Genomic DNA, 54,511 nt, shown 5'->3' on the forward strand with positions numbered 1-54,511 from the left:
ACGGCCAGAGCGGCGATGCCGTGCTCGCCGACAAGGCCTATGACAGCAACGCCCTGCGCGCGATCATCGCGGAAATCGGCGCAACGGCGGTGATCCCGTCAAACCGCACCCGCAGGATCATCATTCCGCACGACGCCGACGCATACAAACAGCGCAACCGCATCGAGCGCTGCTTTTGCCAGCTCAAACACTTCCGACGCTTGGCAACCCGTTATGACAGGCGATCTGACAACTTTACCGGCTTCATCCATCTCGCTGCCGCAATGATCTGGATGCAATGAATGTCGATCGGTCCTAGCGCGTCGCTGACGATCGCGGCCGTGAAGGTCTGGACCAGCTGGAGATCTGGCGGCAGCAGGCCGACAACTTCGATGCCGCTCTCCTGAACCAGTTCGCTGGTCGGACCGATCGAGAGATTTGCCTTACCTGCTCTAAGCGCTTCGGCCGCCTCGGTTCCGCGTGCCTCGAGGGTGAGCCTGACCGTGTCCGGCAAGTTCAACCTGGGGAAAACCTTGTCGCGGACGTACTGTCCGCTCGTGCTGCTCGGCGCCACCACCTCGCCGGCGTCGATCAAAGCCTGCCTGAGCGCGACATCATCGCCGATGTCCGGCCTGGAAGAGCCCGCCCGAACCGCCGCGGCCAAAGGTGCCGTCGCCAGTCCGGCTTCCGATCCCACACGAATTCGGCCATCTTCGATCAGACTTCGAAGTCCCTCACGCGAAAGGATAACCACGTCCGCTTTGGTGCCGTTCGCAAGCTGGTGCCTGATCGTCTTCGGACCGGTGCCCCCCGACGCGCCCGATCCGGTCTCCACCCTGATGCCCGTGCTTCGCTCGAATTCAGGCAGCACGTCTCGATAGACCGCGGCGAATCCACCCGAAATGATGACCTTGATCGTTTTGGGGCCATCGGCGATTGCCGGTGTCGGTGCAGCGGCAGCGGTGCCTTGCTCGGTCATTGCGCATTCCTTTGCCTAGACCGGCAGCTGCGTCTCGATGAACGCGGTGACGAAGCGCGGCATTGCAGGAGTGATATCGGCGCGGCTGCGCACCAGATGGATGCCGGCAAGCTCCGGATTTGCCTGGCGCGCGAGATTGGCCTCGATCCGCTCCCGCAGCGCGTCACCAGGCATATCGACGCGCAGGATCTGCATCATCGCAAGCGCAGGCCCGGTGTAGATGCAGTGCCAGTCGGCGTCGCCGCGGCAATCCGACGGCAACAGTCCCGTCTCCTCCTCGAGTTCGCGCATCACGCTGCCGGCGATATCGACCGTGTCGCCCCTGATATCGTCGAGGTCGGGCGTGCCGGAGGGAAAATAGATGCGCCCGGCATTCGCGGTCTGCTCGCCCATCACCCCGCACACGAAGGCGCCGTCGCTGGCGAGCAGCGCACCCATGCCGAAACCGTTGAACACCTCGCTGTCCGGAAAGCCCCAGTCGCGCCAGGCGAGGAAGCTCGCGAAATCGGTCTCGAAATAGCTCGCGCTGAGCCGCTCGCCGGCGAAGACCGGATCGCGCCCGAGCAGGACGCGGCCGTTCCACAGGTTCGGGTTCAGCCGCTGCTGCTCGGCGAAATGCGCGTCAATCTCGACGCGCCGCTCGTCCGCAAACGGCCAGGGACGCCGCTGCAAGGCAAGGTCGAGCGCGGTGACACGACAAATGAGCGGAGACTGCATATCCGAACGTGTTTACTTCGCGTTTCCGGTCGTCTTCTTGACCTGGTCGACGAACTTGTTGGTGTAGGTCTTGGTGACGTCGATGCCGGCTTTGGCGACATCGGGCGAGCCCTCGCTGAACACCGCGAGCACGGCTTCCGCGCCCTTGGGGTCCATCTTGCCGGTCTCGGAATACATCGGGATCGTGTTCTTCAGGGCCGCGAGATACTGCGCCTTGTCCTTGCCGACGAGCTCGTCGGGCATCTTGGCCATGATGTCTTCGGCGCTGTGCGAATGGATCCAGGCCAGCGTCGCCATGATCGCATTGGTCAGCGCCTGCACCTCCTTCTCGTGGCCGTTGACCCAGGCCGCGGTCGAATACAGGGCGCCGCCGGGATATTCGCCGCCGAACACTGCAAGCGTATCGTGCTGGGTGCGGGTGTCGCTGAGAATTTTGAGGTCCTTGTAGCTGCCCTGCAGCACGGTAACGGCAGGATCGAGCATCACGGCAGCATCGATCTGGCCCTGCTCCATCGCCGCGACCGCGGTGGCGCCGAGACCGACGCCGATCACGGCGGCGCCGGCCGGATCGAGGCCGTTCTTCTTGAGCAGATATTTCAAGAAGAAATCGGTCGAGGAGCCCGGCGCACTGACGCCGACCTTCTTGCCGGCGAGATCCTTGATCGAGTTGATCTCGCCGGTGTGCTTCGGCGACACCACCAGCACGAGGCCGGGATAGCGGTCATAGACCACGAAGGCCTGCAGCTCCTGCTTCTTGGCCGCGAGATTGACGCAGTGGTCGAAATAGCCGGAGACGACGTCGGCGCTGCCGCCGAGCACGGCCTTGAGCGCGTCCGAGCCGCCCTTGAGGTCGACCAGTTCGACCGCAAGCCCGGCCTTGTCGTATTCGCCAAGCTGCTTGGCCAGCACGGTGGGCAGATAGCACAGGCAGGCGCCGCCCCCGACCGCGATGGTGATCTTGCTTTGCGCCGCGGCAAGGCCCGTGGACAGGGTCAGCGCCAACAGCATTCCGGCAAGCTTGCCAAGCAGTTTGTTCATGACGTCCTCCGTTCGACTGGCCGGCAAGATAGAGGAGCCGGCAGGCCTTGAGAAGGCGACTTTCCGACAGCTGGTCAAGCCTGCGGCTGCGGCATAGCATCGTGGCTACAAGAAAACGCCGAAGAAGCGCCAAAGCTAGAAGCACCAAGAATACTTCAGGGGAACATCAAGGGAGGTCTTCATGAATCGTATTGCAACCGCGCTGTCGATCGCTACCGCCTTTGCCGCGGGCTGTGGCGTCACCCATTTGCTGCGGCCGGCGCTCGCCGCCGAGAACATCACGGCGCAGGTCATCCACACCGGCGAGATGGAGGGCGCCAAGCTCGGCGATGCCAACAAGGTCGGCTTCCGTTCCAAGATGTTCGTCTCGGCCGACGGCGCCACCGTCTCGATCCAGGACGGCAACGTGCCGAAGCACATGCATCCCAACACCAACGAGATGCAGTTCGTCCTCGAAGGCACCGGCACGGTCTGGCTCGGCGACAAGGAAGTGACGGTGAAGCCGGGCGACCTGATCGTGATCCCGAAGGGCACGCCGCATGGCGGCACCAAGCCGAACGGCCGCGCCATCAAGGCCATCGCGATCAAGACGCCGCCGCAGGCGCCGGATGATACCAAGCTGCTGGATTGATTGCGGCCATCCTCAACGTCATTGCGAGCGAAGCGAAGGCAATCCATCTCTCCGGATAGGCGGACCCATGGATTGCTTCGTCGCTTCGTTCCTCGCAATGACGAAAGTCGCGCGCGCGCCAGCGCCGGTTCCATGATATGACACTTGACAGATAATTCACTTGCCTCAAGTTCGTTCGCTCCATAGTATGACGATCGTCATTTCATAGAAAGCTAGACCCATGAGCCTGGACGATCACCCCACGGTCAGGGCTGTGCGCGCTCGCAGCAGCGAACCGGTCCGCGACGTCCCGGTTTCATCGGAACTGATCAAGGACATCGCGCGCAGATGCGGAGCCGATGATGTCGGCATCATCGAGTTCGAACGGGCCGCCATCGCGCCGCAGCGGGACTTCATTCGCAAGGTCTATGGCCGGACGCGCTCCCTGCTCGCGATCGTCTGCCACATGAACCGCGAGCCGGTGCGCTCGCCATCGCGCTCGGTCGCCAACGAGGAATTCCACAGCACCTACGATCACGTCAACGAAGCCGCGCGCGCCATCGTTCGCGCGCTCGACGAGCACGGCATCCCGGCCTGCAACTCGGTTGCCGCGTTCCCGATGGAGATGGATCTGCCGAGGATCATGATGGTTCAGCACAAGCCGATCGCGGTGGAAGCCGGTCTCGGCCGCATGGGAATCCATCGCAGCGTCATCCACCCGAAATTCGGCAGCTTCGTCCTGCTCGGCACCATCCTGCTCGGATGCGAGGTCGACGCCCATGACCATCCGATCGACTACAATCCCTGCCTGGAGTGCAAATTGTGCGTCGCCGCCTGCCCGGTCGGCGCCATCAAGCCCGACGGCGGCTTCGACTTCCTGTCCTGCCACACCCACAACTATCACGACTTTCTCGGCAACTTCTCGCAATGGGTGGAGAAGGTCGCGGATGCAAAGGACGCAAGGGACTATCGCGCCCGCGTTCCCCGCACCGAGACGTTGAACATCTGGCAATCGCTGTCGTTCAAGCCGGGCTACAAGGCGGCCTATTGCATCTCGGCCTGCCCGGCCGGCGAAGACGTGATCGGCCCCTTCCTGCACGATCGCGACGGGCATTTCGCCGACGTGGTGCAGCCGCTGATCGACAAGGACGAGTTCGTCTACGTGATCCCGGATACCGACGCCGAGGACACGGTGACGCGGCGCTTTCCGCACAAAAAGCTTCAGCATGTCACGTCCGGCCGCCATACCGGCAGCCTGCAGGCCTATATCTTTTCGCTCTCGCTCGGATTCCAGCGCGGCAGGGCCCGAGGTCTGGATTTCGTGACGCATCTGCGCTTCACCGGCACGAGCGCGCTGGACATGACCGTTGCGATCAAGGGCAAGGATCTCCAGGTGGTGCCGGGACGGCATGTCGGAGAGGCGGCTCTGACCATCACCGCCGATACCCAGGCCTGGCTGCGCGTGCAGAACCGCGACCTCGAACTGGCCGACGCGATTGCCGCGAAGCTGGTGAGCTACAGCGACGAAGCATTGTTCGCCGCCTACATGCGGTGCTTCCCGCTCTGAGCCGCAGCGTAGATGCGTAGGGTGGCTTACGCCTTCGGCTATCCCACCCTACGCATCCTACTGCGCTGCTTCTTACTGCGCGGAATCGACCAGCTGTTCGAGATCGGCAATCAACCCCGGCCCGGTCGGCTGCCATCCAAGCTTCCTGCGCGTCTGCTCGCTGGAAGCCGCCATGTCGTATGCCGCGAACGTGCTGAGCCAGCCAAAGAAGGCTTGCGCCTCTTGCGGGGCGATGGATTTGACCGGCAGCTTCAGCCGCCGTCCGATCGTTTCGGCAATATCGCGCATCGAGACCCCCTCTTCCGCGACGGCGTGATACCTTGCGTTCGGCTCAGCCTTTTCGATGGCCAGCCGGTAGAGGCGCGCCACGTCGAGAACATGCGCCGCCGGCCAACGATTTTGCCCGTCGCCGAGATAGGCGCACACGCCCTTTTCGCGGTACACCGCGATCAAGGGGGTGATGAGACCCTGCCTGACAGGATCGTGAACCTGGGGAAGACGCATGGCCGACGCGCGGACGCCATTCAGCGCCAGGGCCGTCTGTTCCGACACGCGGGGGAATGGGAAATCCGGCGATATCGTTTGGTCCTCAGTCGCGATCTCGCCGGGCTTGGCCAATCCCGCCAAGCCCCCGGTCACGATCAGCGGCCTGTCCGATCCGGCCAGAACAGAACCCAGCGCTTCGATGGCGCAGCGGTCGATCTCGCAGCTCTTCGCGAAATTGGACCAGTCGTGAACGAAGCCCAGGTGAATGACAGCATCCGAAGCGCTTGCCCCCTTGCGCAAGCTATCAAGGTCCTCGAGCGAGCCGCGAAGAGCCTCCGCACCAAGGGCAGAGATCGCGTTCGCGCCCTCGTCCGAACGGGCCATGCCAAGAACCTGATGTCCGGCGGCGATCAGGTCCTTGACGACGGGCGTGCCGATGAATCCGGTGGCACCAGTGACGAACACACGCATGAGGAAGTCTCCAGGTTTCGTTGGAGACAAATCTGGCCCTGCGCGCTATCCTGTTAAAGTAGTGACCTTATCATGGTATAATAGCTAACAGGATGAGCGAACCGCTCGCGCAAGAGAACCTGCTCGGCGCCTACCTGAAGGACCGCCGCAGCAAGCTCGATCCGGCCGTGTTCGGCTTTCCGCCGGAGCGGCGGCGCACGCCGGGCCTGCGCCGCGAAGAGGTGGCGCAGCGCGCCAACATCAGCGCGACTTGGTACACTTGGCTCGAACAGGGCCGCGGCGGCGCGCCCTCGGCCGATGTGCTCGACCGCATCGCGCGTGCGCTGATGTTGACCGATGTCGAGCGCGAGCATCTGTTCCTGCTCGGCCTCGGCCGCACGCCCGAGGTGCGCTACCAGAAGAGCGAAGGGGTCACGCCCCGGCTGCAGCGCGTGCTCGACGCGCTGGAGCCGCGCCCCGCCGTGATACGCACCGCGACCTGGGATATCGTCGCCTGGAACCGGGCCGCGACCGTGATGCTGACGGACTACAGCTCCCTGCCGCCGCGCGAACGCAACGTGCTGCGCTTCATGTTCCTCGATCCGCGCGTCCGCGCAGCACAACATGACTGGGCCAGTGTGGCGCGCTTCGTGGTCGGCGCCTTCAGGGTGGACGCGGCACGCGCCGGCGCCGCTGCCGAGGTGCAACCGTTCGTCGACGAGCTCTGCCGGCTCAGTCCGGAATTCGCGGCGCTGTGGCGCGACAACGACGTGCGAACGCACGGCGAAGGCGTCAAGCAGCTCCGGCATCCGATCCTGGGCCCGGTCAAGTTCGAATATTCGGCGTTCGCGGTCGACGGCCGGCCCGACCTCAGCATGATCGTCTACAACCCGATCGACCCCGAGGTGGCGGAGAAGATTCGCGGGTTGATCGAGGCCGCGCCGGCAGTGCCCTAGTCCCGCGTCACCGGCGTCGGCCGCCACACCAGCAGCCGATTCTCGACCATCGTCACGCCCATGTCGATCAGGATGACGAAGGCCGACAGCACGAACATGCCTGCGAACACGCCGGCGACGTCGAAGACGCCCTCGGCCTGCTGGATCAGGTAGCCGAGGCCGGCGGCGGAGCCGAGATATTCGCCGACCACCGCGCCGACCACCGCAAAGCCGACCGAGGTGTGCAGCGAGGAGAACATCCAGGACAACGCCGACGGCCAGTAGACGTGGCGCATCAGCTGCCGCTCGTTCATGCCGAGCATGCGGCCATTGTCGAGCACCGTGGTCGGTACTTCCTTGACGCCCTGGTAGACGTTGAAGAACACGATGAAGAACACCAGGGTCACGCCGAGCGCGACCTTGGACCAGACGCCGAGCCCGAACCACAGCGCAAAGATCGGCGCCAGCACCACGCGCGGCAACGCGTTGACCATCTTCACGTAGGGATCGAACACCGCGGCGACGCGCGGCTGGCGCGCGAACCAGAAGCCGACCAGAATGCCGCCGGCCGAGCCGATCACGAAGGCGAGGATGGATTCCCACAACGTGATCGCGAGATGCTTCCAGATCACCCCGGTCGAGAACCATTTCACGATCTGGCTGAAGACGTCGATCGGATTGGAGAAGAAGAACGGCGGCAGTAGCACCTTGCCGAACACCGGCACGGTGGAAAAGACCTGCCACAGCGCCAGCGTGACGACGGCGACCAGAACCTGCAAGGACAACAGCGTGACGCGCGACATCAGGCAGCTCCCGCCTGCGTCGACTGGACATAGCCCTTCATCACCTCGTCCTTCAGCACGCCCCATATCTCGCGGTGCAGGGCATGGAAATCCTTCTCCATCCGGATCTCGGCGATGTCGCGCGGCCGCGGCAACGTGATGCGCCAGTCGCCGATGATGCGCGCGGAAGGACCGGCCGACATGATCACGACGCGATCGGCCAGCGCGATCGCTTCCTCGAGATCGTGGGTGACGAACAGCACCGCCTTGCGGTCAGCACTCCACAATTCCAGCAGCAGATTGCCCATGATCTGCCGGGTCTGGGCGTCCAGCGGACCGAACGGCTCGTCCATCAGGAGGATCTTCGGATCGCGGATCAGGACCTGCGCCAGCGCGACGCGCTTGCGCTGGCCGCCCGAGAGCATGTGCGGATAGCGATTGGCGAAGGCGCCGAGCCCGACCGAGGTCAGCCATTTCTGCGCGCGCGCGAGCGCCTCGGTGCGCGGCGTGCCTGATATCTCGAGCCCGATCGCGACATTGTCGATCGCGGTCTTCCAGGGGAACAGTGCATCGGCCTGGAACAGGTAGCCGGCATCACGGTTGAGGCCGCTCAGCGGCTTGTCGAAGATCCTTGCCGTTCCGGCCGCGGGCTTGAGCAGCCCGGCCGTGACATTAAGTAGCGTCGATTTCCCGCATCCAGTCGGTCCGACAATGGCGACGAACTCGCCATGATCAACCGAAAGATTGGCCTGTTCGACCGCGGTATAGACGCGTCCATCCGCCAACCGAAACGCCACCGTCGCACTGTCAAGCGCGACCGCCGTCGGCTCCGTCATCGCCACGCATCCCTCCCGAACTTTCCGAGATGGCTTAGCGGTTCGGGCGGGCAAGTCAACGCAGGAAGATGGCCTAGCAAACAAGGCTGTGGTCACGCGATTTTCAGACAGGCCAGGGTTGCTCAATTGCGCGACCGGGTTGCGCATTGCGCCGACATCGTCGAGGCTGCGGGCCAAAGCGACGGACAAGGAGACAATCATGCGGATCGCAGTGGTGGGCGCCGGAGGCGTCGGGGGCGGCTTTGGTGCGGCGCTCGCGCATGCCGGCGCGGACGTCACCTTTATCGCGCGCGGCGCTCATTTGGCCGCCATGCGCAGCGAGGGGCTGAAGATTCAGGGCGGCCGCGGCGAAACCCATCTGGTCCCGACCCAGGCGACCGACGATCCGGCAAGCGTCGGCCGCGTCGATATCGTGCTGTTCTGCGTCAAGCTGTGGGACGTCGAGAGCGCCGGCCAACACATCAGGCCGATGGTCGGCCCCGACACCGCGGTGATCCCGCTGCAGAACGGCATCGACGCGCCCGACAGGCTGGTCCCGATCCTGGGACGCAACGCCGTGATGGGCGGCGTGGCGCAGATCTCGGCCTCGATCATCAAGCCTGGCGTCATCAACCAGGTCGGCACCTTCATGCGCATGATCTTCGGTGAGCTCGACGGCCGCATCACGCCGCGCGGCAAGGCGCTGCTCGATCTCTGCCTGAAGGCCGGCTTCGACGCGACCTTGAGCGAGCAGATCAACGCCGAGCTCTGGATGAAGTTCGTCGGCCTCGCCACCAATGCCGGCATGACCGCGGTCACGCGGCTGCCGATCGGCAAGCTGCGCGACGACCCCGATTTGCGCCCGCTCTTCGTATCGGCTTGCGAGGAGATCATCGCCGTCGCGCACGCCAGCGGCATCAAGCTGCCGCCGGATGCGCTGACGAAAGTGCTCGACTTCATCGGACACGCGCCGCCGGCGATGAAGGCCTCCATGGCGCTCGATCTCGAGCGCGGCAACCGGCTCGAACTGCCGTGGCTGAACGGCAAGGTGGTCGAGCTCGGCCGCAAGCTCGGCGTCCCGACGCCGACGCACGACATGCTCTATGCGGTGTTGAAGCCCTATGCGATGGGCGCGCCGTCCTGATAGCCCAGCAGGACCGAAATCTGCCGGCCGGCCTCGCGCACCAGCTTTGAATATTCCAGTAGCTTCCGCTCGTCGATGCGCGCGCTCGGTCCGTAGAGGCCGACCGAACCGACGACCTCGCCGCGGTGGTCGAAACACGGCGCGGAGACGGCGACCGCTCCGGCGAAGATCTCGCCATGGCTGGTCGCATAGCCGTTGCGCCGCGCAAAGGTCAGCGCGTCCTCGAGCCGCGCGCGATCCGCGCTCTTTGCCATGCCGGCAAGAAGCGCGGCCTGCCGCTTCGGGTCCATGAAGGCCAGCATCGCCTTGCCGGTCGATCCCTGGATCAGGCTCAGACTGTGACCGACGCCGCGGCTGATCGAGAGCACGTGACGACTCTCGCATTCGAGGATGCAGATGCCGCGATCGTCCTGCTCGCGGAACAACGCTGCGGTCTCGCCGGTCGCCTCGCGCAGGCCTTCGACCACCGGGCGGGCGATCGCGACCACCTCGAGACCGTTCAGCCAGACATGGGCCAGCTTCATCACGCCGTGCGACAGCCGGAAGCGCTGCGGGTCGCCTTCGGCCTGGATCAGGTCGCGCTGCGCCAGCGTCTGCAGCAGGCGATAAAGCGTCGGCCGGCTCAGCCCGACCCGCTTCTGGATCTCGATCACGCTCATCGCCGGCTGATCCGGCGTGAAGCATTGCAGGATCGCGATGGCGCGGTCGACCGCCCGCACGCCTGACGCCCCCTGCTCGGCGTCCTGAACTTCCGCCTTCGGTTTCTTTGCCATCCGTCCACATCCGCAAAATCGGCAGGGGCGCGCTGCATCCAGCGCGCTTGACCAATCGGCCCCCGCGGATACCATGACAAATTATGAGAACAATGTCCACTAAATGGACATACGAAAAATCGACGGGAGGATTGGAATTGCTGGAGACAAACACCTCGCGCAGATGGGCCGTCGCCGCGATCGCCACGCTGATGCTCTCGACGCCGCTGGCGTACGCCGCACCCGACGGCTCTGATATCTCGGACGGCGTGGTCCGGATTGCGGTGCTGGGTGACTACGGCAGCGGCCGCGATCTCGGCGGGCCGGGCTCGGTGACCGCCGCCAAGCTTGCCGCAGAGGATTTTCACAACAAGGTGCTGGGCAAGCCGATCGAGATCATCTCGGCGGATCACCAGAACAAGCCCGACGTCGCGGTCGGGATCGCCCGGCAATGGTTCGACGTCGAACACGTCGACGCGGTGACCGATCTCGCCGTGAGTTCGGTCGGACTCGCCGTCGCCGGCCTTGCAACGCAGAGCAACCGCACCGCGCTGGTCTCGGGCGCCGCGACGTCCGATTTGACCGGCGACAAATGCTCGCCCGTCGTCACGCATTGGGCCGACGACACCTACGCGCTGTCGGCCGGCCTGGTCGGCGAGCTGAGCCGCCGCGTCGGCAAGGAATGGTTCTTTGTCGCGGTCGACTATTCGTTCGGCACCGCGATGGTGAAGGATGCCTCGCGCGCGGTGACCGATACAGGCGGCAAGGTGATCGGCGCGGTGCGCTATCCCTTCAACACCACCGACTTCTCGTCCTTTTTGCTGGCCGCCCAGAGCTCCGGCGCCAAGGTGGTGGCGCTGGCCGGCACTGGTGCCGATACCGTCAACGCGGTGAAGCAGACCCACGAATTCGGCCTGCAACAGGGCGGGCAGACCATCGTCGGCATGCTGACCTTCATCTCCGACGTTCATTCGATCGGCCTGCGCGACGCGCAGGGCATGTACATCGCGTCCCAATACTACTGGGATGATGACGACGGCACCCGCGCCTTCGCCAAGCGCTTCATCGAGATCGAGAAACGTGAACCGACCAAATTGCAGGCCGCGACCTACGCCGCCGTGCGCCACTATCTGAAGGCGATCGAGGCCGGCGGCAGCGACGAGGCGAAGGCGGTGAACGCCGAGATGCGCAAGCTGCCGGTCGATTTCTTCGGCCGCCCCGCGCACATCCGCAAAGACGGCCGCGTCGTCTACGACCTCTCGCTCTACCGCGTGAAGAAGCCGGACGAGAGCAAATATCCCTGGGACTACTACCAGAAGATCGCGGCCATCCCCGGCGACAAGGCGTTCCGCCCCGAGGGAACGGGCGGCTGCAAGCTCGACAAGTAGGACGCACCATTATCGCCGCGACGTACGGTCGCGCATGCAAGATCAAGGAGGAGCCGATGCCGCTTCGCAACGATTTCGATCAGCTTGTTGACGTCAAGGGTGGCTTCATCAGCCGCGAGATCTTCGTGGATGCCGATATCTATCGGCAGGAGCTCGACAAGGTCTTCACCCGCGCCTGGCTGCTGGTCGGGCACGAAAGCCTGGTGCCCAATCCCGGCGATTTCTACACCTCGCGGATGGGCGAGGAATCCGTCATCCTCTGCCGCGACAAGAAGGGCGAGATCCACGTCTTTCTCAATTCGTGCCGGCACCGCGGCATGAAGGTGTGCCGCTACGAGCAGGGCAACACGTCATTGTTCACCTGCCCCTATCATAGCTGGACCTACACCACCGACGGCAAGCTGCAGGGCGTTCCGCTGCACCGGACGCTGTACGACGGGGTGCTCGACCGCGACGCCAACTCGCTGATCTCGGTGGCGAAGCTCTGCAATTACAAGGGCTCGATCTGGGCGACCTGGGACAAGGACGCGCCCGACTTCATCACCTATCTCGGCGATGCCAAGATCCATCTCGACCAGGCGCTCGACTGCCGCGACGGCCGCGAGGGCGGCTCCGAGGTGATCGGCGTCCACAAATGGGTGTTCCCCGCCAACTGGAAATTCGCTGCTGAGAATTTCCTCGGCGACACCTATCACAATCCAAGCCATCGCTCGGTCGACCTGATCGGCATCGGGCCGAGCGCTGCCGCCGGCAAGAAGGGCCGCCGCGACGACGAGCTGGAGAAGGCACAGCACGTCTGGATCAGCTTTCCGGAAGGCCATGGCGTGCACAGCGCGATCCAGCCGGAGGCCAATGAATATATCGAGTCCTTCCTCGACAACCCGATCCTCGAAAAATACTTCCGACACTGTTTCGAGGAGCGCAAGCGGCGACTCGGCGAAGGGGCGCGGCTGCTGCCGTTCGTCGGCACGATCTTCCCCAACACCTCCTATCACGGCCGCCAGCCGCGCGGACTTTGCGCGTGGCATCCGCACAGCCCGACCTCGACCGAAGGCTGGCGCTTCTTCCTGGTCGACAAGGACGCCCCGAAGGAAGCCAAGGAATATCTGCGCCGCTACTACATGCGCTACTCCGGCCCGGCCGGCATGACCGAACAGGACGACATGGAGAACTGGCTCTATGCCACCGCGGCGAGCACCGGCACGGTGGCGCGGCGTTATCCCTTCAACTATCAGCAGTCGATGGGCGCCTACGTCACCGATCATCCGCTCGGCGGCGATGTCTCGACGCAAGTCACCGAGCAGATCGCGCGCGGCTTCTATCGCCGCTGGACCACTTACATGCAGGGCGGCGACTGGCACGAGCTGCTCGGATCACCCGCTGGCAACCGGCAGGCCGCAGAATGACCGCGCCCGCAAAAACCGTCCTCGTCAGCGGGGGCACCTTCGGCATCGGCCGCGCGATCACGCTCGGCCTCGCCAGGCGCGGCCACGCGGTGGTCGCCTTCGGTCTCGAGGCGGCGCAGGTCTCGAGTACCGCGCAGAACGCCATTCCGGCCCTGCGCGAGGAGCTTGATCGCGAAGGGCTCTCGGCCGAACTGATGGAAGCCGATGTGTCGCAGGCCGGCGATGTCGCCAAGGTGGTCGCCCACGCGATGGCGCGGTTCGGGCGCATCGACGGCGTCGTCAACAACGCCGCGATCGGCCCGCTCGGCACGGTGCTCGACACCGACGAGGCGCTGTTCGACCGGATCATCGCCGTCAACCTGAAGGGACCGTATCTGACCAGCCGCGCCGCGATCCCGCACATGATCGCGCAAGGCGGCGGCTCGATCGTCAACGTCGGCTCCGGCGCCGGCTGGGGCAAGCCGAACATGGCGGTCTACAGCGCAAGCAAGGGCGGCGTTGTCGCGCTGAGCGCAGCGATGGCCTACGACTTCTTCCACCAGCGTATTCGCGTCAACACCGTGATTCCCGGCGGCGGCGGCATCGTCAGCGGCATGAGCCTCGGCCGTGTCGGCGGCGATGCGGCGCGTTTCGGCAAGGGCGCGCCGGGCACCGCCGCGGGTCGCGTCGCCGCCGGTGACGACATCGCCAATGTGGTCGCCTTCCTGCTGTCGCCGGAAGCGGAAACGCTGTCCGGCACCGTGATCGATGTCGGCTGCTTCGCCCAGCAGGGCGGACCGATTCCGCCCAAGCCGGCGCTCTGACAACCCTGCGATGCCTGATGAGGAGATAGCGATGACGACGACCGTTCAGGATCAGGACCAACAACAACACGCCGGCAACGCTGCGATCGAGCGATCGGCGGCCTACTACCGGCTGAAGGCCGATGTCGAGGATTTCTACTACCACGAGGCCGATTTGCTCGACGACCGGCGCTTCCGCGACTGGCTCGAGCTACTCACCGACGACATCAGCTATTTCATGCCGATCCGCCGCAACGTGAAGTTCGGCCAGCAAGCTGCGCGCGAGAACACCAAACGCGGCGAAGGCATCAGCTGGTTCGACGAAGACAAATGGACATTGACCAAGCGGGTCGAGCAGATCCTGACCGGGGTGCACTATGCTGAGGAGCCGCTGTCGCGGATCACGCATATGGTCAGCAATGCGCAGATCAAGGGCGCGCGGCCCGACATCGATGCAGCCCATGAGCTCGATGTCACCAGCCGCTTCCTCGTCTATCAGAACCGCGTCGAGTACGAGACCTACATCTTCGTCGGCCGCCGCAACGACGCGCTACGCCTGACCGACACTGGCTGGAAGATCGCGCGGCGCGAGATATTGCTTGAACAGAATGTCCTGCTGGCCAAGAATCTCACCACGTTCTTCTGAACGAGGCCAATTCCGAGTGGGCCAAGCGTAGCAGGGGTAGCGATGATTGACGTGATGGCGATCAAGGTGGGGACGCGGCTGAAACTCGAGGCCGGCGTCGTCGCCGAAGTGGTGGAGAACATGGACGATGGCCAGTGGTTGCAGGTGCGCTATCTGGAGTGCCCTGCCCGGCCCGCCGACGTCGGCACGGTGGAGCTGTGCCACGCCCAGGACGTCATCAAGGTGCTCAGCGAGTAGTTCCAGTCAACGGACCGACGATCATGCTGCGATTTGAATACATGCCGAGCGATTTTCATCCGCTGTTCCTGTTCCTCGGCGAAGCCGCCGATCTCGCCGCCCTGGCGATGCTGCTGCGCCACTTTGCCGAGAACCCGCAGAGCATTGCCGTGGCGGAGCGGATTCCCGGCGCCGTCTCGCGCGACGCGCTCGTGCTGGCGCCCGCCGACGACGAATTCGGCATGCGCGATCTCGGCGGCCGGTTTGCCTGGAAGCTGACCGATTGGCAGGCGGAGCGGATCGCCGAGCGCATCGAGCTGTTAACCCCCGAGGATAGCAAGTCCGGCTCGGAGATCGTCGAGATCGGCAGTGACGGCGAGATCCCGGTCAAGCTGTCGCGTGGCGAATTCACCGACGACTTCCTGATCACGCGCAGATAGCGGTGTTCGCGTGAGTACACACCGCAAGCCAAAGGTCCTGATTGCCGGCGCCGGGATCGGCGGTCTCGTCGCCGGATTGTCGCTGCTGCAGCGTGGCATCGAAGTCGAGATCTTCGAGCAGGCGTCCGAGCTGCGCGAGCTTGGCGCCGGTGTCCAGCTCAGCGCCAACGGCACCAGCGTCCTGATCGCGCTCGGGCTCGAGGAGGAGATGCGGGCCATCGCCTGCGAGCCCTCGGGCAAGGAAATCAGGCTGTTCAGCACCGGGCGGACCTGGAAACTGTTCGACCTCGGCGCCTCCTCGCGCGCGATCTATGGCGCGCCCTACTGGATGGTGCATCGCGGCGACTTCCACCGCGTGCTGGTCGACGCATTCACGGCTCGAGCACCGGGGCGGCTGCATCTTGGCAGCCGCTGCACCGGATTTGATCAGGACGACGACGGCATCTGGCTGCACCTTGCCAATGGCGAGCGTCGGCGCGGCGACGTCGTGGTCGGCGCCGACGGCGTACACTCTGCAATTCGCCGGCAGATCGGCGGCGACACCAAGCCGTTCTTTTCGGGCGTGGCCGCCTGGCGTGGGCTGGTGCCGATGGAACGGCTACCGCCACCGCTCAGGCGCGACGTCGGCACCAACTGGATCGGCCCGGGCGGCCACGTCATCACCTATCCGGTTCGCCGCGGCGAGTTGTTGAACTTCGTCGGTATCTTCGAGGGTGAGAGCTGGTCGGTCGAATCGTGGACCGAACGCGGCACGCGCGAGGCCTGCAGCGGAGCCTTTGCCGGATGGAATCCGCAGATCCACACCATTATCGCGAGCCTCGATATTCCCTACAAATGGGCGCTGCTCGGCCGCGACCCGCTCGATCGCTTCGTCGTCGGGCGCGCCTGCCTGCTCGGCGACGCCGCGCATCCGACGTTGCCGTTCCTGGCGCAAGGCGCCAACATGGCGATCGAGGATGGCATGGTGCTGGCGCGCTGCCTCGAACGCTTCCCGCCCGAGGAAGCGCTGCAGCGCTATCAGGCCGCGCGGCTGACGCGGACGAACGCGATCGTGGTGAAGTCGGCCGAGAATGCCAGGCGCTTCCATAATCCGGCACTCGCCGACGCCGAAGGCGCCGATGCCTATGTCTCGCGCGAATGGCAACCGGACCGGGTGCGCGAGCGCTATGACTGGCTGTTCACCCACGATGCCCTGCGTGTGCCGCTTTGACGGGACGAGTTTCGCGGGCCCGCCTCACTGAACGGGATGGCGTCCGCGGCGCACTGGACGTTCCGGGGGTGGTGGCGGAGGAGCGAAGAAGGGATTGACGATGCACATCGCAGAGAGACCCGATGCCGTCGCCTGACACTGCGGGATCGAGGTGTAGCTGCAATCGATGTGGTCTCCGGCCATCGGCCCGTTATAGAGATGCAAACAGACCGGATAGTTCGGATCATAGGCCTGTCCGGCGGCAGGTCGGGCCAGCGCGACCGCGAACGCAGCGATCGCCAAAAGTTTCAGGCGCATCGGATTCTCCTTATTGCTCGGACCGTTTCCTCACAACTGCCGTAGTTAGTCAACCGCACTGGGGACACGACGGCCATACAGTCTTGAGCGACGGCAGGCGGCAAGCCTGAGCGCGCTAGTTGGCGGACTGGCGTTGTCGCTGCCCCCGTTGCTTTGGCGGCTTTTTCGGACCTTTGTAGAACGGATTGACCGAACACGTCGCGGAGCGCCCCGAGGCCGTCGCCTGACACTGCGGAAGCGACGTGTAGCTGCAATCGATATACTCGGGCGTCAGCCTGCCGCCATAGACTTCCAGGCACACCGGATAGTTCGGATCGTACATTTGCGCGGCGGCGGGCTCGGCGAGACCGGCGCCGAGGGCGGCGATGATGATGAATTTCAAACGCATCGAATTCTCCTCAAGCCTGGTCCGGATCGCCGGGCGCGTGGCTATCGCTGTTCGTCGGCCGGCTTGCCGTCGCCCTCACCGAGGCAGCGGATCATGAAGGCCGTCGTGTCCCGCGGCAGCACTTGCGCGGCGCGCGCCTTGAGACGGCATTCGAGCTGCGCGATCTGGCGCGCCCGCTGCCGTTCGGACGGCAGCGTCGATTGCCGCAACCGCCGCAACGTCATCGGCGAGCCGTCCGACTCGAAGCTCAGCTCGTATTTCTTGCCGTTCTGGTCGGTGGCGGCGCAGGTGATGGTGGACACCTGCCGCGTGATGAAGCTTCCGACCTGACGGCATGAGCCCGTCGACATCTCGACCAGCGGCACCGGCAGACCATCCACCCGCGGGCGGTCGCTGGACTTCAGCAACATGCGGTCAACCGCGAGCTCGAACAGATTGTCCTGGGTGCGCTCGGTGCTCTCGCCGGAGAACGAGATGATGTGGCTCTTGTCGGCGGGATCGTCGAGCACCACGGTGAATTCGGAACGGCCGCGCAGGGTGTGGAAGTAAGCGACTGCCTTGCAGGTGTAGCTGCGACCGGCGACGGTGACATTGCGGCAAGTGCCGGACATCAACGCGTACAGATCGACGTCGTAGACCGGACCGGCGGCAACGGCCAGCGCCGGCCAGCAGAGGACGGCAGCCGCAATCAATTGAGCGAAACGGGGGATCATGCTGAAGCGGTCGAAAACACGGTCGCTGGAGGGGTCCATGGCGCAAGGTCGCTGATTTCCACGGACTGTGCAACGACGAAGCAGGCCTAAATGTGGACACCCCGCGAACGGCTGGGGAACGCAGTACAATCCGTGCTGAAAGGCCGCGGCGTCAGATTTGCGGGCCGGACAGCGTCACCTCGCGCTCGGCGCGGAACACGTTGCTATAGAGGTTCGCGATCCACTGGCGGCCGCTTGCCGTCATGTTCAGGCAGTTGATGGCGCCCTGAATGTGTGGCGCAACCATGTTCCAGTAGAATTGCGGATAGCGGTCGACGATATCGGCCGGCGACTCATAGCCGAGCTGGCGGTTGATGCCGACCTCCTCGAACTCGTGATAGAGCGCGTTGGCCTTCCTGATGTAGTTGGGATCGCCGAGCTGACCGATGAAATCGGCCGCCCGGACGATCGACGCCTCATCGTCATATTGCTGGCCTTCGGGCGCCGGAAACCGCGTGCCCTCGATGTTGCGCGCGACGCGCTCGCGATCGAGCGGAAGGACGGCCTCGAGCCTATCGAGCACATACAGCTTCGAGCGGTCGACATGATACGGCATCAGGCCGGCATCCGACGAGCCACGCGGCAGCACCACCTTGTTGCCGGAGGCATCGATGACGTAGCCATCGGGTCCATCGCCTTTCAAAAGTCCGCGCACATAGCCGATGTCGTGAGTCAGGCAGGCGATGATGGTGTGGGTGTAATCCTCGGCGGTGACGTGGGTGTGCAGCGCGCGGCCGCGGATGATGTCATGCCCGGCGAGCGTGACCAGCATCGTGTGCTCGACATTGTGGTAGAGCGCGTCGCTGTTGCCGATGCATTCCAGCGCGATGCGCGCGGCGGCAGGCAGGAGTTCACCGAAGCGCGCCTGCGAAGCGCCGAAGGTGCGGCTGACATGCGTGGCGAGAAACTTCTCCAAAGCACCTGCCGCCAACTCAGGTAACGTCATCATCGATGCAGCCCCCGACCGCGCAACGTTCCTCGCTCGCCCCGATCTCACGCCGTAGTTGGGCAGCGACTATAGCGTATCTACGGGCGTGCGGCTACGCGCTGACGGGCGTGACGATTCGCTCCGGCCGTACTTTCCCGGTCTTGTCGGCTGCGACGCCAGAGCTGCTGATAGTGGCATGAACCCTGCATGATTCGGGTCAGACCGGGTTAACCCCACTGATAAAGGCCGTCATGCTCGTTACGCTCGTCGCCATCCTCTGCAATGCTCAACTCTGCATGGAAAAGGTCGTCACCACGAGTGACCAATCCGGCATCACCATGGGCGCCTGCGCAGTGAATGCGCAGATCGGCATCGCCGATTGGCTCGCCAAGGGGCCGTATCACGAATGGCACCTGCAGAGCTATAAATGCATCATGGGCAAGTACGTACCCAAAAACGAAGTGTGATGTGTGCTCACAGCCCCGGACGGGGCTGATCCGCTTCGACCGGAACAGCCTGCGAAACCACCGCGCAGGCGCCCGCGCCTCGAGTCAAAGTCCAATTTATGGGCTATCACTGTCGTTAACGACGGTGAGACATGAGGTCGCCCTGGAATGCCCGCAACGCCGCTGATTGCCTATGCGCATGTCGGCAAGAGTTTTGACAGTGGTCGCGTGGTGGCGGTCGACGACGTCTCGCTCGACGTGGCCGAGGGTGAATTCCTGGCGATCGTCGGCGGCTCGGGCTCCGGCAAGACGACGCTGCTGAGGCTCGCCAATCGCCTGATCGAAGCCGACCACGGCCGGATCGCGGTCGAGGGTGAGGATGTCAGCCGCATCGACCCGATCCTGCTGCGGCGCCGCATCGGCTATGTCTTCCAGAGCGGTGGGCTGTTTCCGCATCTGTCCGTCGCCGACAACATCGGCATCACGCCACATCTGCTCGGCTGGACGCAGGCGGAGATCGCGGCGCGGGTGGATGAACTGCTCGACCTTGTGCGGCTCGACCGCTCACAATATCGCGAGCGTTTGCCGCACGAACTCTCCGGCGGCCAGCGTCAACGCATAGGCGTCGCGCGTGCGCTGGCTGCGAAGCCGCGCATCGTGCTGATGGACGAGCCGTTCGGCGCGCTCGATCCGCTCACCCGCGACGCGCTCGGCGACGATTATCGAACGCTGCACCACGAGCTCGGCCTGACCACGGTCATGATCACCCACGACATGACCGAGGCGTTGCTGCTGGCCGATCGTGTCGCGGTGATGCGCGGCGGCAGGCTGCTGGCCCAGGGCACGCCGGCGGAACTCTCGGCCAGCACCGATGGCTATGTCGGTGAACTGATGCGCACGCCGCGGCGGCAGGCGGAACGCCTGGGCGCTTTGCTGCCGCGGGGCGACACGGCATGACTCTATCAGCCGATCCGCGCTGGACCGAGGCGCTTTCCCATCTGCCCGACTATCTCGGCAATCATGTGCGGGTCAGCGTCGCCGCGCTGGCGCTCGGGCTTCTGATCAGCCTGCCGCTTGCGATCATCGCGCGTAACCGGCCGGTGCTGCGCACGACGTTGCTCGGGCTTGCCAGCATCGTGCAGACCGTGCCCGGTCTCGCGCTGCTCGCATTGTTCTATCCGCTGCTGCTGGCGCTCGCCGCGTTGACCGCGGCGTGGCTCGGCTTCAGCTTCTCCGCCTTCGGCTTCCTGCCCGCCGTGCTGGCGCTCGCTCTCTATTCGATGCTGCCGGTGTTGCGCAACACCATCACCGGCCTGTCCGGGGTCGATCCGGCGGTGCTGGAAGCCGCCCAGGGCGTCGGCATGACGCCGCGGCAATCGCTCACCATGGTCGAGCTGCCGCTGGCGCTGCCGGTGATGATGGCCGGGATCCGCACCGCGGCGGTATGGGTGATCGGCACCGCCACCTTGTCGACGCCGATCGGCCAAACCAGCCTCGGCAACTATATCTTCGCGGGATTGCAGACCCAGAACTGGGTGTTCGTGCTGTTCGGCTGTTTCGCTGCGGCCGTGCTCGCGCTTGTGGTTGACCAATTGCTGGCGCTGATCGAGAACGGCTTGCGCAATCGCAGCCGCATCCGGACGGCGCTCGGCGGGCTCGGTATCGCCGCCCTGATCGCGACGACGCTGGTGCCCGCGATCGCGCGCCCGCATGCGGGCATCGTGGTCGGCGCCAAGACGTTTACCGAGCAATATGTGCTGTCGGCGTTGATCGCGCAGCGGCTACAGGCGGCCGGCCTTCCGGCCACGACCCGCGCCGGCCTCGGCTCCAACGTGATCTTCGACGCGCTCGCGGCCGGCGATATCGATGTCTATGTCGACTATTCCGGAACGTTGTGGGCCAACCAGTTCCACCACACCGACATCAAGCCCCGCGCCGAGCTGTTGGGCGAATTGCAGACAACGCTGGCGAAGCAAGACATCACGCTGTTCGGCGAGCTCGGTTTCGAGAATGCCTATACGCTGGTGATGCCGAGGAAGCGCGCCGAAGAGCTCGGCATCCATTCGATCGCCGACCTCGCGTCACGCGCGGCGACGATGTCGATCGCCGGAGACTATGAATTCTTCTCGCGGCCGGAATGGACCGGCATCCGGAAGGCTTATGGGCTGACGTTCCGCGCCCAGCGTCAGATGCAGCCGGATTTCATGTATGCGGCGGTTGCCTCCGGCGAGGTCGACGTGATCGCGGGCTACACCAGCGACGGACTGATCGCGAAATACGATCTTGTCACGCTCGAGGACAACAGGCACGCCATCCCGCCCTATGACGCCATCGTCCTGCTGTCGCCAAAGCGGCGCGACGACGAGACGCTCAAGGCGGCGCTGCGGCCGCTGCTCGGCAAGATCGATATCGCCGGGATGCGCGAGGCGAATTTGCGCGCGTCGGGCAATGACGCATCATCGTCGCCCGACGCCGTGGCGCGCTGGCTGTGGGACAAGATTGGGCCCCACTGAACGGCCGCGCTCTGCGCCTCAGGCCCTGACCTCCTGGCGCTGGAACAGGACGTAGCCGGCGACGAACAGCACGATGGTGCAGGCGATCAGGCCGACCGTCTGCGGCCAGGCGATCATCACGCTCTGGCCGAACGGCAACGGGGCCCCCATCACGGCGCCGCGGATCTGGTCGAGGAACATTGGGCCGAGCGTGCGCGTGGTCGGCGACAGCACCGCCAGCATCGCCTCGCCAAACAGATCATTGGGCGAGAAGCGCTGCAGCAGCTGGGTCCAGATCGCCGTGCCCGGCGTATCGAGGCCGAGCGCGGCGAAGCGCGGATCGGGCGGCACGATGGCCTGGGCGATCGCGGGCGCCAGCATTGGCCACAACACGGTCAGGAACAACCAGATGCCGAGCACCACCAATGCCGCGGTCGCCGGCGAGCGGAACACGATCGAGAGCAGCATCGCGAGCGACAGCCAGACCCCTGCATAGAAGATCGCGATCACGAGGAAGGCTAGCGAGCGGGCGATCTCCTCGCCGCCCGGCGGAACGCCGAGGAAGATCAGGCCGAGGCCGATCACCAGCAGCCACAGCGCGGTGAGGCTGATCGCGATGGTCGCGAGCCCGGCGAGATATTTGCCGAGCAGCAGCGCGTCGCGATAGATCGGCTGCGCCAGAATCCGCGACAGCGTGCGCCGGTTGTGCTCGCTGTTGATCAGGTCGAAGCCGAGCCCGATCGCCATTAGCGGAATCAGGAAGCCGAGGATGGCGACAAAGGACGGCAGCGGCGCCTGGCTCACCGTGAACAGCCGCAACAGCAGGAATGGATCCTCCGCGGTGTTCTGGCGGAGCGCGACGATCGCCTCATAGAGCGCCGCCATCGCGGTCAGCACGATCAGAAGCTCGAGCATCAGCATGCGGACGCTCGAGATGTTGTCCGACAGCTCCTTGACGAAGACGGCACCGACGCCCTGGAATGCTGAACCTTCACGCCGCATCGCGCACGCCTCCTGACGGGGTGGCCTGGAAATAATGGGCGTAGATCGCCTCGAGGCTCGGCTCGTCGACCGAGAGCCGCCGCAACGCGCCGTTGGCCGCGACCACCGCGCGCGCGGCATCGGCCCGGACGTCGCGGTCGGCGGTCATGCGGAAGCGGTCATCGGCGAGCGTCTCGACATTGCCGACGCCCGGGATCGCCGCGAGCCGCCGCGCAATGCCCGCGCCGTCGGCCTCGACCTCGACGACGAAGCCAGCGCCCAGCACCTGGACCGAGAGCTCGGCCACCGAACCCATCATCGCGATCTTCCCGGCCCGGAACAGCGCGACGCGATCGCAGACGCGCTGCACTTGGTCGAGCATGTGCGACGACAGCAGCACGGTAACGCCCTCAGCCTTCAACTCCCTGATCAGGTCGAGAAATTCAATCGTCGCCTGCGGGTCGAGACCCGTGGTCGGCTCGTCGAGGATGGCGATCTCGGCGCGTTTGACGATGATCTCGGCGAGCCCGAGCCGCTGCCGCATGCCGCGCGAAAACGTCGCGACGCGCCTGTCGGCGACGTCGAGCAGACGCACGCGGGTGAGCGCCGCCGCGATCCGCCGCGAGCGTTCGGCCATCGATAGGCCCATCAACTTGGCGGCGTAAGCGAGGTTCTCCACCGCAGTCAGGTGGTCGTAGAAGCCGACAGCGTCGGGCAGATAGCCGACCCGCCGCTTGACCTGCAACGGCTGCCGCGCGGGATCGAAGCCGAGCACGCTGACCCGGCCGGCCGAGATCTCGGTGAGGCCGAGCATCATCAGGATGGTCGTGGTCTTGCCGGCGCCGTTCGGGCCGAGCAGCCCGAACACCTCGCCCTTGGCGATGTCGAAATTGATGGCGTCGACGACGCTGGTCTTGCCGTAGCGCTTGGTGAGATCGCGTGCCGCGATGACGGTGTCGGGCCGTGTTGCAGCACTGTTGTTCCGCTGCTCGCTCATCGCCGTCCGAACCTCGCAACCGCACCCAGCATCAACAGCAGCGCGACGCCGATCACCCCGGCGCCGGCCATGCCCCAGACGGTGGAAGTGCTCACCGTGACGCGGAACTGGCTCGACGCCGTCTCGCCGCGCGAGGTAGCGCGCATCGCGAGCTGGTAGTCGCCGGCGAGCGACTTGTCGCTCGGCGTCACCAGCGCCTGAACCTCAGTGTCCTTGCCGGGTACCAGACGCTCGATCTTGGCGGGCTGGAACGTGACCTTCCAGCCGTTCGGCGCCGTCGCGGCGAGCTCGATGTTGTCGGCCGGCGCAGTGCCACTATTGGTGACCACGACCGGGATCGTGCTCTGCTCGGCGGCGACCGCACGCGCGCTCAGCAGCCCGTCACGGCCGGAGAGCTGAAGCTGCGGCTGGCCCGCGACGTCGAGTGCCACCTCGGTCTGCGCCGACGCATCCTCGGCGTTGACGGTGACCTTGACCGGGAAATGCCCGGCATCGATCGCGCTCGGCGGCCGCACCTTGAGCTTGATGTCCTTGGATTGCCCGGCATCGATCGGGATCGACGACAATTCCTGTGTGCCATAGGCCTCGGTGAACGAGGTCTCGAAGTTTTGCGGCGCCGCCGCGGCGAAGCTTGCGACCAGGTTGCGGCCGCTGTCGTTCTTGATGGTCAGCGTGTATTCGAAATTCGATTTCGGGCTGCCGCGCAATTCGGGAAGTTTCGACGTCACCGTCAGCTTTGCCGGCAACTCCTTGGCGAGCGCGACCACGATCGGCAACGTCGCCTCGCTGCCCTGCCCTTCGGCCTTCACCGTCAGGGTCTGCTCGGCGAGCGAAGCGTTGGCTGGCACGTCGAGCCGGAGCTGCAGCGGCACGCTGGAGTCGGGCGCCGGCATCGCGGCCGCGACCGGCTGGCCGCCGCCGAGCAGCGTCGCAGTCCAGCCACTCGGCACGCCCCCGACCGATAGCTTGTAGCGCTGCGGGCCGAGATCGTAATTCTGCAGACGCAGCGAGATGTTGGAGGTGGTGCCGGGCCTGATGGTGACGGCCGGATAGTCCGTCATCAAGTAGAGCCCCTTGATATCGTGCGGCGGCTCCGCGGCGGAGTCTGAGGGAACGGCAAGGGGGATAGCAAGTCCGAAGGCGGCGACAAGGCGCGCAACATCGAGCGCTCGCATGGGCAAACACTCCTGCAAGAAGGGCGGGATTGGCTGACTTGACGCTGCGCTGATGAACACCGTGGCAGCGGCGCGACAGATAATCGCAACAATCGTGACGAAATCTCGGCGGCGTAATTACAAATGAGTAATGCGCGCGGTTTCGCGCGACGACCTTCGTCTACCGACGTTAGTCTAGTTCACGATGCGATCGCTGTGATGTGCGGAGCGGTTGTCACGAGGAGCTCGCAGCGCAGTTGCGGTTGGCGACAATGGATTGCTTCCGCCTTAGCCCGAAGGCCGCGAAGCATGCTCAAAGTCCCTTGATGATCCCCGCGTCGATCAACAGGCGATTGAAGCGGCGTGCTTCTGCGCCGTCCTTGCAGGAATAGAATGCGCCGTTGCAGCGAAGCATGATCGCCTTCTGCTCCTCGAACGACGGATCGAGCGGAATGCCCGCGGCTTCCTGAATCACCAGCGGCAGATAGGCGGCGTCGATCGTGTCCATCACCGCCGGGCTCTTCACGGGTTCGAAGTTGACGGCGTCGATCGCATAGTAGGTCGCATAGTAACGCGGATCGTAATCCATCAGCTTCTTGCCGATGCCGGCCTCGTCGAGATCGGGATCGAGCAACTGCGGCGAGAATTCCGGCTGATGATCGCCGTAACGCACGATCAGGAAAGGCTGCGCCGGAAACTTCTTCTTCAGCGCCGCGACGAAGCCGGCATAGTCGCCAGCGCTCATCGCCTGCCGGCGCAGATATTCGTCGACCGCGGGCGTATTGCCCGGCCGCTTCCACGACGGCAGCAACTCGGGACGAAATTTGGTTTCCCAGGGGAAATGATTGGCGGCGAGATAGACGAAGGCGAACAGCGGCGTGCCTGACGTCTTCTGCTCGGCCATCAGCTTCAGCGCCTTGTCGTAGAAGAAGCTGTCGGGCTCGACATCCTTCGCATGCAGGTCATGCGCGTCGTAGAAGCGCTGGATGCCGGTCGTGGTCTGGAAGTTGCGCGCGCTCATGAAGGCGCCGAATGCGGGATAGAGCGAGAGCGTGTCGTAGCCGCAGCGGCGCAGCGCCAACGGCAGGCCGCGCTCCACGCGTCCCGATGCGATGCGGGTGACGAAATAGGAGAACCGGCCGAACGAGCGTGAGGACAATCCCGCAAGCACGTTGTACTCGGTGAACCAACTCGGCCCGCCATTGCTCTCGGCGAGGAATTTACGCTCGACGCCGTCATAGGACTTGAACTGGCTGCCATAGCCCGGCGGCACCTTGACGCCGGAGGCGGCGCGGATGTCGAAACTCGATTCATCATGGATCATGATGATGTTCGGCCGCCGCCCGGCGGGATGGCAGGCATCGACCAGGGGCATCTTGAGCTGATCGCTCGCGCTCGGATCCGACTCCATGAAGCCATAGGCGACGAAATCGGACACGGCCGTGACGCCGGAACGCGCGAACTTCGAGAGGTAGCCGTCGTCGTAATAGCCGCGCCAGGCCTCGTCCGGCCAGGCGAAGGCATAGCCCGAGAGCGCCGCGGTGCAGGCAAGGCACGCCGCCGCAGCCGGCAGGCGGCGAATGCGGAACGGATCGAGCCACCACAGCGCGTACATCAGGGGCAGCGTGACGAGGCCGGCGCCGATGATCGACCAGCGCAGGCTTGGGAAGATCGTCAGCAGGAACGCCGCGGTGTCGCGGTCAATCACCATCAGGTCGACGAAGTTCGCGGTCATCTGCACCACGTCGTGCTTGAAGCGCGACAGCAGCACCAAGACCACGACCAGTGTCAGCGACAGCGCGCCCGACAGCGCCGGCCGGCGCAGCAGCGCGATGAACAGGAAGTTCAGGATTCCCCAGGTGAGCAGGAAGCAAAGCCGCGAGCCGAAATCGGTCTCGGTGCGCAGCATCAGGATCAGCGCGCCGAAATGCGGTGCCGCGACCGCCATCAACCGCCAGATGCCGAGCGCGGCAAGACCGCCGGCCAGTGCGGCAACGGAGGAGTTCTGCTGAGGCGCGGGCGCCATGGGCGGGACGCAATACAACCCGGCGCAATGCCACCGCCTTGACTGGCAACGGCCAGGAGGCACGCGGCACAGCCGGTGTCTGGGCCGCGTCACAAAACCGTAATTGAATCGTCATGAACGCGCAATGAATTTGCCTGCCCAGGCAGGCCTGGCCGCGGCAGGCAGCGCGCGTGCGTTAAACCTTGGCGGCCGGCGCAGCGTGGCTCGCGATACCCGCGATGAAGAGATCGACGATGTCGGCAGCCATCTGCTCGACTTCCGCATCGCCGACACCCCAGCGCGGCAAATGACCGTCGATGTGCATCCGCGCGAAGCCATAGACCAGCGCGCGGCCGGCGATCTGGACCTGCCTGAGGTCGCGCGTCCCGAGTTGGCCGGCTGAAAATGCCTCCGCCAGCGTGCGCTCGGTCAGGCCGATCAACTCGGCATTGTCGCCGGAGACGGCGGCCGAGCTGTCGTGGTCGAAGAAGCGGCGGCTGGAGATGATCTCGAAATGGGTCGGGTTCTTCATCGCCCAGCGCAGATAGGCGATCCCGAGATAGCGGAAGCGGCCGAGCGGATCGCCTGACGGCGCCTCGGCCAGCGCCGCCTCGATCTCGGCGCGAAAGCGGCGTTGCGCCTCCTCCGCCACCGCATTCATCAGGGCGTCCCGGCTCGGGAAATGCCGGAACGGCGCGCCCGGGGAGACCCCGGCGCGGCGCGCGGCCTCGCGGACGCTGACCGCCTCCGGCCCGCCCTCACCGACCAGTTGCATGGCGGCATCGATCAGGACCCGGCGGAGGTCGCCGTGGTGATACGGCCTGGCCGCCTGCGCCCGCGTCGCGACCGGACGCGGCTTGGCGGGCCGGCGGCCGGTGGGCGGGCTTTTGGCGGGGCGGCGCATGGCGATCCTCTAGCATCACCCGCTTGTGAATGTAAGCGATGATTACACGGATTGACCGCGCGCGGACACGAAATGTAACTGGTGATTACATAAACGGGAGGCGGGATATGGCGACGCATCGCAACTGGTTCGAGGGCTGGCGGCTGTTCGGCCTGCTCACATTGACCCTGATCGGGCTTTCGATCTGGATCGCCGCGATGCGGCAATTCGAGGTCGAGGGCGTGCGGATGGTGATCCGTTTCACGGCGCGGACCTCGCTCTTGTTCTTCTGCCTTGCCTTCTCCGCAGCGGCGCTGGCGCGGCTGTGGCCGAACGCCTGGACGCACTGGCAGCGCCGCAACCGCCGTTATTTGGGCGTCACCTTCGCGGCCTCGCACGCCATCCATGCGGTCGCGATCGCAGCCTTCGCGATGCTCGATCCGCCCGGCTTTGCGGCCGCGACCTCGATCGTCTCATACATCTTCGGCGGTATCGGCTATCTCGCCATCATCGCGCTGACCGCGACTTCGTTCGATCGCACGGCTGCACTGCTCGGCCCGCGCGCCTGGCGCAGGCAGCATCTGATCGGCGGCTACTATCTGCTGCTGCAGTTCATGGTCTCGTTCGGCAAGCGGATTCCCGAGATGCCGCTCTATGCGCTATTCCTCGTGCCGCTCGCCGTGGTGTTCGCGCTCAGGATGATCAGCATGGCCGGCCGGCCCGCGCCACGTCAGGCGCAGGCGCAGGCGAGCTGAGATCAAGTCGCCTCACACGAGGTGAAACTTGCGGCCGAGCTGGCGATGAACCGACAGCACCGCGCGGTCGACGTCGCTGATCAGGCTGTCGCCGAGCACGACGTTCGGAATCTCCCAGTTACGTCCGATCTGCGCATCGGGCAGCGCGGCAACCGCCGGCACGCGCGCGGTCTCGCAGCCGGGCTGGGCGCGCAACGCCTCATCCGCAAGCTGGGTCAATTCGTCCTGGCTCTTTCCATCAGTCATGACCTCGGTCCTGACTCCGGAAGATGGCTCACTGATGACCGAGATTCCCCAGTTCCTTAGCGCGGGCTTCGGTCATGCTGCGCATGCATTCGCCCGCATCGAGCCGGGCGATAGTGCCCTCGCCGAGGTCGTAATACAGGCAGTTGGCGTCACGATACTGGATCCATAGCCGCTGCGCGGTGCGCAGCTGTTCGCGCTGCTTGTCGTCGGCGGCATCCTTCAACGCCTTCTGGTAGGCGACGTTCATCCGCTTGTCCCACTGCGCGGTCTTGGCCTTGAGGCATTCGACCATCTGATAGGTGCCGCCGTCGCAGGATGGCTCGCCAACGCTCTGATCGCCGGCGCGGGCAACCGGTGCGGTGAAAGCGATGGAGACAACCGCCAGAATGGCCATGAGCCTGCACGCGCCTGTGGTGACAGCCGATGTCATGCCATTTTCCCTGTTCGATCGATCCTGTCGTCGCAGCATACATGAGTGCCGCCGCGATGCATCCCGTCCACCGCCGGTCGCGCCGCGGCTGGCCTTCCCGGTCCGCGCAGGATATTTCATATGCAGGAGGGACCATGCGGCGCGCCGTGACGCCTGTGATCGTCTTGGCGGTGTTCGGCCTGCTCGTCGGTGGGCTGTTTCGCTATGCGTTCGATGAGTCCGACGAGGCCTCTGTCTCGAATTATGTGCGCAGCGCCCTCGACGGCGCAGCCCTCACGGTAATCGTCTGGGCGACGCATCTCTATCTGGCCGCACGTGGTGGCTGGCTGCGACGGCAATCACTCATCGTCGAGCTGATCGGCCGCTCTGTGATCCTCGCCGTCATCGTTGCGGCCGCCGCGATCGTGCTGGAAATCGTGCTTTACGGGCATGGGCTCGAAGCCAAGTGGATGCGCGAAACCTTCCTGAAGATCATTGGCGTCGGCCTGCTGCTATCGATCCCGATCACGACGATCTACGAGTTGGTCCGGATGATCGGCGGACATACGCTGCTCAGCATCGTGCTCGGACGCTACCGGCAGCCGGTGCGCGAGGAGCGCGTGCTGCTGTTCCTCGACCTGGTCGGCTCGACGACGCTAGCGGAATCGATGGGCGAGCTGCGCGTGCAGGAATTGCTGACGCGCTTCTTCTTCGACATCGACGAGCCGATCGTGTCGCACGGCGGCGAAGTCCACGCCTATGTCGGCGACGAAGTGATCGTGACCTGGCCGGTCAATGCCGACGGACGATCGCGGCGGTATCTCGATTGCGTGTTCGCGATCGAGGATCGCCTCGCCAAGCGGGCCGATCAATATCGCAAGGAGTTCGGCGTGGTGCCCGCGTTTCGGGCCGGGATGCATGCCGGTCCGGTCGTCATCGCGGAATGCGGGGACTCGCGGCGGCAGATCGCCTATTTCGGCGACACCGTGAACGTCACGGCGCGGCTGCAGGCGCATTGCAAGGAGGCCGGCCGTCCGCTGCTGGTATCGGGCGACCTGCTGCGCCTGCTGCCGCCGGACCGCGATTTAGTCGTCGAGCCGCTCGGCTCGACGCAATTGCGCGGACGTGCCGCGTCGATCGACATCTTTTCCGTCGCGCGGCGCGTATCGTCCTAAACGATCTCTTAAAATGCACCGGCATCAGCTTCCGCTGAGCCGAAAGCGCGCATTGAATCGAGTCCGGTCGCAGCCTATTAAGGATGCGACGCACACCGTATTTGCACCGGGTTCCACCTTAACGCAGGTGTAAGACCGCGCTCCGCATGGTGTGCAGACAGGTGTCATTCAACAAAAACAAGGTTGCCCATCGATGGCGCAACAGGCGTCACAATCGATTATTGCCGAACTCGAGGATGCGGTCCGGGACGGGACATCGGCCAAGCGCGTGCAGACGCTGCGGCAGGTCACCGATCTGTTCCTGAACGACGGCGACCGCCTCAACGATGAACAGGTCAAGGTGTTCGACGACGTGCTCTGCCTCTTGGTCGCGCGCGTCGAGACCCGTGCGCGGGCCGAGCTCAGCAAGCGGCTCGCCCCGCTCGACTATGCGCCGTTTGAGGTGATCCAGCACCTCGCCTGGGACGACGACATCAGCGTCGCCGGCGACGTGCTGACCCACTCCAGCCGCCTCTCAAACGACGCCCTGCGCGAGATCGCGAGCAGCAAGGGCCAGGACCACCTGTTCGCAATCTCCGCGCGGGAAAACCTGCCGCCTTCCGTCACCGACGTGATCATCGACCGCGGCGAGGACAAGGTGATCCGGCGTCTCGCCAAGAACGCCGGCGCGCAGTTCTCCGACAACGGCTATTCCAGCATCGTCGCCCGCGCCGAAGGCGACGACGAGCTGGTCGAGATCCTCGGGCTGCGCATCGACATTCCGGCCAAGCTGCTGCGCGACCTGCTGCAGCGCGCCAAGGATACTGTGCGCGCCCGCCTGCTCTCGATCGCGTCGCCCAGGGCGCGCGAAGAGATCAGCCAGGTGCTGAACGACATCGCCCAGGAAGAGGCCGCGGCGCCGCGCCGCAACTACGGCATCGCCGAAGAGCTGGTCAAGCTGATGAAGCAGCTGAACGAGCTCGACGATGCGGCCGTCTACAAATTCGCCGAAGAGGGCAAGCTCGACGAGGTCACGGTCGCGCTCGCCGTGCTCAACGACATGCCGATCGCGATGATCGAACGGCTGATGCTCGGCCTTCGCTCCGACCTGATCCTGATCCCGTGCCGCTCGGCGCGGCTCAACTGGCCGACGGTCGAAAGCATCCTGCGCAAGCGGCCGCTGCCGCTGCCGCTCGACAATGCGACGCTCGAGATCGCGCAGCGCGATTACCGCCGGCTCTCGCTGGAAACCGCGCAGCGCACGGTGCGGTTCTGGCAGCTGCACAACAGGATCGAGAAGCAGCCGATGGCGGCCGGCTAGGCCGCCACCCCTCTGTGACAAAGAAAAAGGGTGGGCCAACGCGCCCACCCTTTTTGCTTTTGGCGTGCAGGGCAAGCGAACCGCGCTCGCCCTGCAATTTCTGCCCTAGTTCTAGTTCTTGCTCTTGTCGACCAGCGCGCCCTTCTTGATCCAGGGCATCATGTCGCGCAGCTTGGCACCGACTTCCTCGATCGGATGCGCGGCGAGCTTGGCGCGGGTGGCCTTGAACGAGGTCTGGTTGACCTTGTTCTCCAGCATCCAGTCGCGGGCGAACTTGCCGCCCTGGATGTCGGCGAGCACGCGCTTCATTTCGGCCTTGGTCTCGGCCGTAACGATGCGCGGACCGGTGACGTACTCGCCGTATTCGGCGGTGTTGGAGATCGAGTAGTTCATGTTGGCGATGCCGCCTTCATAGATCAGGTCGACGATCAGCTTCACTTCATGCAGGCACTCGAAATAGGCCATCTCGGGCGCGTAGCCGGCTTCGACCAGGGTTTCGTAGCCGCCCTTGATCAACTCGACCAGGCCGCCGCAGAGCACCACCTGCTCGCCGAACAGGTCGGTCTCGCACTCTTCCTTGAAGGTGGTCTCGATGATGCCGGCGCGGCCGCCGCCGATCGCCGAGGCATAGCTGAGGCCGAGGTCATGGGCGTTGCCCGACGAATCCTTGGCGATCGCGATCAGGCAGGGCACGCCGCCGCCGCGCTGGTATTCCGAACGCACGGTGTGGCCGGGGCCCTTCGGCGCAATCATCAGCACGTCGAGGTCGGCGCGCGGATCGAGCAGGTTGAAGTGCACGTTGAGGCCGTGAGCGAACACGAGCGCCGCGCCCTTCTTCATGTTGTCGTGCAGGTGCTCGCGATAGATGTCACCCTGCAGCTCGTCCGGGGTCAGCATCATCACGAGGTCGGCCCACTTGGCGGCTTCGGCAACTTCCATCACCTTGAAGCCGGCGTTCTCGGCCTTCTTGGCCGACGCCGAACCCTTGCGCAGCGCAATCGCCACTTCCTTGACGCCCGAATCCTTCAGGTTCAGCGCGTGGGCGTGGCCCTGGCTGCCGTAGCCGACGATGGCGACCTTCTTGCCCTTGATCAGGTTCAGGTCGGCATCGCGATCGTAGTAAACTCGCATCGTGGTTTCCTCGTTTGAAGGGGGCCAAAATCGGCCGATGAATCAGGCTTTCGGAAGGTCAGAACCGCCGGGCGCCCGCGAATTTCCGGCGTTGTCTAGAGCATTTTCCCCCTCAGGGGAAACCCTCATCTCGCATGGCGCGGTGCGGCATCATGCGTCCATGAAGACCGGGTAGAGCGAGGCCAGCAGCAGGATGGCCATCACCACATTGAAGGCGCGGATCGCCCGGGGCGAGGTCAGGATCGGCCGCAAGGCGGTCCCGAACAGCGCCCAGACGATGCAGGACACCGTGCCCAGGATCAGGCTCAGGCCGACCTGGATCGCGATGTTCCAGGGAAAGGCGGCAATCGCCGCATAGGCCGTGATGGTGCCGATCACCATCACCCAGCCCTTGGCATTGATCCACTGGAACATGGCGGCGCCCCAGAACGTCATCGGGCCGCGGCCGCCCCTGTCGTCCTTGTCCGCCGAGGGCGGCTCGGCCATGGCGATGACGGCGGCGAGATAGATCAGGTAGGCGACGCCGCCATATTTCAGGATCGTCTGCAGCACCGGATAGGCGATGAAGACGGTCCCCAGCCCGACGCCGACCGCGCCGACCATGAAGGCGAAGCCGACCGTGATGCCGGCGATATGGGGCACCGTGCGGCGGAAGCCGTAGGTCAGCCCCGACGACAGCAGCATGATGTTGTTGGGGCCCGGCGTGAAGAACATCACGACCGCGAATACGACAAAGGCAAACAGCAGCGAATTCGACATGGCGCCCTCACGCGACTTTCGGCAGAGCTTTTGGCCGCTTCGACAGCAGCATCACGGCGATGCCGGCGATCACGGTGACCATGCCGGCCAGCCGCAGCGGCCCGAATGTCTCGCCGAACACGATGCTCGACGCGGCGGAGCCGACGAACGGCACCAGCAGCGCGAACGGCACCACCTGCGCCGCCGGATAATCCCGCAGCAGCCGGCCCCACAGCCAGTAGGCGATGCTGGTCGAGATGCCGCCGAGGCAGAGCATGCAGACGAGCCCGGTCAGCGACATATGGGTCAGCGCATGCCAGGTCGGCTGCGGGCCGTTGGTGATCAAGGTCAGCACCGCAAGCGGCACCGCGGCGGACAGGCACAGCCAGGCGAACAGATCGAACATCGGCGCGCCGTTCGCCTGCCGCAGCAGAAGGTTGCCGATCGCGAAGCTGATCGGGCAGATCATGATGATCGCAAAGGCGGCGACGCTGAAGTCGTAACCGACCGTCCCGCAGATCATCAGCAAGCCGAACGCGGCGATCGCGATGCCAATCGCCTGGGTCCGCGTCGGGATTTCCCCGAAGGCCAGGGCGGCGAAGGCGATGGTGAAAAGCGCCTGGCTCTGCACGATCACGCTGGAAAGCCCGACCGGAACGCCATGCGCGATCGCAAAGGCCTGTGCGAGGAACTGGCCGAGGAACAGCGTTGAGCTGATCGCGATCAGAAGCGGCCAGGAAACGCCGGGCTTGCGCAGGAACAGGCACGGCAGCGCGGCGATGGCGAAGCGCAGCGTCGTCATCAGCTCCGGCGAGAACTCATCGAGCGCGATCCGGCTTGCGACGAACGCAAGCCCCCAGATCACCGCGACCATGACGGCGATGCCAACATCGGCCGGCTTCATTGTTGTTCTTCTTTTGCTTCCGTTTCGGTCGGGATCTAGATCTGTTCGTCGGGCTTCGGTTTGCGCAGCAGATAGGTGCCGTGCAGGGGCGCGTGGTAGTCGACGGAGACCAGCGTGAAACCGGTCTCGGTCAGCATGCGCTCCATCACCCAGCCGAAGGTCGAGTATTCGTCGCGCATATGGGTGATCACGCTTTCGCGCTCGAAGCCGTGATTCTTGATCGAGAAGTCGGCCCATCCTTCGACATCGCGATCGACACCGTCGGGCATGCCGACGAACACCATGTCGCGCAGGTAGAAGTTCGCGCCGGGCTTCAACGCGTTGAAGATTCGCGACAGCGCCACTGCCTTCCAGAAGTCCGGAAGATGGTGCAGCGTGAACTCGCTGACGATGAGGTCGTAGGAATTCGGTTGGTAGGCGAACGACAGCAGGCCGGCCGGCTGGGTCCGGATCTTCGCCTTGCGGTCGCGCGCATAGATCTCGGCAAGCCCGATCATCGCCGGCGAGATGTCGATGGCGTCGACCTCGGCGCCCATCAACGCCGCCTCGGTGGCCAGCACGCCGTTGCCGCAGCCGATATCGGCGATCCGCCAGCCCGGCTTGACGCCGAGCATGGACAGCGCCTGGCGGGCACGGACATCGCTGTCCTCACTGACGTCATAGATCGAGGCCACCGCGGTATCGAGACCGACCTGCCGCCGTTGCGTGTAGTACCAGTCGCGCGCCAACATGCCTCACATCCCTTCCGGCCCGCGCGTGATCGCGGCCACCCCGGTTCGTGACACTTCGACCAGGCCCAGCGGACGCATCAGGTCGATGAACTGACTGATCTTGGACGAATTGCCCGTGATCTCGAACACGAAGCTCTCGGTCGTGGCGTCGATCACCCGGGCGCGGAACGCGTCCGCCAGCCGCAGCGCCTCGACGCGGTGATCGCCACCGCCCCGCACCTTGACCATCGCAAGCTCGCGCTCGATCGAGCTGCCGGTCAGCGTCATGTCGACGACGCGGTAGACCGGGATCATGCGGTCGAGCTGATGCTTGATCTGCTGGATCACCATCGGCGTGCCGGTGGTGACGATCGTGATCCGCGAGAGATGTTTCTGGCTCTCGGTCTCCGACACGGTGAGACTCTCGATGTTGTAGCCGCGGCCGGAGAACAGGCCGATCACGCGCGCGAGCACGCCGGGCTCGTTCTGCACGAGCACGGACAAAGTGTGCGTCTCGTTGGGATCGTGACGCTCTTCGAGGAAATAGGCGGATGCGGGCTGGTTCATGGTCGTCCCCTTACATTCTGTTCACGCCACCGCCCGCTGGGCGGCCGGCGCAGCATCCGTTCCGATCCAGGTCCGGAACAGATCGAAATCGATATTGCCGCCGCTCAGGATCAGGCCGACCCGCTTGCCGGCGAGCCTGCTCCTTTCCTGCAGCGCGGCCGCGAGCGCCGCAGCGCCCGCGCCCTCGGCGAGATTGTGGGTATCGGTCCAGTAGGCGCGGATCGCCTGCCCGACCTCGTCGTCGCTGACCTGCACGATGCGCGAGGCGCCCTTGCGGATCAGCGCGAACGCATCCGCGTCCGGAATCCGCGTCGCCATGCCGTCGGCAAGGGTGTTGCTGGTCTCGGTGGTGACGATCTTTCCGGCCGCAAACGACAGCGCGTAGGACGGCGCCTCGGTCGACTGCACGCCGACGATCTCGGTCTTCAGCCCGAGCAGGTCGCGCGCCATGATGCAGCCGCAGATGCCGGAGCCCTGCCCGATCGGCACGTAGAGAATGTCGAGATCGGGCGCGGTACGGAACAGTTCGAGCGCGTAGGTCGCGACACCCAGCACGAGGTCCGGGTGGAACGACGGCACCATGTGCAGGCCGGCGAATTGGGCGCGGCGCTCGGCCTCTTCGCGCGCGGCCTGGAAGTCGTCTCCGTGCTCGACGAGCTCGGCCCCGAACGCGTGCATGGCGCGGTTCTTCTCGACCGAGTTGCCGCGCGGCACGTAGATTGTCGCCGACACGCCCTGACGTCCTGCCGCGAACGCCAGGCTCTGGCCATGATTGCCGCGCGTCGCCGAGATGATGCCGGGAACGTCGGGCCGCTCGCGCTTCAGCCGTTCGAGATAGACCAGGCCGCCGCGCACCTTGAAGGCGCCGGTCGGCGTGTGGTTCTCATGCTTGACCACGACCTCGGTGCCGAGCCGCTCCGCCAGCAGCGGCCATGTGTGCGCCGGCGTCGCCGGCACTGCGGTGCCGACGATCCGGTGTGCACGCTCGAGCTCGTTGAGGTCAAACATGGGAGCCGCCCTCCATTCGAGCGCGCGATAAGTTCCCTCTCCCCGCTTCTTGCGGGGTGAGGAGCTGCTTCCAGAGCAATAGTGAGAGACGGACTCGCGGAGACTCCCCCTCACCCGGATTGCGCTTGCGCGCAATCCGACCTCTCCCCGCAAGCGGGGCGAGATGAAAAGAGAGTGCTCCACGCCGATCCATCATCACACCAGCGCCTTGCCACCGGAGAAGGCCTTCGCGGTGGCCTCATCGGTCGCCTCTTCCGGCAGCAGCATCTCGTTATGCGCCTTGCCCGACGGGATCATCGGGAAGCAGTTCTCCAGCGCGGCGACGCGGCAATCGAACAGCACCGGGCGCTTGATCGAGATCATCTCCTTGATCGCGCCGTCGAGATCGGACGGCTTGGTCGCCTGCAGGCCGACGCAGCCATAGGCGTCGGCGAGCTTGACGAAGTCCGGCAGCGCCTCGGAGTACGAATGCGACAGGCGGTTGCCGTGCAGCAGCTGCTGCCATTGCCGCACCATGCCCATGTACTGGTTGTTCAGAATGAAGATCTTGATCGGCAGCTCGAACTGGACCGCCGTCGACATCTCCTGGATCGTCATCTGCACCGAGGCGTCGCCGGCGATGTCGATCACCAGGCTGTCCGGATGCGCCACCTGCACGCCGACCGCGGCCGGCAGGCCGTAGCCCATGGTGCCGAGACCGCCCGAGGTCATCCAGCGGTGCGGCTCCTCGAAGCCGAAGAACTGCGCGGCCCACATCTGGTGCTGACCGACCTCGGTCGTGATGTAGGTGTCCTTGCCGCGGGTCAGCTCGAACAGGCGCTGGATCGCGTATTGCGGCAGGATGATATCGTTGTTCTTGCGGTAGGACAGCGAGTTCCGCGCGCGCCATTGCGCGATCTGCTGCCACCACGACTTGATGTCCGGCTTCTTGGCTTCCGCCTTGAACACCTGCAGCAAATCGCCGAGCACGTTGCCGGCGTCGCCGATGATCGGCACGTCGACGCGGATGTTCTTGTTGATCGAGGACGGATCGATGTCGATGTGGATCTTCTTCGAGCCCGGCGAGAAGGCGTCGGTACGGCCGGTGATGCGGTCGTCGAAGCGCGCGCCGACGCACAGCATGACGTCGCAATCATGCATCGTCATGTTGGCTTCGTAGGTGCCGTGCATGCCCAGCATGCCGAGCCAGTTCGGGCCCGAAGCGGGATAGGCGCCCAGCCCCATCAGGGTCGAGGTGATTGGGAAGCCGGTCGCCTCCACCAACTGGCGCAGCAGTTTCGAGGCCTCAGGACCCGAATTGATCACGCCGCCGCCGGAATAGATCACGGGACGTTTGGCATTGGCGAGCATCGCCACCGCCTTGCGGATCTGGGTCGCGTCGCCCTTGACGCGCGGCGTGTAGGAGATGTGCACGTCCGACTTGCGCGGCGGATGATAGGTGCCGGTCGCGAACTGCACGTCCTTCGGCACGTCGACCACGACCGGGCCGGGCCGGCCGGTGGTGGCGACATAGAAGGCCTCGTGCAGCACCCTGGCGAGGTCATTGACATCGCGGACCAGCCAATTGTGCTTGGTGGCGGGCCGCGTGATGCCGACCGTATCGCACTCCTGGAAGGCGTCGTTGCCGATCAGGTGGGTCGGCACCTGGCCGGTGATGCAGACCAGCGGGATCGAATCCATCAGCGCGTCGGTCAGCGGCGTCACCATGTTGGTGGCGCCGGGGCCCGACGTCACCAGCACCACGCCGGGCTTGCCGGTCGAGCGCGCATAGCCTTCGGCGGCATGGCCGGCGCCCTGCTCGTGACGGACCAGGATGTGCTCGACCTCGCTCTGCTGGAAGATCTCGTCGTAGATCGGAAGCACCGCACCGCCGGGATAGCCGAAGACATGCTGCACGCCGTGATCGATGAGCGCGCGCACGATCATCGCGGCGCCGGTCATCTGATTGGGATCGTGGCTCTTGTCGGTCATGGTTCGCTCCGGATGCGCTTGTTTTTGCGCGGCTTTTGTCAGTTCTCGTCAGTTCGGCTTCGGGCAATAAAAAGGGGCCCTAGAGGCCCCATGCACACCGCCCGAATTTGGATGGCCGCTAGCCATCCCCGGCGGTGTGCCTGGGTACGACGGCGATAAGCAGTTTGGTAATAATGTTGCGCACGAGACGACCCAGTCTTCCCAAAGGTTGCGCGAACATAGCGGCCAAAGCCTGAATGTCAAGGCAAGGCAAGCATTTTCGCGATTTCCGTACTCTACCGGGGTTCCGCTCGTTCGGCGAGTGTTTTTGCGCAGGCGAACGCGCATGGCTGACGGGCGTGCGGGAAGCTGGCCCGGGCTACCGGACCCGGCTCTCCAGCCATTCCCCGCCAGCTTCCGGCACCACCCATTCGAATTCCGGGAGCTGATGGCGAAACCAGGTGAACTGGCGCTTCGCATAATGGCGGGTGTCGGCCCGGCCGATCTCGGCGGCCTCCTCGCGGCTGATCTCGCCCTTGAGGTGCCGGATCAGCGCCGGCACCCCATGGGCCTTCATCGCCGGCAGCAGCGGATCGAGCCCACGCGCCGCCAGCGCCGCGACCTCCTCGAGCGCGCCGGTATCGAGCATGACACCGAACCGGGCATCGATCCGTGCATAGAGCGTCTCGCGCTCCGGCGCGAGAAACAGCGCATGAAAATCGCCCGGCGGCAGCAGTGGCGGCAGGCCCTCGCGATGCCAGTCCGGCAGCGGGCGGCCGGTGGCCTCGACCACCTCGAGCGCGCGTGCGATGCGGGTGCGGTCGCGCGGCTTCAGGCGCTCGGCCGACACCGGATCGCGCGCTGCAAGCTCGGCATGCAGCGCCTCGACGCCGAGCTGCTCGAGCCGTGCGCGCACGCCGTCGCGCACGTCAGCCGGGATCGGCGGCACCGCCGACAAGCCGCGCGTCAGTGCCTTGAAATAGAGGCCGGAGCCACCGATGAAGATCGGCAGCCGTCCCTGCTCACGAGCCTCACTAAGCACCTTCGCCGCATCGGTCACCCAGGCGCCGGCGGAGAAATTCACGCCGGCGTCGACATGGCCATAGAGCCGGTGCGGAACCAGCGCCTCTTCGCCTGCGGTCGGCCGCGCGGTGATGGTCCGGAGGTCACGATAGACCTGCATGGAGTCGGTGTTGATCACGACCCCGCCGGTCCGCTGCGCGAGTTCGAGCGCCAGCGCCGACTTGCCGCTGGCGGTCGGCCCTGCGATAAGCACTGCCTTGTTCAACAATCCCGAATGCGCCTGCATGTCCCTCGTTGCCACGCTGATCTGCAATCCTGCAAGCCCCGCGCTCGACTCCACCATCGTCGACGGTGCGCGGGCCGTGCTGCCCTCACCCGGCCCGGCGCAGTGGTTGTTCAACGAAGTCGCCGCCGACATTCCGTTCGAAGGCGAGGACAGCAGCAGGGACGGTATCAAGACAATCGAGGAACGCCTTCGCCAGGCCCGCGGCGACCTGCCGATCGACATTGTCGTGCAGCCTCGGATCGCCCGGCGCAAGAAGCTTTTTCTGGCCGACATGGATTCCACCATGATCGGCCAGGAGTGCATCGACGAGCTCGCCGACTTCGCCGGGCTCAAGGCCCATGTCGCTGCGATCACCGAGCGTGCGATGCGCGGCGAGATCGAGTTCGAGTCCGCGCTGCGCGAGCGGGTGGCGCTGCTCAAGGGAATGCCGGTCAGCGTGGTCGACGAGGTGCTCGACAAGCGCATCACGCTGACGCCGGGCGGCCGCGAACTGGTCATGACCATGCGCGCGCACGGCGCCTATACCTGCCTGATCTCAGGCGGCTTCACCTTGTTCACCAAGGTGGTCGCGGCGAAGGTCGGCTTTCAGGAGAACCGCGCCAACCAGCTGCAGGTCGCGGACGGCAAGCTGACCGGTGAGGTGGTCGAGCCGATCCTCGGCCGCGCCACCAAGCTCGCCACCCTTATCGAGCTCACCGAATCCTTCGATCTCGACGAGATCGACACCCTGGTGGTGGGTGACGGCGCCAACGATCTCGGCATGATCCAGGCTGCGGGCCTAGGTGTAGCCTATCACGCCAAGCCGGCGGTCGCGGCCGCGGCCGCGGTCCGGATCGACCACGGCGATCTCACCGCGCTGCTGTACGCGCAGGGCTACCGGTGGGATGAGTTCGTGGCGGGGTAGCAAACCGTCATTCCGGGGCGATGCGAAGCATCGAACCCGGAATCTCGAGATTCCGGGTTCGGTCCTGCGGACCGCCCCGGAATGACGTATGTGAATGTTACTGCACGCCTAGCGCGACGAAGCGCAGTTCGCCGTCGCCGTTCGAGACCAGCAGCAGCACCGACTTCTTGCCGTCCTTCTTGAGCTGATCGACGCGCTTCTTGATGTCGGCGGCGTTCGACACCGCCTCCTGTGCCACTTCGACGATGACATCGCCCGCCGACAGCCGCTTCTCGGCGGCATCGGAATTGCCGTCGACGCCCGTGACGACGACGCCCTTCACGCTGTCCTTGATCTTGTACTTGGTGCGCAGGTCCTTGCTCAGCGCCGCGAGGTCGAGACCGAGCGCCTTCTGGGTCACCGGCTTCTCGGCGGTGTCGTCCTTCGACTTGGCGTTGACCTGCTGAACCTTCTCGTTGTCCTCGAGCCGGCCGAGCGTGACCTTGCGGGTCTCCTCATTGCCCTTGCGGATGACGACGACGTCGACTTCCTTGCCGACCGCGGTGTCGGCAACGATGCGCGACAGATCCTTGGGGTCCTTGACGTCCTTGCCGTCGAACTTGACGACGACGTCGCCGGGCTCGATGCCCGCCGGCTTGGCCGGCCCCTTGTCGTCGACACCGGCAACCAGCGCGCCGCGCGCCGGCTTGATGTTGAGGCTGTCGGCGATCTCGTCGGTGACCTGCTGGATGCGCACGCCGAGCCAGCCGCGGCGCAGCTCGCCGAATTTCTGCAGCTGGTCGACGACGCCGGCCACGGTCTTCGACGGCACGGCGAAGCCGAGGCCGATCGAACCGCCGGTCGGCGAGATGATCAGCGTGTTGACGCCGATCACCTCGCCATCGAGGTTGAACAGCGGACCGCCGGAATTGCCGCGGTTGATGGCGGCGTCGGTCTGGATGTAGCTGTCATACGGGCCCTGGCTGATGTCGCGGTTCTTGGCCGAGACGATGCCCGCGGTCACCGTGCCGCCGAGGCTGAACGGGTTGCCGATCGCGACCACCCAGTCGCCGAGCCGGATCTTGTCGCTGTCGCCGAACTTGACCGCGGTGAGCGGCTTCGGCGGCTTGAATTTCAGGACCGCGAGGTCGGTTTTCTTGTCGACGCCGACCAGCTCGGCCTTGATCTTGGTGCCGTCGTTGAGGATGACGTTGATCTCGTCGGCGTCGGCGATGACGTGGTTGTTGGTGACGACGATGCCCGCGGTGTCGACGATGAAGCCCGAGCCGAGCGAGTTGGTCTTGCGCGGCTGGAACTCACCGCTCTTGTCGCCGCCCTTGCCAGGCGGCCCGCGGCGGTTCTTGAAGAAGTCGTCGAAGAATTCCTCGAACGGCGAACCCGGCGGCAGCTGCGGCATCGTCCGGTCCTTGGCCTCGACGGTCTGCGACGTCGAGATGTTGACGACGGCGTCGATCACCTTCTCGGCGATGTCGGCGATGCCTTCAGGACCGCGTGCGAACGCCGGCACGGAGCTCAGCATGCTCGCAGCACCGATCGAGATCGCGGCTCCCATCATGCGGAAGCGGCGGCTCAGGGCTGGTCTGGCAGCGGTCATGTCGGAGTTTCTCCAGAGGCAAACGGGTTCAAATGCGCTAGTTACAGAGTGCGCCCGAACGGGCATACGGCGCAAGCATCTCAGCCGGACATTTCGGCGAAAAACCGGCTGCGAGAGGCTCACGATTATGTTCAGTCTTGCTTGTCATTCCGGGGCAGCCCGACAAGGCTGAACCCCGGGGACGCAATTGCGCACCTTGGGGAATCTCGAGGTTCCCCGATGCGCAATCGCGCATTGGCGGTCATGCTTCGCATGCTCCGGAGCGGCGACTATCTTCGCACCACCCAGATCAGGACAAGCCCGGCGACCGCCGAGCCGATACCGACGATGCGCAGGATGTTGTCGGGTGTCGCCAGCGCGCTCTTCATCGCCCGGCGCATCCAGGCGGGGCTTGCCGCGAACAGAATGCCTTCGAGCACGAACAGGATTCCCAACCCGATGAGGAAGTCGCCGAACGCTATGGACTTCATCGGATGGCAGCCTCCCGCTCGATGCTTGTTGTTTTTGGTCGGCGGCGAAGCGTCATCCGCATCGCCGCCAAGTCCTGATGTTCAAGTCGTGACGTTACTGTTTCGGCGCGGCGGCCGCCTCAGGCAACTTGCCGCTTGCACCGCCGAAGTATCTGAAGAATTCCGAGTCCGGCCGCAACAGGAAACGCGTGTCGCTGGAACGCAGGCCGTTCTCATAGGCCGTCATCGAGCGATAGAACGCGAAGAAGTCCTTGTCCTTGCCATAGGCTTCGGCGAACAAGCGGTTGCGCTCGGCGTCACCCGCACCGCGGGTCTGGTCCGCGGCCGAGTTCGCCTCGGCGACGATCACGGTCGCTTCGCGGTCGGCCTTCGAGCGGATTTCCTGCGCCTTCTGGTCGCCCTGGGCACGGAACTCGGCCGCCTCGCGCTCACGTTCGGTCTTCATCCGGTTGTAGACGGCCTGGCTGTTCTGCTCCGGCAGGTCGGCACGGCGGATGCGGACGTCGACGACCTCGATGCCGTAGCCGTCCGCTTCCCTGTCGAGCTGCTCGCGAATCCGCTGCATCAGCTTCTCGCGATCGTCACGCACCACGGTGATGAAGTTGACCTCGCCGAGCACGCGGCGCAGCGCCGCGTTCAGCAGCGTGGTCAGCTGCAGATTGGCGGCCTGGATCGAGCCGACGCTGGTGTAGTAGCGCAACGCATTCTTGATGCGATAGCGCGCGAAGGCGTCGACCACGAGCCGCTTCTGGTCGGAGGCGATCACCTCCTGCGACGGGTTTTCCAGATCGAGGATGCGCTTGTCGACGTTGATCACCGAATTCCACGGCGCCTTGAAGTGCAGACCGGGCTCGGTGACGATGTCGACCGGCTCGCCGAACCGCAAGACGATGGTCTGCTCGGTCTGCTGCACGGTGAACACCGAGCTGTAGCCGACGGCGAGCACAATGAAGAGGATGATCAGGGACACAATGCCGGTGACGGGAGACCTCATCGGGTGGCTCCCTGCTGCTGGCCGGTCGTGGCCGGTGCCGCCGGACGCCGCGGCGTCAGTTCGCCGAGCGGAAGGTAGGGCACGATGTTCTGGCCCGGGCCACCGTCGTAAACCAGCTTCTCGGAGCCGCCGAGCACTTTTTCCATGGTCTCCAGATAGATGCGCTCGCGCGTCACGTCGGGTGCCTTCTTGTACTCTTCATAGACTTTCAGGAAGCGTGCGCTCTGGCCCTTGGCGTCGGCGACCGCCTGTTCCTTGTAGCCTTCGGCGGCCTGCAGGATCTGCGCGGAACGACCGCGCGCTTCCGGCACAATCCGGTTGGCGTAGGTCTGTGCCTCGTTCTGCTTGCGCTCGAGGTCGGCGCGCGCCGCCTGCACGTCGCGGAATGCGTCGATCACCTGCGCCGGCGGATCGACCTTCTGCATCTGCACCTGCGTGATCTGGATGCCCGCGTTGTAGGTATCGAGCGTCCTCTGCATCAGCTCCTGGACGCTCTGCTCGGTGACGTTGCGCGCCCCGGTCAGGATCGGCTGGATCTGCGAGCGGCCGATCACCTCACGCATCGCGCTTTCGGCAACCGCCTTCACGGTGCCTTCGGGATTCTGGATGTTGAACAGATAGGCGCCGGCCCCACCCGGCTTGATGCGCCACAGCACCGTGAAGTCGACGTCGACGATGTTCTCGTCGCCGGTCAGCATCAGGCTCTCTTCCGGCACGTCGCGCATGGTGCGGCCGCGGCGAGCGGGATCGTCGATCAGGGTCATGCCGATCGAGATCGTGTTGACGCGCAGCGCTTTCGGCAGCAGCACTGTCTCAATCGGATATGGCAGGTGATAGCGCAGGCCCGGCTGCGCATCGCGGACATATTTGCCGAAGCGCAGCACGACGCCGAGCTCTTCGGACTGCACGCGGAAGATGCCGGTCGCGAACCAGATCGCCAGCGCGGCGACCAGCACCAGCGCGACGCCCATGCCGCTGAAATGCCCGCCGGGCAGCCACTGCTGCAGGCGGTCCTGGCCGCGCCGCAGCAGATCCTCAAGATCCGGCGGCCTTGGCCCGGCTGACTGCGGACCGGTGCCCCATGGCCCTTTCGGACCCGAGCCCCAGGGCCCCCCGCCTTGATTTTTCCACGGCATCAAACATCTCCTCGGCAAGTCCGGACGGGACGCCCGGCCTCGAATGTCCGGCCCGGTTATAGGGGACCGCTAGGGCCCTTACAACGCAAGCTTCCTGGCCGGACGAGCTATGCGCCGGGGCATAATTGTCAATGCAAACATTGGTTAACCCGGGCCGCGCCGACGATATGTCACATATGAGAAGTCGGCACTGTCGTCCGGGCCTGCCGGATTTCGCACGCGCGCCACCTCGTCCCACAGCTGCGCATCGATTTTGTCGAACCGCGTCTCGCCGTCCGGCCGGGCATGGACCTCGGTGATCTCAAGGCGATCGGCGGTGCCCATCCATTGCGCGTAGATTTCCGCGCCACCGATGACGGCAATCTCAGTGGCGAAACGCCGCAGCGCGTCGCCAAGCGCAATGGCGCGGGCGTTTTCAAACGACGTCGTGACGATGGCGCCGCGCGCGCGGTAGTTGGGATCGCGCGTCACCACGATATTGGTGCGGCCCGGCAGCGGCCTGCGCAGGGATTCGAAGGTCTTGCGCCCCATCACGACGGGCTTGTTCAACGTAATCGCCTTGAAACGCTGCTGGTCGGATTTCAGCCGCCACGGAATGGCGTTGTCGCTCCCGATCACGCCGTTCTCGGCGACCGCAACGACGAGCACGATCTCCATCAGCGCGCCCCTTCCGCGAGAGCCGACAGCGCCTCGCCGGAGACGCGGCAAATCGTCCATTCGTCCATCATCTCGGCGCCGAGCGACTTGTAGAACGCGATCGACGGCGCGTTCCAGTCGAGCACCGCCCATTGCAGGCGCGACCAGCCATTGGCGAGGCATTGCTTCGCCAGATGCACGAGCAGCGCCTTGCCGATGCCCTTGCCGCGCAGCGCCGGACGCACGAAGAGGTCTTCGAGATAGATGCCGTGACGGCCGGCGAAGGTCGAGAAGTTGACGAACCAGACCGCGAAGCCGGCAGGCTCGCCGTTCCATTCCGCGATGTCGCAATAGAGCCGTGGGTTGGCGCCGAACAGCGCCTCGGCGATATCGGCCTCCCTGGCGTGAACCTCATGCAGAAGCTTTTCGTATTCGGCGAGTTCGCGGACCAGCGAGAACACCAGTCCGGCCTCATCGGGCCGCGCGCGGCGGATCGTCAGCGACATTCAATCCCTCGGACCGCAACTCATACCGCGACCTCGGCCTTGATGTGCGGATGCGGGTCGTAACCTTCGAGTTTGAAGTCCTCGTAGCGGAACGCGAAGATATCCTTCACGTCCGGATTGATCGCCATCGTCGGCAGCGGCCGCGTCGGCCGCGTCAGTTGCAGGCGCGCCTGCTCGAGATGGTTCGAGTAGAGGTGCGCGTCGCCGAGCGAGTGCACGAAATCGCCGGGCTTGAGCCCGGTCACCTGCGCGACCATCATGGTGAGCAGCGCATAGGAGGCGATGTTGAAGGGCACGCCGAGGAAGACGTCGCCCGAGCGCTGATAGAGCTGACAGGACAATTTGCCGTTCGCGACATAGAACTGGAACAGGCAATGGCACGGCGGCAGCGCCATCTTGTCGACCTCGGCCGGATTCCAGGCGCTGACGATCAGCCGCCGCGAATCCGGATTGCGCTTGATCATCTCGACCACGCCAGCGATCTGGTCGATGCTGCGGCCATCCGGCGCGGGCCACGACCGCCATTGCGAGCCGTACACCGGACCGAGGTCGCCGTTGGCGTCGGCCCATTCGTCCCAGATCGTGACGCCATTGTCGTTGAGATATTTGATGTTGGTGTCGCCGGCGAGGAACCAGAGCAGCTCGTGCACGATCGCCTTCAGCGGCAGCCGCTTGGTGGTCAGCATCGGGAAGCCGGCCGCGAGGTTGAAGCGCATCTGATGACCGAAGATCGACAGCGTCCCGGTGCCGGTGCGGTCGTGCTTCTCGGCACCGTCGGCGAGGATGCGTTCGAGCAGGTCGTGATACTGGTTCATGGCGTCTGTTTCGGGCTTTCGAGAGAACGGCCAATCTAGCGGCCAAGGCCGCCGGTCGGCACGCTGATTCGGCTGAACGCGCCGATTATACCCTGAAAAGTGAGCACTCCGCGCCAAACGACAAGGGGCGGAACTCGCGTCCCGCCCCTTTCCTATCCACTTGATTGTACTGGATTAAGTTGCCGGCTTGAGCACCGGCGTCCATTTCGCGATCTCGTTCTTGACGAGGGTCGCGAGCGCCTCCGGCGTGCGGTTGGCGGGCGCCGGGATCACGCTGCCGAGGTCGAGCAGGCGCTTGCGGACATTCTCATCGTCAAGCGCCTTGATGGCCGCGGCATTCAACGTGGCGATGATGGCGGGCGAAGTTCCCTTCGGCGCGAAAATCGCGTTCCAGGCCTGGGCCTGGAATGCCGGCAAGCCGGCTTCCGTCGTGGTCGGCACATTGGGCAGCGACGGGTTGCGCTCGGGTGTGGCGACCGCATAGGCCTTGATGGTGCCGGCGTTGATCTGCGGCACGGCGTTGACGATCTGGTCGCACATGTAGTCGACCTGGCCGGCGACCAGCGCATTCATGGCCGGGCCGGTGCCGTTGAAGGGCACGCCGACCGGCTTGACGCCGAGGATCGAGTTCAGGAGCTCGCAGGAGGCGTGCGAGACCGAGCCGATGCCGGCATGCGCGGCGTTGACCTTCTCGGCATTGGCCTTCACGTAGGCGACGAATTCCTTGAGGTCCTTCGGCGGAAAGTCCTTGCGGGCAAGGATCAGGATCGGCGTGCCGGCGAGCAGCGCGACGGGCTCGAAATCCTTTTCCGGGTGATAGGCAAGCTTCGGATAGAGCGGCACAGAGGCGGCGTGCGTGCCCATATGCCCTGTAATCAACGTATAGCCGTCATTGGCGGCGCGTGCGGCGCGCGTCGTCGCGGTGGTGCCGCCGGCGCCGACCACGTTCTCGATCACGATGCTCTGTCCCAGCGTCTGCGCCATGTGCGCGGTGACGATGCGCGAGATGACGTCGGTCGGGCCGCCGGCTGCGAACGGCACGATCATGGTGATGGTGCGGGTCGGATAATTTTGCGCAGACGCCGGCATGGCGAATGCGCCGAGCGCGACAAATGCCGAAAGGCACGCGCCCGCAAGCGAGCGAATGGACATCATCTCAATTCCTCCCGGAACGTTTGACCAATAAAAATGCCGGCCAAATCGGCCGGCATTTTCATTTCACGGGACGACATTGAGTGTCGATTCGACTTCCGCCTGCGGCGCGCCGACGCAGGGCCGGCGCTCCCTGTTTGAGCATGATCTATCCGGAAAACCGCTTCACACTTTTCCGGATCATGCTCTAGCCCTCGGACTCCACGAACACTTCGTCGCGCTTGGCCCGCAAGGTCGGCAGCACGGCAAGCACCAGGAGACCGGCCGCGATCGCCAGCAGCGCCGCCGACAGCGGCCGCGAGACGAACACGCTCCAGTCGCCGCGCGAGATCAACAGCGCGCGACGCAGGTTCTCCTCCATCAGCGGGCCCAGCACCATGCCGAGCAGCAGCGGTGCCGGCTCGAAATCGTGCTTGATCAGCCAATAGCCGACGAGGCCGAACACGCCGGCGAGCACGACGTCGACCGGCGCGTTGTTCACCGAGTAGATGCCGATCGCGCAGAACACCACGATCGAGGGGAACATCAGCCGGTACGGCACGCGCAGCAGACGGACCCAGATGCCCACCAACGGCAGGTTGATGATGATCAGCATCAGATTGCCGATCCACATCGAGGCGATCATGCCCCAGACCAGATCGGGCTGTTTCTGCATCACCTGCGGACCCGGCACGATGCCGTGGATGGTCATCGCGCCGACCATCAGCGCCATCACCGCGTTCGGCGGGATGCCGAGCGTGAGCAGCGGGATGAACGAGGTCTGCGCCGCGGCGTTGTTGGCGCTTTCCGGCGCCGCCACGCCCTCGATCGCGCCGCGGCCGAACCGCTTCGGATCCTTCGCCAGCTTCTTCTCCAGCGTATAGGCCGCGAACGAGGCGATCACGGCGCCGCCGCCCGGCAGGATGCCGAGGATCGAGCCAAGCACGGTGCCGCGCAGGATTGCCGGCGTGGAATCCGCGATGTCCTTCCTGGTCGGCATCAGGCCGGTGATCTTCTGCTGCACCAGGTTGCGGTTCATCTCGGCGCCGTGGTCGAGGTTGCGAATGATCTCCGCGAAGCCGAACACGCCCATCGCCACGGTGGCAAAGCCAAGACCGTCGGCGAGCTCGGGGATGTTGAAGGCCATGCGCGAGGCGCCGGTCTCGATGTCGGAGCCGACCATCGACAGCAACAGGCCGAACACGATCATCGCGATCGCCTTCAGCACCGAGCCCTTGGCGAGCACCACCGCAAAGATCAGGCCGAGCACCATCAGCGAGAAATACTCAGCCGGGCCGAACGCCAGCGCGAGCTTGGTCAGCGGCGCGCCGAGCACGGCGATCAGCACGGTCGCGACGCAGCCGGCGAAGAACGAGCCGATCGCGGCGATCGCCAGAGCCGGGCCGGCGCGGCCCTGCTTGGCCATCTGGTGGCCGTCGAGCGCGGTGACCACGGAGGTCGCCTCGCCCGGAATATTGACCAGGATCGAGGTGGTCGAGCCGCCATATTGCGCGCCGTAATAGATGCCGGCGAGCATGATCAGCGCACCGACCGGCGGCAGGCCGAAGGTGATCGGCAGCAGCATGGCCACTGTGGCGATGGTGCCGATGCCCGGCAGCACGCCGACCAGCGTGCCGACCAGTGCGCCGATCAGGCACATCAGAAGGTTGATCGGCGAGAATGCGACCGCGAAACCGTGGGCGAGATTGGCGAACAGTTCCATCACGCCCTCACTGGATCAGGAAACGCGGGAACATCGGCATCGGAAGTCCCAGCACATAGGGGAAAAGCAGCGCGCAGCCGAGGGTCAGACAGGCGCCGACAATGATGGCCTCGACCAACCTCGTCTCCTGCGAGCCCATCGCCGCGATCATGAAGGCGGCAAAGGCGGAGACCACAAGCCCGAGTGGCCGGATCGCCAATGCGAAGAACACGATTGCGGCGGATACGAACAACGGGCCGCGCCAGGAATAGGCCGCGATATGCGGGCCATTCTGCAGAACTCCCATCAGCGCGACACCACCGCCGAGCAACAGCAGCAGCACGGCGAACATGCGCGGCGCGGTTCCGGCGCCGAACGAAAATCCGTGCATGCCCTGCAAATCGCTCGAGGCCCACAAGGCAAACAGCGCAACCGCCATCATGGCGAGCCCGCCGACAAAATCCTGCGGACCGCGCACCCATTTCGGCAAGATCGATTTGACCGGCGCCTCGCTCGGCGTATCGCTCATGACTTCGCTTCCCCCGTCAGGGCTGTCCCGCCCGTTTTGATTGAATGGCTTGGTTTGTGGTGCGTTGACCGAAAGCCTTGCTAGCGATTTTCGTCAGATAACGCCAGCGAAACCCAAGAGGCCTCCGGCCAGCAACATCCACAAAGGGTTAATCCGCGTCGCAAAAGCAAGCGCGGCCGCGACAATGGTGATCAGGACCGCGATCCAACTTTGGTCTGAGGTCTGCGCCACGATCAGGCCGGAGGCCGCCATCAGACCGATCGACAGCGGAACCAGTGCCGCCTGGATCATCGCCGGCCAGCGCGCCTCGCGCGAGCGATCGAGGAAACGGCTCACATAATAGGCAAGCAGCGCGGTCGGTCCGCACATCGCCACCGTCGCGGCCAACGCCCCGGCGACGCCTGCGACAGAATAGCCTATCAAGGTCACGATCAGCACGTTCGGCCCCGGCGCGAGCTGCGAGATCGCGAATACGTCGGCGAACTGCTTGTCGGTCAGCCAGTGATGCACGTCGACGGCGGCACGGTGCATTTCGGGAATCGCCGAATTGGCGCCGCCGACCGCAAACAGCGACATCAGGCCGAAGGTCCAGACCAGCGCCGCGATCGGGTTGGACTCCGAGCTCATGCCCGCACCATGCGGCGCGCCAGGACCGTCGTCGCAATGCTGAGCGGGATCGCCACCAGCAGCACGATCTGGAGCGGCCAGCGGATCAGTCCGATCGCGACGAAAACAGCAGCCAGAATGACGAGGCCCGTGACATCGCGCCGCTTCAGGAGCGGCATCATCATCTTGAAGACGACGGCGAACAGCAGCCCGACCGCGGCGCAGGCGACGCCGGCGAGCGTCCGGCGCAGTACGTCGACGTCGCCGTAACGGGCATAGAGCGCGGCAAGGATGGTCGCGATCACCATCGGCGGCCCGACCAGCCCGGCGAAGGCGGCGAGCCCGCCGGCTATGCCGCGAAAGCGCGAGCCGAATACGACCGACAGGTTGACGATGTTCGGACCTGGCAGGAAATGGCACAGCGCGAAGGTCTCGTTGAACTCCTCCGCGGTCATCCAGCGGTGTTGCTCGACGATCGCGCGCCGGGCCCAGACCAGAACCCCGCCAAAGCCGGCCAGCGACATCTTGGCAAAGGCCAGGAACAGCTCGAGCAGGCCGGGCTGGTGGGGCGGCGATGGTACGGGGGCATCCGGCGCCGGGGCGGCAACCGGCGGAGATTCCGGGGGCATGGACGAAACCTAGAACGCCGCCGGGACAGCGCCAAGACCTTGGCCAGCCCCAAATCGGCGGGTTTTCACAGCCGAAAGGACCTGAATCGGCTCTGTTTTTCTAAGACTTTGCCGCTATATTGGGGGTGCCGGTTCGCCGGCTATGGAAATAAATGACCGTCGCAATAAACCATTCGGACCCGGGGGCGGTACCCGGCGCCTCCACCAAAACCCATCCGTCGCGGTGGCTTTCGGCGGGGGCGAAATAGGATCGACGAGGGCGTAAAGGGCGTGTTTTTTCTCGGTATGGTTCCGCCGACATCGGGCCAATGCAATAGTTGCCAACGACAACTTTGCTCCGGTTGCTCAGGCTGCGTAACGCAGTTTGAAAGACCATCTTAAAGTCCTAGCGGGTTAAGCTCCGCTAGGCGGGGTTCGGAGGCACCTGGCAACAGAAGCCTCCACTTCATCCCTTGTTTCCCAATCGGGCGTCCGCGCGCATTTCAGCTGCCAGCCCTGCTGATTTCCGGCTCCCGGCGGGGTAGCATGGCGAAAGGGCGAGTCGGACGGGTCCGGCGCCGCCCAGGCGCACATTTTCGAAGCGACAGGATCACCATGGCGACCGATCACATCCGATATGACGTGCTGGCGCGCGATGCGCTGCGCGGGGTGCTGCGCCGGGTGTTGTCCGACGCCGCCGAACATGGCCTGCCGGGCGAGCATCATTTCTACATCACCTTCCTGTCGCACGGCGACGGCGTGAAGCTGTCGCCCCGGCTGCTCGCGCAGTATCCGGAGGAGATGACCATCATACTGCAGCACCAGTTCTGGGATCTGGTGGTGACCGAGGATCGCTTCGAGGTCGGCCTGTCGTTCGGCGGGATTCCCGAGCGGCTGACCGTGCCGTTCGCCGCGGTGACGCGCTTCCTCGATCCGTCCGCGCCGTTCGATTTGCGCTTCGATGTCTCGGACGCACTGTCCGAAGAAGCCCCTCCCGCCACCGCACCGGCCTCTCCCCTGCCCGCCCCTGCGGCCGAGACCGAGAGCGCCGAGACCGAGCAGGAGCCCGCCAAGCCCAGCGAAGGCGCCGAGGTCGTGCGGCTGGACCGCTTCCGCAAGAAATAATCTAAGCGTAGATCACGCCTCGCCCTTGTAGGATGCTTGCCGGGATCGGGATGACAAATCGTCATCCCGGCCTACCTTCTGCATGAACGTGCCCTTCACGCGGACGCTGTCGCGTTGCCGCGCGGGGCCACGTTTTGATGACGCAACGGCAAGCATCCACGGAAAGCATGATGGCTCGATCGACGATCCCCTCCAAGGCAAAGACCCGCAGCGAGACCGACAGCTTCGGTCCGATCGACGTTCCCGCCGACCGCTATTGGGGCGCGCAGACCGAACGCTCGCGGCAGAATTTCAAGATCGGCCACGACCGCATGCCGATCGCGATCGTCCATGCACTCGGCATCGTGAAGCTTGCGGCCGCGGAGACCAATCGCGAGCTCGGCCAGCTCGATGCGCGCCGCGCCGGCGCCATCATCCGCGCAGCCAAGGAAGTGATCGAAGGCAAGCTCGACGACAATTTCCCGCTGGTGGTCTGGCAGACCGGTTCGGGCACACAGAGCAACATGAACGTGAACGAGGTGATCGCCAACCGCGCCAACCAGAAGCTCGGCGGCGAGCTTGGCGCCAAGAAGCCGATTCATCCGAACGATCACGTCAACATGAGTCAGTCGTCGAACGACTCGTTTCCGACCGCGATGCATATCGCCGCAGCGAGCCGCATCGTCGCCGATCTGATTCCAGCACTCACCGAACTGCTTCGCGCGTTGCGCAAGAAGGAGAAGGCGTTTGCCAAGATCGTCAAGATCGGGCGCACCCACACCCAGGATGCGACGCCGCTGACGCTCGGCCAGGAATTCTCCGGCTACGCCGCGCAGGTCGAGAGCGGCATCGCGCGGCTGCGCGTCGCGGTGAAAGATCTGTTTCCGCTCGCGCAGGGCGGCACTGCCGTCGGCACCGGCCTCAACTCGAAGCCGCGATTTGCGAAAACCTTCGCGCGCCACGTCGCCAAGATCACCAAGCTGCCGTTCACCAGCGCGGCCAACAAGTTCGAGGCGCTGGCTTCCAACGACGCCTATGTGCTGGTGCACGGCGCGATCAACTCGGTGGCGACCGGCCTGTTCAAGATCGCCAACGATATCCGCTTGCTCGGCTCGGGCCCGCGCTCGGGCCTCGGCGAGTTGATCCTGCCCGAGAACGAGCCGGGCTCGTCGATCATGCCGGGCAAGGTCAATCCGACCCAGTGCGAAGCCATGACCATGGTCTGCTGCCAGGTGTTCGGCAATCAGACCACGATCACCGTCGCCGGCAGCCAGGGCCATTTCGAGTTGAACGTGTACAAGCCCGTGTTGGCATACTGTATGATAAATTCCATTCAGTTGCTGTCTGACGTTGTCCGCTCATTTACCGAGCATTGCGTTGTCGGAATACGCGCCGACGAAAAGCGCATCAACGAACTGATGCAGCGCTCGCTGATGCTGGTCACCGCACTCGCACCGAAGATCGGTTACGACAACGCGGCCAAGGTCGCCAAGTCGGCGCATGCGCGCGGAACGACGCTGAAGGAAGAGGCTTTGCGGCTCGGATTTGTTTCCGCGGATGAATTTGATCGCGTCGTGCAGCCGGACAAAATGACACACCCGGGCTAAAGCGAAGCGCGCATTGTCCGGATAATTACGGTCAGCGCGCGTGATATAATTATGGATCATAACGCCTAAAGACTAAGGCGCGTTACCTATGAGCTCTGCGCTGGCGCATGGTACAGACGTCTAGTTTTCGCAGAGCGAAACGGATTCTTTGATGCTATCAGAGCATCAAACGGGGATTCGGGATGGATATCGAGCCGGGCGCGTAGCGCAGTTGCTCTTGCTTTCGTCACGATGCATCACCAATTCCGCTCTGGGGACGATGAGGACGACGAGCATGGGCGACGTGGTCAACTTGAAACGAT

General features: G+C 64.8%; 60 protein-coding genes and 1 other RNA gene (1 of these 61 cut by a window edge). 23 read left to right on the forward strand and 38 right to left on the reverse strand.

Annotation, left to right across the window (positions count from 1 at the left end; all coding sequences use genetic code 11):
* Positions 1-20: 20 nt before the first annotated feature.
* Positions 21-281, forward strand: a complete 261-nt coding sequence (locus J6525_RS08375; RefSeq protein ID WP_225643564.1) for a transposase — start codon at positions 21-23, stop codon at positions 279-281.
* Here J6525_RS08375 and J6525_RS08380 read toward each other — a convergent pair.
* The 3 genes from J6525_RS08380 to J6525_RS08390 are packed head-to-tail and all read right to left on the reverse strand — an operon-like array spanning position 212 to position 2,713.
* The gene (locus J6525_RS08380) at positions 212-958 is read right to left on the reverse strand and encodes a substrate-binding domain-containing protein (protein WP_225643566.1); all 747 of its coding nucleotides are present in this window, start codon (positions 956-958) and stop codon (positions 212-214) included. The genes J6525_RS08375 and J6525_RS08380 overlap by 70 nt on opposite strands.
* A gap of 15 nt (positions 959-973) precedes the next feature.
* Entirely contained in the window at positions 974-1,675 is a 702-nt protein-coding gene (locus J6525_RS08385; RefSeq protein WP_225643568.1) for an NUDIX hydrolase, read from the reverse strand.
* A 12-nt stretch (positions 1,676-1,687) separates the two neighbouring features.
* Positions 1,688-2,713 carry an ABC transporter substrate-binding protein gene (locus tag J6525_RS08390; RefSeq protein ID WP_225643570.1) on the reverse strand — a complete coding sequence of 342 codons (1,026 nt, stop codon included), beginning with the start codon at positions 2,711-2,713 and terminating at the stop codon, positions 1,688-1,690.
* A gap of 181 nt (positions 2,714-2,894) precedes the next feature.
* Here J6525_RS08390 and J6525_RS08395 point away from each other — a divergent pair, with 181 nt between their 5' ends.
* Positions 2,895-3,344, forward strand: a complete 450-nt coding sequence (locus tag J6525_RS08395) for a cupin domain-containing protein (protein ID WP_092090315.1) — start codon at positions 2,895-2,897, stop codon at positions 3,342-3,344.
* 220 nt (positions 3,345-3,564) lie between these two features.
* Entirely contained in the window at positions 3,565-4,890 is a 1,326-nt protein-coding gene (locus J6525_RS08400; protein ID WP_225643571.1) for a 4Fe-4S binding protein, read from the forward strand.
* A gap of 72 nt (positions 4,891-4,962) precedes the next feature.
* On the opposite strand, the gene J6525_RS08405 is transcribed toward J6525_RS08400, so the two are convergent.
* On the reverse strand, positions 4,963-5,847 hold the full coding sequence (locus tag J6525_RS08405) for an SDR family oxidoreductase (protein WP_225643573.1): 885 nt from the start codon (positions 5,845-5,847) through the stop codon (positions 4,963-4,965).
* 92 nt (positions 5,848-5,939) lie between these two features.
* On the opposite strand from J6525_RS08405, the gene J6525_RS08410 reads away from it, so the two are divergent.
* Positions 5,940-6,782: a helix-turn-helix transcriptional regulator gene (locus J6525_RS08410; RefSeq protein ID WP_092090313.1), complete on the forward strand. Its 843-nt coding sequence runs from the start codon at positions 5,940-5,942 to the stop codon at positions 6,780-6,782.
* Here J6525_RS08410 and J6525_RS08415 read toward each other — a convergent pair.
* Both J6525_RS08415 and J6525_RS08420 read right to left on the reverse strand, forming a co-directional pair.
* On the reverse strand, positions 6,779-7,564 hold the full coding sequence (locus J6525_RS08415) for an ABC transporter permease (RefSeq protein ID WP_225643575.1): 786 nt from the start codon (positions 7,562-7,564) through the stop codon (positions 6,779-6,781). The two genes, J6525_RS08410 and J6525_RS08415, sit on opposite strands and share 4 nt — an antisense overlap.
* Positions 7,564-8,379, reverse strand: coding sequence for an ABC transporter ATP-binding protein (locus tag J6525_RS08420; RefSeq protein ID WP_225643578.1), 816 nt, complete (start codon positions 8,377-8,379; stop codon positions 7,564-7,566). The genes J6525_RS08415 and J6525_RS08420 overlap by 1 nt, the downstream gene beginning before the upstream one ends.
* 199 nt (positions 8,380-8,578) lie before the next feature.
* Here J6525_RS08420 and J6525_RS08425 point away from each other — a divergent pair, with 199 nt between their 5' ends.
* Positions 8,579-9,502 (forward strand): ketopantoate reductase family protein, encoded by a 924-nt coding sequence (locus J6525_RS08425; RefSeq protein WP_225643580.1) that lies wholly within the window; start codon positions 8,579-8,581, stop codon positions 9,500-9,502.
* Here J6525_RS08425 and J6525_RS08430 read toward each other — a convergent pair.
* Entirely contained in the window at positions 9,478-10,275 is a 798-nt protein-coding gene (locus J6525_RS08430) for an IclR family transcriptional regulator (protein WP_225643582.1), read from the reverse strand. The two genes, J6525_RS08425 and J6525_RS08430, sit on opposite strands and share 25 nt — an antisense overlap.
* 131 nt (positions 10,276-10,406) lie before the next feature.
* On the opposite strand from J6525_RS08430, the gene J6525_RS08435 reads away from it, so the two are divergent.
* The 7 genes from J6525_RS08435 to J6525_RS08465 are packed head-to-tail and all read left to right on the forward strand — an operon-like array spanning position 10,407 to position 16,342.
* A complete protein-coding gene (locus tag J6525_RS08435) occupies positions 10,407-11,642 on the forward strand; it encodes an ABC transporter substrate-binding protein (protein WP_225643584.1) in 1,236 nt (411 codons plus the stop codon).
* Positions 11,643-11,698: 56 nt separating this feature from the next.
* Positions 11,699-13,048: an aromatic ring-hydroxylating oxygenase subunit alpha gene (locus J6525_RS08440; protein WP_225643586.1), complete on the forward strand. Its 1,350-nt coding sequence runs from the start codon at positions 11,699-11,701 to the stop codon at positions 13,046-13,048.
* Positions 13,045-13,851: an SDR family NAD(P)-dependent oxidoreductase gene (locus J6525_RS08445; protein ID WP_092089969.1), complete on the forward strand. Its 807-nt coding sequence runs from the start codon at positions 13,045-13,047 to the stop codon at positions 13,849-13,851. Before J6525_RS08440 ends, J6525_RS08445 begins: the two co-directional genes overlap by 4 nt.
* Before the next feature lie 31 nt (positions 13,852-13,882).
* Entirely contained in the window at positions 13,883-14,476 is a 594-nt protein-coding gene (locus J6525_RS08450) for a 3-phenylpropionate/cinnamic acid dioxygenase subunit beta (protein WP_225643588.1), read from the forward strand.
* Between the two features lie 42 nt (positions 14,477-14,518).
* Positions 14,519-14,713 (forward strand): SH3 domain-containing protein, encoded by a 195-nt coding sequence (locus J6525_RS08455; protein WP_028342366.1) that lies wholly within the window; start codon positions 14,519-14,521, stop codon positions 14,711-14,713.
* A 23-nt stretch (positions 14,714-14,736) separates the two neighbouring features.
* Positions 14,737-15,132: a hypothetical protein gene (locus J6525_RS08460; RefSeq protein WP_225643591.1), complete on the forward strand. Its 396-nt coding sequence runs from the start codon at positions 14,737-14,739 to the stop codon at positions 15,130-15,132.
* A gap of 10 nt (positions 15,133-15,142) precedes the next feature.
* Positions 15,143-16,342 (forward strand): FAD-dependent monooxygenase, encoded by a 1,200-nt coding sequence (locus tag J6525_RS08465; RefSeq protein ID WP_225643593.1) that lies wholly within the window; start codon positions 15,143-15,145, stop codon positions 16,340-16,342.
* Between the two features lie 24 nt (positions 16,343-16,366).
* Here J6525_RS08465 and J6525_RS08470 read toward each other — a convergent pair whose 3' ends face one another.
* The 4 genes from J6525_RS08470 to J6525_RS08485 all read right to left on the reverse strand — a co-directional run bounded on the left by J6525_RS08470 (position 16,367) and on the right by J6525_RS08485 (position 18,728).
* Positions 16,367-16,639, reverse strand: coding sequence for a DUF3551 domain-containing protein (locus J6525_RS08470; RefSeq protein ID WP_225643595.1), 273 nt, complete (start codon positions 16,637-16,639; stop codon positions 16,367-16,369).
* 115 nt (positions 16,640-16,754) lie between these two features.
* Positions 16,755-17,027, reverse strand: a complete 273-nt coding sequence (locus tag J6525_RS08475; RefSeq protein WP_092089968.1) for a DUF3551 domain-containing protein — start codon at positions 17,025-17,027, stop codon at positions 16,755-16,757.
* Between the two features lie 41 nt (positions 17,028-17,068).
* Positions 17,069-17,779 carry a hypothetical protein gene (locus J6525_RS08480; protein WP_225643598.1) on the reverse strand — a complete coding sequence of 237 codons (711 nt, stop codon included), beginning with the start codon at positions 17,777-17,779 and terminating at the stop codon, positions 17,069-17,071.
* A gap of 112 nt (positions 17,780-17,891) precedes the next feature.
* Positions 17,892-18,728: a hypothetical protein gene (locus tag J6525_RS08485; RefSeq protein ID WP_026193124.1), complete on the reverse strand. Its 837-nt coding sequence runs from the start codon at positions 18,726-18,728 to the stop codon at positions 17,892-17,894.
* Positions 18,729-18,958: 230 nt separating this feature from the next.
* Here J6525_RS08485 and J6525_RS08490 point away from each other — a divergent pair, with 230 nt between their 5' ends.
* The 3 genes from J6525_RS08490 (at position 18,959) to J6525_RS08500 (ending at position 21,666) form a co-directional block, all read left to right on the forward strand.
* Positions 18,959-19,174 (forward strand): hypothetical protein, encoded by a 216-nt coding sequence (locus tag J6525_RS08490; protein ID WP_016844293.1) that lies wholly within the window; start codon positions 18,959-18,961, stop codon positions 19,172-19,174.
* 147 nt (positions 19,175-19,321) lie between these two features.
* Positions 19,322-20,110, forward strand: coding sequence for an ATP-binding cassette domain-containing protein (locus J6525_RS08495; RefSeq protein ID WP_225643600.1), 789 nt, complete (start codon positions 19,322-19,324; stop codon positions 20,108-20,110).
* Positions 20,107-21,666, forward strand: coding sequence for a glycine betaine ABC transporter substrate-binding protein (locus tag J6525_RS08500; RefSeq protein WP_225643602.1), 1,560 nt, complete (start codon positions 20,107-20,109; stop codon positions 21,664-21,666). The genes J6525_RS08495 and J6525_RS08500 overlap by 4 nt, the downstream gene beginning before the upstream one ends.
* Before the next feature lie 18 nt (positions 21,667-21,684).
* On the opposite strand, the gene J6525_RS08505 is transcribed toward J6525_RS08500, so the two are convergent.
* From J6525_RS08505 to J6525_RS08525, 5 genes are all read right to left on the reverse strand, one after another.
* Positions 21,685-22,647 carry an ABC transporter permease gene (locus tag J6525_RS08505; protein ID WP_225643604.1) on the reverse strand — a complete coding sequence of 321 codons (963 nt, stop codon included), beginning with the start codon at positions 22,645-22,647 and terminating at the stop codon, positions 21,685-21,687.
* Positions 22,637-23,623, reverse strand: a complete 987-nt coding sequence (locus J6525_RS08510; protein WP_092089964.1) for an ABC transporter ATP-binding protein — start codon at positions 23,621-23,623, stop codon at positions 22,637-22,639. Before J6525_RS08510 ends, J6525_RS08505 begins: the two co-directional genes overlap by 11 nt.
* Positions 23,620-24,798: a COG1470 family protein gene (locus J6525_RS08515; RefSeq protein WP_225643606.1), complete on the reverse strand. Its 1,179-nt coding sequence runs from the start codon at positions 24,796-24,798 to the stop codon at positions 23,620-23,622. Before J6525_RS08515 ends, J6525_RS08510 begins: the two co-directional genes overlap by 4 nt.
* A gap of 292 nt (positions 24,799-25,090) precedes the next feature.
* Positions 25,091-26,803, reverse strand: coding sequence for a sulfatase-like hydrolase/transferase (locus J6525_RS08520; protein WP_092089962.1), 1,713 nt, complete (start codon positions 26,801-26,803; stop codon positions 25,091-25,093).
* Between the two features lie 175 nt (positions 26,804-26,978).
* On the reverse strand, positions 26,979-27,686 hold the full coding sequence (locus tag J6525_RS08525; RefSeq protein WP_092089961.1) for a TetR/AcrR family transcriptional regulator: 708 nt from the start codon (positions 27,684-27,686) through the stop codon (positions 26,979-26,981).
* Between the two features lie 107 nt (positions 27,687-27,793).
* On the opposite strand from J6525_RS08525, the gene J6525_RS08530 reads away from it, so the two are divergent.
* Entirely contained in the window at positions 27,794-28,420 is a 627-nt protein-coding gene (locus J6525_RS08530; protein WP_225643608.1) for a hypothetical protein, read from the forward strand.
* Between the two features lie 12 nt (positions 28,421-28,432).
* Here the strand turns inward: J6525_RS08530 and J6525_RS08535 are convergent, their stop codons facing one another.
* Positions 28,433-28,666 (reverse strand): hypothetical protein, encoded by a 234-nt coding sequence (locus J6525_RS08535; protein ID WP_028342354.1) that lies wholly within the window; start codon positions 28,664-28,666, stop codon positions 28,433-28,435.
* Positions 28,667-28,694: 28 nt separating this feature from the next.
* Positions 28,695-29,096 (reverse strand): lysozyme inhibitor LprI family protein, encoded by a 402-nt coding sequence (locus J6525_RS08540; protein ID WP_225643610.1) that lies wholly within the window; start codon positions 29,094-29,096, stop codon positions 28,695-28,697.
* 134 nt (positions 29,097-29,230) lie between these two features.
* Here J6525_RS08540 and J6525_RS08545 point away from each other — a divergent pair, with 134 nt between their 5' ends.
* A complete protein-coding gene (locus tag J6525_RS08545) occupies positions 29,231-30,250 on the forward strand; it encodes an adenylate/guanylate cyclase domain-containing protein (RefSeq protein ID WP_225643612.1) in 1,020 nt (339 codons plus the stop codon).
* 193 nt (positions 30,251-30,443) lie between these two features.
* On the forward strand, positions 30,444-31,550 hold the full coding sequence (locus tag J6525_RS08550) for a DUF2336 domain-containing protein (RefSeq protein ID WP_076824268.1): 1,107 nt from the start codon (positions 30,444-30,446) through the stop codon (positions 31,548-31,550).
* 111 nt (positions 31,551-31,661) lie between these two features.
* Here the strand turns inward: J6525_RS08550 and ilvC are convergent, their stop codons facing one another.
* The 8 genes from ilvC to miaA all read right to left on the reverse strand — a co-directional run bounded on the left by ilvC (position 31,662) and on the right by miaA (position 39,867).
* A complete protein-coding gene (gene ilvC, locus J6525_RS08555) occupies positions 31,662-32,681 on the reverse strand; it encodes a ketol-acid reductoisomerase (RefSeq protein ID WP_018272993.1) in 1,020 nt (339 codons plus the stop codon).
* 150 nt (positions 32,682-32,831) lie between these two features.
* Complete coding sequence (locus J6525_RS08560; protein ID WP_092089957.1) at positions 32,832-33,440, reverse strand: LysE family translocator; 609 nt, start codon at positions 33,438-33,440, stop codon at positions 32,832-32,834.
* A gap of 7 nt (positions 33,441-33,447) precedes the next feature.
* Positions 33,448-34,323, reverse strand: a complete 876-nt coding sequence (locus tag J6525_RS08565) for an EamA family transporter (RefSeq protein ID WP_225643614.1) — start codon at positions 34,321-34,323, stop codon at positions 33,448-33,450.
* 35 nt (positions 34,324-34,358) lie between these two features.
* Positions 34,359-35,054: a class I SAM-dependent methyltransferase gene (locus J6525_RS08570; protein WP_225643616.1), complete on the reverse strand. Its 696-nt coding sequence runs from the start codon at positions 35,052-35,054 to the stop codon at positions 34,359-34,361.
* Positions 35,055-35,057: 3 nt separating this feature from the next.
* Positions 35,058-35,600 (reverse strand): acetolactate synthase small subunit, encoded by a 543-nt coding sequence (ilvN, locus tag J6525_RS08575; RefSeq protein ID WP_016841057.1) that lies wholly within the window; start codon positions 35,598-35,600, stop codon positions 35,058-35,060.
* Positions 35,601-35,621: 21 nt separating this feature from the next.
* Positions 35,622-36,608, reverse strand: coding sequence for a threonine dehydratase (locus tag J6525_RS08580; protein ID WP_225643618.1), 987 nt, complete (start codon positions 36,606-36,608; stop codon positions 35,622-35,624).
* A gap of 195 nt (positions 36,609-36,803) precedes the next feature.
* Positions 36,804-38,579 carry an acetolactate synthase 3 large subunit gene (locus J6525_RS08585; protein ID WP_168857166.1) on the reverse strand — a complete coding sequence of 592 codons (1,776 nt, stop codon included), beginning with the start codon at positions 38,577-38,579 and terminating at the stop codon, positions 36,804-36,806.
* A gap of 358 nt (positions 38,580-38,937) precedes the next feature.
* On the reverse strand, positions 38,938-39,867 hold the full coding sequence (miaA, locus tag J6525_RS08590) for a tRNA (adenosine(37)-N6)-dimethylallyltransferase MiaA (protein ID WP_225643835.1): 930 nt from the start codon (positions 39,865-39,867) through the stop codon (positions 38,938-38,940).
* Here miaA and serB point away from each other — a divergent pair.
* Entirely contained in the window at positions 39,866-40,771 is a 906-nt protein-coding gene (gene serB / locus J6525_RS08595) for a phosphoserine phosphatase SerB (RefSeq protein WP_225643620.1), read from the forward strand. The two genes, miaA and serB, sit on opposite strands and share 2 nt — an antisense overlap.
* Positions 40,772-40,868: 97 nt before the next feature.
* On the opposite strand, the gene J6525_RS08600 is transcribed toward serB, so the two are convergent.
* The 12 genes from J6525_RS08600 to J6525_RS08655 form a co-directional block, all read right to left on the reverse strand.
* Complete coding sequence (locus tag J6525_RS08600) at positions 40,869-42,365, reverse strand: Do family serine endopeptidase (protein WP_225643622.1); 1,497 nt, start codon at positions 42,363-42,365, stop codon at positions 40,869-40,871.
* 269 nt (positions 42,366-42,634) lie between these two features.
* Positions 42,635-42,835 (reverse strand): DUF2065 domain-containing protein, encoded by a 201-nt coding sequence (locus tag J6525_RS08605; protein ID WP_028332483.1) that lies wholly within the window; start codon positions 42,833-42,835, stop codon positions 42,635-42,637.
* A 94-nt stretch (positions 42,836-42,929) separates the two neighbouring features.
* Complete coding sequence (gene hflC / locus J6525_RS08610; protein WP_016841064.1) at positions 42,930-43,829, reverse strand: protease modulator HflC; 900 nt, start codon at positions 43,827-43,829, stop codon at positions 42,930-42,932.
* Positions 43,826-44,965: an FtsH protease activity modulator HflK gene (gene hflK / locus J6525_RS08615; protein WP_028342342.1), complete on the reverse strand. Its 1,140-nt coding sequence runs from the start codon at positions 44,963-44,965 to the stop codon at positions 43,826-43,828. Before hflK ends, hflC begins: the two co-directional genes overlap by 4 nt.
* Positions 44,966-45,109: 144 nt before the next feature.
* Positions 45,110-45,622, reverse strand: a complete 513-nt coding sequence (locus J6525_RS08620; RefSeq protein ID WP_225643624.1) for a dihydrofolate reductase — start codon at positions 45,620-45,622, stop codon at positions 45,110-45,112.
* Positions 45,622-46,107 (reverse strand): GNAT family N-acetyltransferase, encoded by a 486-nt coding sequence (locus tag J6525_RS08625; RefSeq protein WP_225643626.1) that lies wholly within the window; start codon positions 46,105-46,107, stop codon positions 45,622-45,624. Before J6525_RS08625 ends, J6525_RS08620 begins: the two co-directional genes overlap by 1 nt.
* Before the next feature lie 20 nt (positions 46,108-46,127).
* Entirely contained in the window at positions 46,128-46,922 is a 795-nt protein-coding gene (locus J6525_RS08630) for a thymidylate synthase (RefSeq protein WP_028332488.1), read from the reverse strand.
* 174 nt (positions 46,923-47,096) lie between these two features.
* Positions 47,097-48,077, reverse strand: a complete 981-nt coding sequence (locus J6525_RS08635) for a tripartite tricarboxylate transporter substrate binding protein BugD (protein WP_092089948.1) — start codon at positions 48,075-48,077, stop codon at positions 47,097-47,099.
* A gap of 184 nt (positions 48,078-48,261) precedes the next feature.
* Positions 48,262-49,776 (reverse strand): tripartite tricarboxylate transporter permease, encoded by a 1,515-nt coding sequence (locus J6525_RS08640; protein WP_225643628.1) that lies wholly within the window; start codon positions 49,774-49,776, stop codon positions 48,262-48,264.
* 7 nt (positions 49,777-49,783) lie between these two features.
* Positions 49,784-50,284 carry a tripartite tricarboxylate transporter TctB family protein gene (locus J6525_RS08645; protein WP_225643630.1) on the reverse strand — a complete coding sequence of 167 codons (501 nt, stop codon included), beginning with the start codon at positions 50,282-50,284 and terminating at the stop codon, positions 49,784-49,786.
* Between the two features lie 93 nt (positions 50,285-50,377).
* Positions 50,378-50,911 carry a chromate transporter gene (locus J6525_RS08650; RefSeq protein WP_092088612.1) on the reverse strand — a complete coding sequence of 178 codons (534 nt, stop codon included), beginning with the start codon at positions 50,909-50,911 and terminating at the stop codon, positions 50,378-50,380.
* Positions 50,908-51,519, reverse strand: a complete 612-nt coding sequence (locus J6525_RS08655) for a chromate transporter (RefSeq protein WP_225643638.1) — start codon at positions 51,517-51,519, stop codon at positions 50,908-50,910. The genes J6525_RS08650 and J6525_RS08655 overlap by 4 nt, the downstream gene beginning before the upstream one ends.
* Before the next feature lie 89 nt (positions 51,520-51,608).
* On the opposite strand from J6525_RS08655, the gene ssrA reads away from it, so the two are divergent.
* The 4 genes from ssrA to J6525_RS08675 all read left to right on the forward strand — a co-directional run.
* Positions 51,609-51,964, forward strand: a transfer-messenger RNA (tmRNA) gene (gene ssrA / locus J6525_RS08660).
* Between the two features lie 149 nt (positions 51,965-52,113).
* Positions 52,114-52,623, forward strand: coding sequence for an SspB family protein (locus tag J6525_RS08665; RefSeq protein ID WP_092088616.1), 510 nt, complete (start codon positions 52,114-52,116; stop codon positions 52,621-52,623).
* A 167-nt stretch (positions 52,624-52,790) separates the two neighbouring features.
* Entirely contained in the window at positions 52,791-54,209 is a 1,419-nt protein-coding gene (fumC, locus tag J6525_RS08670; RefSeq protein WP_225643641.1) for a class II fumarate hydratase, read from the forward strand.
* Positions 54,210-54,483: 274 nt separating this feature from the next.
* Positions 54,484-54,511: the beginning of a DUF4169 family protein gene (locus J6525_RS08675; protein WP_016841076.1), read on the forward strand. 161 nt of this gene lie beyond the right edge of the window; only the first 28 of its 189 coding nucleotides appear in the window; its start codon is at positions 54,484-54,486; its stop codon lies beyond the right edge, outside the window.

Origin of the sequence: Bradyrhizobium australafricanum, from assembly GCF_020329495.1 — a bacterium.
Classification (GTDB): Bacteria; Pseudomonadota; Alphaproteobacteria; order Rhizobiales; family Xanthobacteraceae; genus Bradyrhizobium; species Bradyrhizobium australafricanum.

Excerpts from the sequence above, each read along its gene's own strand:
- J6525_RS08605 (WP_028332483.1), bottom strand. The coding sequence starts at position 42,835 with ATGAAGTCCATAGCGTTCGGCGACTTCCTCATCGGGTTGGGAATCCTG.
- J6525_RS08455 (WP_028342366.1), top strand. The coding sequence starts at position 14,519 with ATGATTGACGTGATGGCGATCAAGGTGGGGACGCGGCTGAAACTCGAG.
- J6525_RS08380 (WP_225643566.1), bottom strand. The coding sequence starts at position 958 with ATGACCGAGCAAGGCACCGCTGCCGCTGCACCGACACCGGCAATCGCC.
- J6525_RS08520 (WP_092089962.1), bottom strand. The coding sequence starts at position 26,803 with ATGGCGCCCGCGCCTCAGCAGAACTCCTCCGTTGCCGCACTGGCCGGC.
- J6525_RS08550 (WP_076824268.1), top strand. The coding sequence starts at position 30,444 with ATGGCGCAACAGGCGTCACAATCGATTATTGCCGAACTCGAGGATGCG.
- J6525_RS08425 (WP_225643580.1), top strand. The coding sequence starts at position 8,579 with ATGCGGATCGCAGTGGTGGGCGCCGGAGGCGTCGGGGGCGGCTTTGGT.
- J6525_RS08525 (WP_092089961.1), bottom strand. The coding sequence starts at position 27,686 with ATGCGCCGCCCCGCCAAAAGCCCGCCCACCGGCCGCCGGCCCGCCAAG.
- J6525_RS08390 (WP_225643570.1), bottom strand. The coding sequence starts at position 2,713 with ATGAACAAACTGCTTGGCAAGCTTGCCGGAATGCTGTTGGCGCTGACC.
- J6525_RS08565 (WP_225643614.1), bottom strand. The coding sequence starts at position 34,323 with ATGAAGCCGGCCGATGTTGGCATCGCCGTCATGGTCGCGGTGATCTGG.
- J6525_RS08470 (WP_225643595.1), bottom strand. The coding sequence starts at position 16,639 with ATGCGCCTGAAACTTTTGGCGATCGCTGCGTTCGCGGTCGCGCTGGCC.
- miaA (WP_225643835.1), bottom strand. The coding sequence starts at position 39,867 with ATGCAGGCGCATTCGGGATTGTTGAACAAGGCAGTGCTTATCGCAGGG.
- J6525_RS08515 (WP_225643606.1), bottom strand. The coding sequence starts at position 24,798 with ATGCGAGCGCTCGATGTTGCGCGCCTTGTCGCCGCCTTCGGACTTGCT.
- J6525_RS08535 (WP_028342354.1), bottom strand. The coding sequence starts at position 28,666 with ATGACTGATGGAAAGAGCCAGGACGAATTGACCCAGCTTGCGGATGAG.
- J6525_RS08480 (WP_225643598.1), bottom strand. The coding sequence starts at position 17,779 with ATGGACCCCTCCAGCGACCGTGTTTTCGACCGCTTCAGCATGATCCCC.
- J6525_RS08600 (WP_225643622.1), bottom strand. The coding sequence starts at position 42,365 with ATGACCGCTGCCAGACCAGCCCTGAGCCGCCGCTTCCGCATGATGGGA.
- J6525_RS08445 (WP_092089969.1), top strand. The coding sequence starts at position 13,045 with ATGACCGCGCCCGCAAAAACCGTCCTCGTCAGCGGGGGCACCTTCGGC.
- J6525_RS08385 (WP_225643568.1), bottom strand. The coding sequence starts at position 1,675 with ATGCAGTCTCCGCTCATTTGTCGTGTCACCGCGCTCGACCTTGCCTTG.
- serB (WP_225643620.1), top strand. The coding sequence starts at position 39,866 with ATGTCCCTCGTTGCCACGCTGATCTGCAATCCTGCAAGCCCCGCGCTC.
- J6525_RS08655 (WP_225643638.1), bottom strand. The coding sequence starts at position 51,519 with ATGCCCCCGGAATCTCCGCCGGTTGCCGCCCCGGCGCCGGATGCCCCC.
- J6525_RS08420 (WP_225643578.1), bottom strand. The coding sequence starts at position 8,379 with ATGACGGAGCCGACGGCGGTCGCGCTTGACAGTGCGACGGTGGCGTTT.
- J6525_RS08540 (WP_225643610.1), bottom strand. The coding sequence starts at position 29,096 with ATGACATCGGCTGTCACCACAGGCGCGTGCAGGCTCATGGCCATTCTG.
- J6525_RS08545 (WP_225643612.1), top strand. The coding sequence starts at position 29,231 with ATGCGGCGCGCCGTGACGCCTGTGATCGTCTTGGCGGTGTTCGGCCTG.
- J6525_RS08410 (WP_092090313.1), top strand. The coding sequence starts at position 5,940 with ATGAGCGAACCGCTCGCGCAAGAGAACCTGCTCGGCGCCTACCTGAAG.
- J6525_RS08635 (WP_092089948.1), bottom strand. The coding sequence starts at position 48,077 with ATGATGTCCATTCGCTCGCTTGCGGGCGCGTGCCTTTCGGCATTTGTC.
- ilvC (WP_018272993.1), bottom strand. The coding sequence starts at position 32,681 with ATGCGAGTTTACTACGATCGCGATGCCGACCTGAACCTGATCAAGGGC.
- J6525_RS08415 (WP_225643575.1), bottom strand. The coding sequence starts at position 7,564 with ATGTCGCGCGTCACGCTGTTGTCCTTGCAGGTTCTGGTCGCCGTCGTC.
- ilvN (WP_016841057.1), bottom strand. The coding sequence starts at position 35,600 with ATGAACCAGCCCGCATCCGCCTATTTCCTCGAAGAGCGTCACGATCCC.
- fumC (WP_225643641.1), top strand. The coding sequence starts at position 52,791 with ATGATGGCTCGATCGACGATCCCCTCCAAGGCAAAGACCCGCAGCGAG.
- J6525_RS08495 (WP_225643600.1), top strand. The coding sequence starts at position 19,322 with ATGCCCGCAACGCCGCTGATTGCCTATGCGCATGTCGGCAAGAGTTTT.
- J6525_RS08395 (WP_092090315.1), top strand. The coding sequence starts at position 2,895 with ATGAATCGTATTGCAACCGCGCTGTCGATCGCTACCGCCTTTGCCGCG.
- J6525_RS08505 (WP_225643604.1), bottom strand. The coding sequence starts at position 22,647 with ATGCGGCGTGAAGGTTCAGCATTCCAGGGCGTCGGTGCCGTCTTCGTC.
- J6525_RS08490 (WP_016844293.1), top strand. The coding sequence starts at position 18,959 with ATGCTCGTTACGCTCGTCGCCATCCTCTGCAATGCTCAACTCTGCATG.
- J6525_RS08440 (WP_225643586.1), top strand. The coding sequence starts at position 11,699 with ATGCCGCTTCGCAACGATTTCGATCAGCTTGTTGACGTCAAGGGTGGC.
- J6525_RS08585 (WP_168857166.1), bottom strand. The coding sequence starts at position 38,579 with ATGACCGACAAGAGCCACGATCCCAATCAGATGACCGGCGCCGCGATG.
- J6525_RS08560 (WP_092089957.1), bottom strand. The coding sequence starts at position 33,440 with ATGTCGAATTCGCTGCTGTTTGCCTTTGTCGTATTCGCGGTCGTGATG.
- J6525_RS08625 (WP_225643626.1), bottom strand. The coding sequence starts at position 46,107 with ATGTCGCTGACGATCCGCCGCGCGCGGCCCGATGAGGCCGGACTGGTG.
- J6525_RS08640 (WP_225643628.1), bottom strand. The coding sequence starts at position 49,776 with ATGGAACTGTTCGCCAATCTCGCCCACGGTTTCGCGGTCGCATTCTCG.
- hflC (WP_016841064.1), bottom strand. The coding sequence starts at position 43,829 with ATGAGGTCTCCCGTCACCGGCATTGTGTCCCTGATCATCCTCTTCATT.
- hflK (WP_028342342.1), bottom strand. The coding sequence starts at position 44,965 with ATGCCGTGGAAAAATCAAGGCGGGGGGCCCTGGGGCTCGGGTCCGAAA.
- J6525_RS08665 (WP_092088616.1), top strand. The coding sequence starts at position 52,114 with ATGGCGACCGATCACATCCGATATGACGTGCTGGCGCGCGATGCGCTG.
- J6525_RS08400 (WP_225643571.1), top strand. The coding sequence starts at position 3,565 with ATGAGCCTGGACGATCACCCCACGGTCAGGGCTGTGCGCGCTCGCAGC.
- J6525_RS08450 (WP_225643588.1), top strand. The coding sequence starts at position 13,883 with ATGACGACGACCGTTCAGGATCAGGACCAACAACAACACGCCGGCAAC.
- J6525_RS08645 (WP_225643630.1), bottom strand. The coding sequence starts at position 50,284 with ATGAGCGATACGCCGAGCGAGGCGCCGGTCAAATCGATCTTGCCGAAA.
- J6525_RS08485 (WP_026193124.1), bottom strand. The coding sequence starts at position 18,728 with ATGATGACGTTACCTGAGTTGGCGGCAGGTGCTTTGGAGAAGTTTCTC.
- J6525_RS08510 (WP_092089964.1), bottom strand. The coding sequence starts at position 23,623 with ATGAGCGAGCAGCGGAACAACAGTGCTGCAACACGGCCCGACACCGTC.
- J6525_RS08500 (WP_225643602.1), top strand. The coding sequence starts at position 20,107 with ATGACTCTATCAGCCGATCCGCGCTGGACCGAGGCGCTTTCCCATCTG.
- J6525_RS08460 (WP_225643591.1), top strand. The coding sequence starts at position 14,737 with ATGCTGCGATTTGAATACATGCCGAGCGATTTTCATCCGCTGTTCCTG.
- J6525_RS08430 (WP_225643582.1), bottom strand. The coding sequence starts at position 10,275 with ATGGCAAAGAAACCGAAGGCGGAAGTTCAGGACGCCGAGCAGGGGGCG.
- J6525_RS08630 (WP_028332488.1), bottom strand. The coding sequence starts at position 46,922 with ATGAACCAGTATCACGACCTGCTCGAACGCATCCTCGCCGACGGTGCC.
- J6525_RS08650 (WP_092088612.1), bottom strand. The coding sequence starts at position 50,911 with ATGAGCTCGGAGTCCAACCCGATCGCGGCGCTGGTCTGGACCTTCGGC.
- J6525_RS08405 (WP_225643573.1), bottom strand. The coding sequence starts at position 5,847 with ATGCGTGTGTTCGTCACTGGTGCCACCGGATTCATCGGCACGCCCGTC.
- J6525_RS08530 (WP_225643608.1), top strand. The coding sequence starts at position 27,794 with ATGGCGACGCATCGCAACTGGTTCGAGGGCTGGCGGCTGTTCGGCCTG.
- J6525_RS08570 (WP_225643616.1), bottom strand. The coding sequence starts at position 35,054 with ATGTTGGCGCGCGACTGGTACTACACGCAACGGCGGCAGGTCGGTCTC.
- J6525_RS08620 (WP_225643624.1), bottom strand. The coding sequence starts at position 45,622 with ATGGAGATCGTGCTCGTCGTTGCGGTCGCCGAGAACGGCGTGATCGGG.
- J6525_RS08475 (WP_092089968.1), bottom strand. The coding sequence starts at position 17,027 with ATGCGTTTGAAATTCATCATCATCGCCGCCCTCGGCGCCGGTCTCGCC.
- J6525_RS08580 (WP_225643618.1), bottom strand. The coding sequence starts at position 36,608 with ATGTTTGACCTCAACGAGCTCGAGCGTGCACACCGGATCGTCGGCACC.